Raw genomic sequence first — 57,671 nt, 5'->3', positions numbered from 1 at the left:
ACGCAGAGATATCTATGCTCACGCTTACTTGGTTACCGTCACGAATCACCCCTACTTCGGTGGTGGCGTTAAGATTATGCCACCAGCCTCTGTCAATGACCCTAATTTAGATCTGGTCGTGATTGAAAAAGCCAACATTTTTAAACTGCTCTTTATATCATTAATGTTATCGATGGGAAAACATTTAAAACTAAAATCAGTCCATCATTACCACAATAGTAAAATTCATTTGATCGTTCCTTCTATTGAATATGGTCAAATTGATGGCGAAGAAATGGGCGGCCGCTATTGGGATACTTACTTTGAAACAAACCAATATCCCTTTTGGATTGACCCAACCATTTGATCCTGAAAAGCAAAAACTGCGTTAACAGTCTCGTTACTGTTAACGCGGTTTCTTTTTGTTGTCCTTAAATTAATCTTCCGAAGCAGCCATCGCTTCAAGAATCATGTTCAAATAGTCGCACTTAGCAGAAAGCTCTTGCATCTGTCGACCATACTTCGGCTCAATTGTAATCGTCTCGTGATGACACGGTTCAACCTGCCGAGCTTCAGTGGCCTTTAATTCATCTAATTGTTCGTTTGTTTTCCGATATTCGGTGAGGATCTCAAAACGATTACTCATGAGTATACGCCTTCTTATTGATATAATATTTGTTACCATTTTTAAGACAAGAAAGACTATAACACCAAAAATAAACTTTGTGAACCACCTTTTAACAGAAAAAGGCTTTCATTTTTTTGAAATTAAAATTCACTAAAAATGACTCGATCGCTTGATTAACAAACGTCGAGCCATAAAATAGCAAATTCAAATATAAAATTTTAGCTGTTGACAGTACCAGCAAAACTTGGTTTAAAGTATGAACTGATTGATTGAATCTGAACGTTTTCACCAGGTTCTGGGGCAGCAACAAACTGATTATTCCCAATATAAATAGCAACATGGTAAGTGGCACCCTTAGCGCCCCAGAATAACAGATCTCCAGGAACCGCTTGACTCACTGAATGCATCGAAACATGTGCTTCTTGGGCAACAGTATTATGAGGTAAAGCAGTGCCAACGGTGTGCGCGTATACATAGCTCGTAAAACCAGAACAATCCATGCCATGAAGTGAAGAGCCACCCCAAACATACGGAATCTTTTGTGAAGCTAGTTTGACTGCATAACTCGTCACTGAGGTGACTGGTGCACCAGCAGCATCTGCTTTAACGGTTTTGTGCGTCGTTGGTGTTTTAACTGCAGCTGGTTTAGATGTAGCAGGCTTCTTAGTCGCAGCTACCTTGGCAACGGGTTTAACCGTTGTCGATGGCTTAGCCACCGCACCCTTCAAGACTAATTTTTGACCAGCATAGATGGTACTGCCGCTAAGATGGTTCAAAGACTGTAATTGTTTTACAGTTATCCCTAACTTTGAACTGATCTTGTTCAGCGTGTCCCCTGACTTAACAGTGTATGTAGAGGCTGAGGCTGTTGTTTTAGTTTTAAGTGATGAAGTAGCAGCACTAACTTTTGGTGCTTTAACGGTTGTCGGTTTTTGCACCCTAGTAGTTGTCTGTTTGACAGCTGTGTTAGCTGACGCAGCTCCTAAGACAATCTTTTGACCTGCAAAAATCATATCTTTATTCAAGTGATTAGTTTTTTCAATCGAACTAATCGACACGCCATATTTATTGGCAATCTTCCAAACTGTATCCCCGGGTTTGACAGTAACTGTCTTAGCACTGGCTTGAACTGGACCGGCTAGCATAAAACCAGCTGCTCCAATCACACCAGCAGTGATAACTTTAGCGGTTGTGTGTTGTTTTCCCAAATCCGATCACCCCTCCTAAATTGATCATCTTGTGAATACGCTTTACAGAAATTACATGTTCATATTAACACACTTTCTAAATAATCAACAAAAAAGTTTAAGATTTTCTTGCGATAAGCAATTTATTAATTTCTTTTAATCTTTGTGTAGTCCCGTCATCATGCTATTTATAAGGCTTTGTAACATACAAAAAAACTAGTTGCTATTTTCATTCACCATAGCAGCTAGTTAGTCTTTTTGTGATTATTCAATTACTTTTTACTTAATAAACAGCTTCAATTTAGAATAAATTGTTAAAGAAATCGACAATTGACTGCCAAATTCTGCTTAAAAATCCCATAATGCCTTTCGTATCCGCATTATTTGCGAAATCCTTTAACTGCGCCATCTTGTTACCTACCGAATTGCTGATGTTGCTAGCAACTTGCTTGGCATTATCAACGTAGCTCGAGGTTCCCGAAACGGGCGCTTTTTGGACATTACCTAATGCGATGACGATGTTATTGATCACCGTTGTTGGTGTCTGCGACTGAATCCCCTGTTTGGCCAGCGCGTCATCAAGCATCTGTCTGATTTCATCCTTAGTTGCGTACTGGTTATCCTGTTGACGCTGTTTGGCGAGGTCGGACGACACACTTCCAACCGCAGCCATTAACTTGCCGGGATATTTTTTATCACCCTGATTTTGGTTAATCGCTGGCTGAGTCGCATCCATAACCCCGTTAGCTGCCTGCGTGTTTTGCTGATTAAGTGTCAGACCATCAGCAGCCAACGCTTTATAAACACCGGTTAAAGCCGATTCCCCAGAAACGGTTTTGTCGGCCGTAACCGTAATAATGACGTCCTTGACTCCGGCCATCGTGGCAACCATCGCGTATTGCTGCGACGTGACTTGGGTAATATTATTGTGACCATTAAAATCGGCAATATTAACTTTCACACCCGTACCCGGATCGGCTGGTGCTAATGACACTGAACTGATCATACTAGCATCAGTCGTACCAGCGGAGTTGATGTAAGTGCCATAATCTGAGCCCGTCACCGTCAAACTTTGATAGTTAGACTGAACCCCCAATGCACTTGACACAGCATCTTTATCTTCGGAAGCTAGACCGGCCCCATAAACAACGTATGGCTTCGATAGAGCTTTAGTCTGAACAGCTTGTCCAGATGATGCATTAGCTGAATCGGAACTTGTCGTCACCCCATTTGTATTATCAGCTAACACGGAAATGGGCGTAGCAGCACCCAATAACAGTAACAGCGCACCACTGATTAAACCGATTCGAACTGCTTTCTTCATAATGATCTCCTCATTTCAACTAAGTTAACATTAGTGTATCACGGCACACAAAAGGGCTGAATACTCTTTCAGCCCTTTTAATAAATTCATAATGAGCGATAAACCAACTGACCAATTTGAGCCATCAACGAGATTGCCGTTAACCGGTTTGTAAACCCCTGCGTCAAAACAGCAACATCAATATAATGACCCTTTTTTGAAAAACGAGCAACGTCGTGATCAATTAGTGGGCCTTCACCCGTTTTATTGTAAATGGCGACATCCGTTGCTGTTTCGTCCATCAATAGCGGTAACTTACCCCGAAATTGCTGGTTTAAAAACCACTGGGTGCTTTTCGGATAGTGAGCCATCAAGCCTCTAAACAGCCGCAGTGCCTCAAACGCAGATGTGAGGTTTTCATGACCTGACACCTTGGCTTCAACATCCATCAATCGCCGTTGAAGACTGGTCTCTTGATAATGATTGACTGCCAACCACTGATTCACAACCTGCATCGTCAAATGATCAATGACCGCATTGGCCGCATAATTATCTGAAACGCTAATCATGAGCGCCAGCAAATCTGCGAGTGACCATTCTGACTGTGCCATGAGTTTTAACACACCGGCACCACCGACAGCTGGTGTTTCTTTCACCTTGATCAACTGACTTAAATCCTCATTTCGCTCGAGTTCAGTCGCTAAAATGGCTAGTTTTATGAGTGAAGCTGCTGGCATTTGTTGATGGGAATGATGACTGTAAACTAGCTCATCTGTATCATACATACAAATAGAAACCAAATTTTTGTAAGGTGCAATTAGCTGATCAACCTCTGTTTGCAGACTCATGCCCAGTACCTTCTTGCTGCCACAAATTCTGGTGCGTACCGCATTTCGGTTAACTTGGCAATGTCGACCTGTTTTCCAGGCGTTCGGGACTGAATCATTTGACCATCACCGATGTACATCCCAACGTGGTGAACATACCCCTTACCATGTTCATAGGCAAAGAATAATAAATCTCCAGGCTGCAGATTTTCCGGTTCTACTGGCTGACCACTGTTTCGTTGATCATCAGCATCTCTCGGAATCGTAATGCCAAGTACCCGGTGCAACGTGTACATAAAGCCTGAGCAGTCAAAACCATAGGGTGAAATACCCGCCCAAAGATAGCGTAGTCCTAAAAATTGCCGAGCCATATTGACCATCTTTTCGCCGTTGGTCTCACCTTTGACAGTCACAAGCGTACTGTCAGTCTTGATGAATCCCTCACCGAATGGTGTCGCAACACGTAATAAATCGTCTGATTCTGCCAAGACCGTCAATTCGGTGCCCATGACAATTTCCATCAACGGTTGCCGGTGTTCATCGTACAGTTGCGTAAATGGCACAACAACGTGAACTTGGCCAATCCCCTTTGGATACGCAACGGGTTTGTCAGAAAGAAGTCTAGTTGGCAGCCAGCCATGATACCCTCTCTCATCAGCATCGTCAGTTTGTGTGGTCAAGAAAACTTGAGCCCACTCACCATCAACAGAATCAATCAAAACTTCATCGTTAAAAACAGCCTGCGTCTCTAATCTTTTGGCATCACACAAATCAACCGTTTGCTCGGTGGTCATACTGGCTACCCATTCTTTGGACTTCCCATCGAGTGCTAGCTGATCAATATTCCGTGGTGCCTTTTGACTCGTCCATAAAGTCGCTACGGGAACGATGACACGTCTTTTTTCCATTTGCTCACCCCCACTCACTTGGCTTTAAATTCAATACCTAAACCGGGCTTATCCGGAATCGTAATAACAGCACCTTCATGTGTAATACCGCCCGTTGTTGGCTGTGTCTTAAACATCATGGCCGCGTCCAAGTCATAATACTGAATATTGGCCTTTGCGGCTGCCATTGCCGCTGCTGCAGTAACGGAAACTTGTGACTCGATCATACTGCCCACCATGCAGGGAACACCAAACGCTTCAGCAATCGAATTGATCTTCAAAGCGTTATCTATTCCGCCTGCCTTCATTAACTTGAGATTAATAATATCACAACCGGCCATTTTTAGGAGTCTTAACGCATCCTTAACGGAAAAGATGCTTTCATCCGCCATAATTGGTGTATCTGTATGAGCAGTCACGTAGGCCATTCCTTCAAAATCATCCGCTGGAACCGGCTGCTCAACTAATTCAATGTCTAGCCCCTCTTGAGCCATCTGGTTAATCATTTTGGCGGCCTGTTTTTTATGCCAACCTTGATTGGCATCCAGCCGGATATTAACTTCTGGGCCAACCGCTTGACGAATGGCACGTACCTGCTTTAAATCCTCAAAGGGCGATTGACTGCCAACCTTAACTTTCAGGGTATTAAAACCCTCGGTAATTAACTGCTGGGCATGCTTAACCATTTCTTGAGCCGTACCAACGCTAACCGTATAATCGGTTGAAATCGTTTGACGGTACCCGCCCAGCCATTCTGACAGTGAAACACCATAGTGCTTTGCCAGCAATTCATTCACCGCAATATTAACCGCAGCTTTGGGACTATGATTACCGACCAGCGCCGTATCAATCAGTTGTTTGACCCGTTCTGGCTGCGTCAGCGAAACACCAATCAGTTTGGGAGCAATCACCTTTTCCACTGCATATTTGATGCTAGCATCCGTATCGCCCGTGATTGGTGCCGTTGGTGCGGCTTCACCTAACCCGACAAACCCATCGGAATCAGTCAGACGCACAATTAAACTACTTGCTGTCGTGACGGTTCTCAAAGCCGTTTTAAACGGTGATTTTAAAGGTACTTCGATTGGAAATGTTTCAATTTTTTTAATTGTTAATGACATAAAATTGCCCCCAGCTCTTCATGGCTAAAAATTCATTTCTGGTTAAAAGGTTAAATTCTGCGGATCAAACCGAAACCGCTTCTTGTTATAGCTTAACTTGCCCGCCACTTCCAGTTTGGTGACGACCTGACCAGCTGTTTCACGGGTGGTCCCGCTTAACCGTGCCAACTCAATCAGCGTAATCGGATACGGGATCAAAACATCGCCTGCTGGCGTTTGTTCGCCCATATCAGTGCCAAATATGATCAGCGCCTGAATCACCCGACTCGTGGCACTTGAAGTCACCAGTTTTTGCAGGCGGTTTTCCATTCTGTCCAATAACTGACTCATTTGGCTGATCACCTGTCGCGTTACGCGTGGATTGAGCGCCACGATAGCCTCAAAACTTGCCATCGGCACTGAAGCAATCGTGATAGCAGTCAAAGCCGTTGCCGTGTATGGATAATCTTTGTCTGTATAGAGGCCCCGATAGGGAAATCCCTTAACCGATTTAACGTAATTAATAAACGAAAAATTGCCTGTCTCATCCAACCGTTCCAATCGAACCACGCCTTTGATCACAAAATAAAAGCGTTGGCGTGCATCACCATGATCAAACAATACCTGCCCTTTTGGATAAGTTTTCACGGTTAAGTCCTGCGTTAACCTCGCATACTCATCTTCGGTAAAATCACAAAATTCAGGTAATTGGCGTAAATAATGGCGATACGGATCATCGGATTCCAGCATGAAACAGGCCCCTTTCTTATCTGGCTATTATTATACGCCATTTGATTCTAATTTTAAGTTTGATCTTAAAAAACAAAAGGCCAGCCTGACCGTCAAGTCAAACTGTCCTTAATGAAGGGTTGCTTTATAAAATATTTGATTCGGTGCTAACCGTTGAAATGATCGTCCCCGACCCATTTTCGATGAAATTGCCAAGGTTACTTAACGAGGTGATCACTGCTTGGCCTTCTGGACGGTGCGTCACAAATTCAATCGCAGCTTCAACCTTTGGCAGCATGCTGCCGGCTGCAAACTGACCATCAGCAATGTACTGCTGTAACTCATCAACTGATGTTGTCGTCAGCTGTTGCTGCTCTGGCGTGTTGAAGTTAACGTAAACGTGATCAACTGCTGTTAGGATAATCAATTGATCCGCCCCAACCCGCTCAGCCAGCTTTTCCGAAGCAAAATCTTTATCGATCACTGCTTCACAGCCGATCAATTCGTGTCCCCGCCGTACAACGGGAACACCGCCACCACCTGTAGCAATCGGGATGACGCCAGCGTTTACCAGCTGGTTTACCGCCCCTGCCTCAACCACATCAACTGGCCGCGGTGATGGGACTACCCGACGATAGCCCCGCCCAGCATCCTCCACGAAATGAAAGTCAGGATTAGCGGACTTAATCGTGGTAATTTCTTCACTGTTATAAAATGGACCGATCGGTTTAGTTGGTGATTCAAAGGCCGGGTCATTTTCATCCACCACAACTTGCGTAACCACGGTGGCAACGTCAATTTCTAAGCCTAATGCTGTCAGTTCTGCTGCCATCGCGTTTTGCAGCCAGTACCCAATACTTCCCTGAGTCATCGCTACTGCTGTATCTAACGGCATTTCTGGGTTGTCTGGTGAGCTTCCTGCAGCCTGCTGTAACAGAAGATTACCAACCTGCGGACCATTACCATGGGAAATAATCAGTGAATCACCCTGCTGAATAAATTTGACAAGGTACCTAGCAGTTTCTCTTAACGCGCGTTGTTGCGCGGCAGCACTGGCATCCTTCGCTAAAATAGCGTTTCCGCCCAGTGCAACGACAATTTTGCGTGCTGTCATGGGAAATCATCCTTTCTACTAAGTTGCCTGCTAAATGAATAAAGGGGTGCTGAGCAAAACACTAATATCATGTTTGCTCTAGCCCCCCTAAAAACGTTGTTTGCGTTAGACAGTTGGAATAAAGAGATTACCTAACGTTGCCGCCATCATGGCTTTAATAGAATGCATCCGGTTTTCAGCCTCTTCAAACTGACGCGCATATTTGCTGCGGAACACTTCGTCGGTAATTTCCATTTCAGTCAAACCATATTTTTCTTCAATTTCTTTACCATAATCAGTGGTTGTGTCGTGGAATGCGGGCAGACAGTGCATCACGATGAGCTGGTCATCGGGTGTTCCCGTCTTCTTTAATGCTGCCATGTTAACTTGATATGGCTGTAATAGCTTAACCCGTTCTTCCCAGTTACTTTCACCCATCGATACCCAAACGTCGGTATAGACGATATTTGAACCCTTCATACCTTCATCCAGATCATCGGTGATCAATAACTTGGCACCAGATTCTTTTGCGAAGCCATTGGCAAGATCTTGAATTTCTTGTGTTGGGTATAATTTTTTTGGTGCCACAATGTGAATGTTGACACCGAGAATCGCACCTGTGACTAACAATGAGTTAGCAACGTTGTTCCGGCCATCACCCATGAATGTTAAGGTCAGGCCCTTCAGATGACCGAAGTTTTCCTTCACTGTCATGAAGTCAGCCAGCATCTGAGTTGGGTGCCATTCGTCAGTTAAACCGTTCCAAACCGGCACACCGCCAAATTCAGCTAACTGTTCAACTACCTTTTGACTGAAACCACGGAATTCGATCCCGTCAAACATGCTGCCCAGTACTTTAGCGGTATCTTCAACTGATTCTTTTTTACCCAATTGAATGTCATTTGCACCTAGGAACTCTGGGTGAGCCCCAAGGTCAATGGCTGCAGTCGTAAAAGCTGCACGAGTTCGTGTCGATGTTTTTTCGAACAGTAAGGCCACGTTTTTACCTTCTAGGTAATGATGTGGTATCCCTGCTTTTTTGAGGGCTTTTAAATGCAGCCCAAAGTCAATTAAATAATTTAATTCATCAGCACTAAAATCCTTTTCGGCCAACACTGACCGTCCCTGAAAAACGCTATTTTTAAAATCTGTCATGATTATAGCTCCTTTTTTTTAGGTTATAGATCTTCCCGTACCAGCGGCATACTCATGCATCGTGGACCGCCACGGCCCCGTGAAAGTTCACTGGAGAGAACTTCAAGGACTTTGAGCCCATGTTCACGCAGTACTTGATTTGATACGTAGTTTCTATTATAGGTGACTACCACGCCTGGTGCAATTGCCAACGTGTTTGAGCCATCGTTCCACTGTTCACGGTCTGCAATGATCGGGTCGCCACCGCCAGTTGGAATTAAATCCAGATCATCTAATCCCAGCGCATCTTTCAGCACTTGTTTCAGATCCGTCTGGTGATCTACACGAAGGTCGCCACTTGAATCTTCAGTAATCGTCCACGTATCAATTTGGCCGCCTTCACCCAAGATCCCTGGATGAACCGTGAATTGGTCGTGATTGATCATTGTGAAAACTGTGTCCAAATGCATCATTGCATGGTTATGCGGGATCCGAATCGCCAGCACTTTTTCGAAACCGCTCTGCTTTTCAAATAACCGCCGGGCAATATCTTCAATTGCTTGGGCTGACGTTCTTTCAGACACACCGATTGCAATCACGGTATTGCTGAGGACTAATTCATCCCCGCCTTCGATTCGCCCTGGCTGATTACGATCACGCCAAACGTTCAGTCCCTGGTTAGCAAACCTTGGATGATGCTCAATAATCGTTGTCATAAAGAGCGATTCACGTTGCCTTGCTGGGAACGTCATGTGATTGATGCTTAAACCATCCCCAATTGAGGCAGCTGGATCCCGAGTGAAATACAAGTTAGGCATTGGATCCAAGAAGAACGGATAATTCTGTTCCTCGGCTGCGCTTACCAAGTCTTGTGGGACAAAATCTAATTCATTTTTTCGGACACCGGCCATCAGTTTAACCACCATGTCAGTTGTCGTCATGCTGAGTAAATAATCTTCAAGAACATGGTGAATCACTCCAGCCGCGTAGCCGGATTCGGTCAACATCTGATCAAGAAAACTGGCTTTTAGTTCTGAGCCACCAGCATCTAGTGCTTCTACCACTAATTTTTCGAGGTACAGCACTTCAACACCGTTTTCTCTTAAAGTATCCGCAAAGTTATCATGCTCTTTTTGAGCAATTGGTAGGTAAGGAATGTCATCAAACAAGAGCCTTGGCATCATTTCAGGGGTAAAGTTTTCTACTTCAGCGCCTGGCCTTTTCAACATTACAACGTCAAGTTTACCGATTTCTGATGTCACATGGATTGGTTTTGTCATGATTATTACCTCCTATCTCTTTTTAACATCTTAATCATATGATGATTAGGCAGCAGTTTCATCGAGTACTTCACAGTTAAAATGCAAAGAATTTCACATTTTTAAGCCGGTTTAAATTTGGCAAAAAAAATATGCAAAAAACGCGTTAATTTAAGCTCGGTTCACTTAAATATACACACTTTTCTGCATATTATTAGAATATTAAAATCAAATTAAATATATAGGAACTTTAGATATCGCATTAAATCAGCGCTATTCTCATTTTAATCAATTAAAATTCATAAATGATTCACATTTTTATTGTATATCAGATTGAATTGATTTTACGCTATCGCGGGTAATTAATTCCAGTGGCAGCTGCTTATCTTGGTGTGCCAGTTTAGGATTATTCAACCGCTCAATCAGTAAGTCTGTTGCCACTTGCCCCATTTCGAAGGCAGGCTGGTGGATAGAAGTCAATTTAGGCGTAATAAAGTTAGCTAAATCAATATCATCATAGCCCATGATCGATAAATCATCTGGAATCTTTAGTCCTCGCTCCTGAACACCGCGATATAAGCCAATGGCCATTTCATCGTTGATACAAAATACGGCAGTCGGCTTTTTTGAAATAACCTCTGAGGTTGCCTCATACCCGCCTAGTTTGGTCATGGAGGTTTGTACCACCATATCATCAGTTAACGTTAATCGGTATTTGGCCATACCAGCTCTGAAACCGCTGATTCGCTGTTGAATATTATGTGTGATGTTTTCTCCGACTACCAATGCAATCCGACGATGGCCCTTGGCTAGGAGATAATTAGCCGCCATTTGACCGCCCTTATAGTCATCGACCCAAACCCGGTCACCGATCTGGGCATCATTTTGATCAAACAGCAAATAAGGAATGCCGTTTCGCGTCAAAATCCGGTCAATATCGTTGGCATCTAAAGTCGCACTAGCGATGATCAACCCGTTGGCTGCCCGTTTGATCAATTCTTCAATATACATACTTTGCAGCTTTTGATTTTGATTGGCGTCAAAAATAATCGGTACAAAATGATGTGACTGAGAAGCTTGCTGGATCCCCTTGATAAACATACTGAAGAATGGATTAGCTAAGTTAGGTACTAAAACGCCGATTGTTTGGGTAGAGCCCATGATTAAATTACGGGCGTTGTAATCGGGAACGTAGCCCAATTTTTCTTGTAATCTCAGTACTCGATCTCGCGTATCACTGCTAAACCGCTCACCCTTACCATTTAGAACCTGAGAAACTGTTGTTACTGAGACCCCAGCAGCCTCAGCTAAATCCCTAATTGTCACTTTTTGAGCCACGATGTCCTCCTCCTGCAACCTGGTTGAATTGAAGCGGGCACTCAGCTCATTCAGGTTGACCTGGTAATTTATGTAATAAATCCCCCATTTCAAATCATGATGAAATGGGGGGTAAACTATTTAATTAGCCTTTGATGATTGAATCGATTTCTTCTAATTCGTCTGCTGAAAAACGAATGTTTTGAACAGCCTTGAGATTATCTTCCAGATGCGACGCTTTTGAGGCGCCAGTAACAACACTGACGACGACTGGATCTTTCAGCAACCAGGCCAGAGCCATTTGAGCCATGGTTTGGTCACGGTTTTGAGCAATGTCATTCAGCTGATTAAGTTTCGCGGTTAACTTCGCACGGCCTTGATCCATGACCTCAGTACTGCTCCAGTGAATCTGAAAATCTTCTGGAATGCCGCCCAGGTACCGGTTAGTCAACAATCCTTCAGCTAATGGTCCATAAGCAACCATGCCCAAATTATTTTCTTTCAGTGTATCCAAAACACCATCGTCCTCAACTTCACGATTCAGCATGTTATACGATAACTGATTAACGACAAACGGGGTGTGCAGTTCTTTAAAGGTTTTCATGATGGCCTTAGTTTGCACGTCATTATAGTTTGAAATACCGACGTACAAAGCTTTACCCGAACGAACTATACTATCGAGTGCTTCCGCTGTTTCAGCAGGATCGGTATTTGGATCAAACCGGTGACTGTAGAAGACATCCACATAGTCCAGTCCCATTCGCTTAAGACTGCCATCAATGGCATTAATTAGCGTCTTACGGGAACTCATCTCGCCATACGGTCCCGGCCACATATGAAAACCAGCTTTGGTGGTAATCACCAATTCATCCCGGTAGGGCTTCAAGTTAGCTTGGTAAATCTGACCAAATAACCGTTCTGCGGCACCAGAACCCGGTCCGTAATTATACGCCAGATCATAGCTGAAAATGCCACTATCAAATGCTTTTAAAATAATCTTCTCACTGTCAGAATAATTGGCTTCATTCCCGAAACTGTGCCACATGCCAAATGACACTGCAGGGAGTTGCAAGCCTTTGTTCCCGGCACGACGAACGGGCATCCGGCCGTCGTAACGATTTTCATCCGCTGTATACATATTAATGATTCTCCTTCTCTTCTGAATGGTACATATCAATTTTAAAAGGAGAATAACACCCGGTCAAGGGGAAAACCATGTGAATATCAGCACCAGATCAAGTTTAATCATTTACTGGCCTAAGCCCAATGACTAACGCAGACTAAGTTTGACCGCGTCGCTAACATGACCGCCAGCTTGCTTGAGTAAAGCTTTTGCCTCCGCAATTGTTCCCTTGGTCTCAATCAATAAGATAGCGAGCGGCACGTTGTTATCTGCACGATCCAGTGCTCTTTCAGCTGCCAAGGTTGACGTTTGTGTTGCAGCAGCAATGATTCGTTTGGCCCGCCGATTAGTTTTTTCATTGGTGGGCACCACGTTGATCATCAGGTTCTGATAAACTTTGCCTGAACGAATCATGATTCCGCTTGAGATCATGTTTAGAATCATTTTTTGAGAAGTCCCAGCTTTCATAAGCGTAGCCCCTGTAATGACTTCTGGACCCACAATCGGACAAATTGCCACATCGGCATTATGTTCAAGCGGGCTGTCAGTCACACAAGCCACCGCAATGGCAAGTGCCCCGACTTGTTTCGTATAGTGCAGCGCCGCCACCGTATATGGCGTTGCCCCACTAGCAGCAATCCCAATCACAATATCCTTTTCGTTCAATTGCACTTTTTTTAAATCGTTTTCAGCTGATTCAGCAGAGTCTTCAACCCCTTCAAGCGTGTGGAACATCGCCTCAGGTCCCCCAGCAATAATGCCAAAAGTCTGCGACTCTTCCAGCCCATAAGTTGGCCGTAATTCAGTGGCATCAAGCACGCCTAATCGACCAGAAGTCCCAGCACCAATATAAATCAGGCGACCGCCGGCATCAAACCGTTTCGTTGCCAGATTGATAGCTTGGGAGATTTGTGGCAACTGTTTTTGAACGGATCGTGCAACGCGTTGGTCTTCACGGTTGATGATATCCACCATATCATCCGTGTCAACCTGATCAATATGCGTTGAGTGCCGGTTACGCTGCTCAGTTAATAAATCTTCAAAATTCATTTCAAATCCTCCATTTTCAACAAGTACCTTTAGATTGCAAAAGATAATCAGTATTTGTTATCGCTTTCATTATCTACTATTCAGGTATATCATGTTTCATGGCTTATTTCAAACTTATATTAACACTCACACTATTTTTTCATCTTTTACTGAAAATTACGCTTGTAATAAGTAAGCTAGACTGTAAGCTTTGCCATTTTGGTTGGCTTTGAAACCAGTCTGAAACGGGTCGAGCCTCAGATTTCGGCCATTTAACACAAATAAGGTCTATTCCGCAAAAAACGGAATAGACCTTATTCACATCAAACTACTTGGTGATATAAATACTCTTTAAACCACGGCTCATCCCAGCTGGGTTCCAAACGTAACCATGCACGTTTGGCCGCCACAATTCAGTTGTGGATGGCTGGTACAGCGGGATAACACCTTGATCTTTCATCAAAATCTTTTCAGCTTGAACCAGATCGTCGTAACGTTGCTGCGGTTCGTTGGCATGGGTCGTCTCTGAAGCCTTGATCAACTGATCAAATTTTCTGTTGGACCATTTGCCGTTGTTAGTTGGATTATTAGTCTCCTGTAAGCTCAGGAAATTAATTGGGTCCGCAAAATCGGCACCCCACATTGAAACGACTAAATCAAAATTACCATTTGATGAGCGCGCTAAACGGTTTTTGTAAGGCACGTTATCAATGTTAACGGAAAGACCAGGCAGTTTCTGGAATTGGTCCTGAAGATACTGCGTCGTCGTCTTAGCCTGATCCGTGTCATCACTTAATAACGTTAGCGTCAGTTTCTTTTCGCCCACTTCTTTTAGGCCTTCAGCCCAAAGTTTCTTGGCATTAGCGACGTTATACGTCACACCAGACTTCACGTAGGCATCCGTTGCAAAATCAGTTTTAGTCTTAGGATTTCTGCTGAGGTTAGTTGAGACAAACCCTTTAGGTTCAGTTGAACCATCACGTAAGACATTGGTGGCAAGTGCCTTTTTATTGATCACTTGTGATAAGGCTTGACGAATCTTAACGTTTCTCAACGCTTTGTTCCGCTTTTCATTCATTTGCAGGTACATGATCGAGCCGCCTTCAAACTTCTGGAAGCCCTTATTGCCTTGATAGTTTGCGACTTGCGTTCCCGTCAACGGTGTCACATCAAGCTTGTTTTGGTTATACAGGTTCAAACCGGTACTTGGGCTCTTAACCACTTGATACTTAATTTCACTCAAGTGGACGTGTTTTTTATCCCAATAATTAGGATTTTTCTTTAGGCTCCAAGTATTATTTGTTCCGTTCCAGCCAGCCACTTTAAATGGACCGTTGTTGGTAACCTCCTGACTGTTATTCCCATATTGTTTGCCGTATTTTTCTACAGCTGACTGTTCTTCTGGGAAAAACGTTGGGAAAGCCAGCAATAGCTTAAAGTAAGGCACTGGACGGCTTAACGTCACCACCAGCTTTTCCTTACTTGGTGCAGCTATTCCTAACGTACTTGGGCTCATTTTACCCTTTTGAATGGCGCTAAAGTTTTTAATGCCATCAAATAAGTACGCGTAGTTTGCCGCTGTTTTAGGATCAGCAGTTCGACGCCAAGAATAAACAAAGTCTTGGGCCGTTACCGGCTTCCCGTCGCTCCACTTATCATTTTTGCGGAGCTTAAACGTATAGGTCAACCCATCCTTTGAAACTTGCGTCTTAGTTGCCAATGCATTTTCAATCTTAGAATGATTTCCTAAACGATATAAGCCTTCATTTGTCGCGTAGAGAGCGGTTAAGCTCACTGATTCAGCTGCTGATGAGTTATCCAATGTGGAAATGGTATCAGACCTACTCAGATTGAGCACTTGTTTATCAGCCATCTGCTGATTACTGCTGCTGTCGGTCTTAGATTGTCCGCAGGCAGCCAAACTCAAGGCTACCACGACGCTACCAATACCGACTAAGAATTTTTTAAATGTCATACGTTTACTCTCCATCTCCTGTCTGAAATTACTGCTGTTTTGTGCTACCAGTCAAAAGAATGCCCGCTCCAATATGGATGGGCAAACTATTAGGCGCCGATTTCAGGCAATTCGAGGGCTTAACGGATAAACAGTTGTCCCACACTCTGTTCAGAGTAAATCCGCCGAATCGCTTGGCCAATCAAATTACCAACGGAAATAATTTCCAGTTTATCAAATTGTTTCGATTCAGGCATTTGAATAGAATCGGTAACGATTACTTTTTTAAGGGGTGAGTTTTTCATTTGCGTAACGGCATTCTTACTAAATACCGGGTGAGTTGCCACCGCATAAATATCGTTTGCACCGGCGTTCTTCAGCGTTTGAGCTGAAATTGAGATCCGAACAGCGGTATCGATGATATCATCCACCAAAATTGCGTTTTTACCTGCCACTGAACCAATCACAGCATCAGCAGAAGTCGTTGACTTATTGGGATCACGATTATCAATAATCGCTAACGGTGCCTGCAACAGATCTGCCATCCGGCGGGCCTTTGAAACGCCAGCATGATCGGGTGAAACGACGACCAAATTATCAGTCAGCCCATGATCCACAAAGTAACCTGCTAATAGCGGTGTTGCTTCCAAGTGGTCCATTGGAATATCAAAGAATCCTTGCAGCTGTGCCGCATGCAAGTCCAAGGTCACTGCACGATCAACACCATCATCTTCTAATAAGGAGGCAATCAGTTTAGCCGTAATCGGTTCGCGAGACCGTGCCTTACGATCAGCACGCGAATAGCCATAATAAGGGATGACCACCGTAATGGAGTGCGCGCTGGCACGACGGACTGCATCCACCATGATCATCAATTCCATCAGCATGGTATTAACCGGATCTGAAACTGATTGAATCAAAAAGATGTCAGCACCACGAATACTTTCGTCTACTGTAATTGCAATTTCACCGTCACTAAAATGCTTAATTGTTGCTTTTCCCAGCTCAACACCCGCTGCTGCAGCAATCTTTTCTGCTAATGGCCGGTTTGAATTTAAAGCAAACATCTTCAAAGGATGTTTAGATTCACTCTGATTTGGCATGTTTTTCCTCCACGATTCGTATTATCAACTAAACTACTAAACAAATAGTACACTATCACTATTTGTTAGTAAACGATTTTGGCGTGACTTTTCCCATTCCGATCATCGGATCGATCTGTCCGCTGCTAACCAATGACAGGGTCAAAATGCCGCCGTTCAATAATGCCGGCTTTTTTTCAACCGCAGAAGCTTCGGTTTGAACCGGTGAGTCGTTTTCTTTGCCTAACTGATTATCAGCATGAGTTGAAATCTTTTTCTTTGCTGTCTTTCGCTCTGCAACTGATTCCTGAACTTCACTAATCGTGGCAGTCAACCGATCCACTAACGCAGTATTCCGGTTCACCGACTGACGCTTCACACTTTGCTCAAAAGCCGCCTGTTCACCGAGTAAAATCAACGTTGATTTGGCTCTGGTAATTGCCGTATATAACAGATTCCGTTGCAGCATTCGTGAATACTGCATTACCATTGGCAAAATCACCATCTTAAACTGGCTCCCCTGAGCCTTATGAATCGTCGTACAGTATGCCAGCGTTAATTTATCCCATTCGTTACGGGGATAAGTCACTTCAGTTTGATCAAAAGCCACGGTGAGCTTGTCAACTTTATCTGAATTGCCCTTCGCTTTAGCGAAAGTAATCCCGACAATTGAACCGATATCACCATTAAAGACGTTATTCTCCGGACTATTGACCAAATGTAACACCTTGTCGCCGATTCGAAACTTCTCGCCACGAAATTCAACTTCCTTTTTGCGGGTGTCGCTAAGTGGATTCATAATCTCCTGAATCAGCGTGTTTAGTCGGGTCACCCCAGCTGGCCCGCGATACATGGGAGCCAGTACTTGGAAATCATCCGCAGTGAAACCACGCTTTTTGGCCTTACCGACAATTTGCTCGATCACTGATGGCATCTGATAAGCGTTACAGCGAATAAATGATTTATCCGACTTGTTTTGAGTAAAATCGGCTGGCAACCGTCCCATTTTGACTTCGTGCGCTAACGGAATAATTGACGAATCATCGTCTTGGCGATAAATCGTACTCAGTTCCATTGCTTTAACACGGTGACTGCTTAACAGGTCAAAGAAAACTTGACCCGGTCCTACTGATGGCAGTTGATCTTTATCACCCACCAATACAATTTGCATGGAATCAGGAACTGCCCGTAGCAAGGTTCTAAATAAGTAAATGTCGACCATGGACATTTCATCCACGATCAATAAAGAACCTTCCAGATCCTTAGCGGTGACATCATCGTTATTTTCACGACCGGTCAAGCCCAGCAACCGGTGGATGGTGCTGGCAGGCAGTCCTGTCGTTTCACTCATCCGTTTTGCCGCTCGACCCGTTGGTGCTGCCAATAAAATTGGGAATGGCTTGTCTTTATATTGATTGATGTCTAACGATAAGTCGTGTAATTTCGCATATAGATTAACAATCCCGTTAATAATCGTGGTTTTTCCCGTTCCGGGACCACCCGTTAACAGAAAGACGTGAGATTGGATTGCCGATAAAATGGCAGATTCCTGAGATTCGTCATAGGTGATGCCTAGGTTGCGTTCAACCAGGCGCATCTGTTTTTCAATGATTTCATCGTCAAACGTCTTGAGATCAGAGGCCTGCAGGATTCGGTTCAAATGCTCAGCTGCTTGCCATTCGGCATCATAAAGCCCCTTCAAAAAGATCCGGTCGCCTTCACCAACAACTTTTTGGGCTTTACCTAATTCAAGCAGCTGATCCGCAATCAGCTGTGGATCAACTGATTCATTACGGCTCTCCTGTAATAATCGAATGGTGCCGTTAAGTAGCGGTTCAGCGCTAGTGAAGGTATTACCGTCTGACATTGCAAGTTCACCCAAAGTCTGTAGCAGACCGGCTTGAATTCGCTGTGGTGACTGTGTCCCGATGCCCAACTGCTCAGCAATTTGATCTGCCCGTTTAAAACTGACGCCGTTAATGTCTTCGACCAGCTGGTAAGGATTCTCTTGAATCACTTGAAGCGTCTTGTCCTTGTAGCGTTCAAAAATAGCACTGGCTAACCGGCTACCAAAACCGTAACCATTGAGTCCGATAATGATTTGTTCAACACCATTATTACTGGTTAAATTATCAATCAGTGTCTGTTTGACTTCGGTTTTTAAGTTAAGTGGATCCAAAACTGATGGATCCTGATTGATTTGATCGATTGCCGTTAACCCCAGCAAGGCAACAATCTTTTCGGCCGTTTTTTTACCCAATCCCGGAAAATCATCACCTGAAAGGTATTGGATAATACCTTCCTTGGTGGTTGGCGCCTCGTTTTGATAATTATCGGCTTGAAATTGCTGACCATACTTCGGATGATCAACTAACTTACCAAAAAAGCGGTACGGCATTTCTTCAGCAACATCGGCGAAATTACCAGTTACCACGATTTCATCGCCATGCCAGTTAAGGTTGGTCACTGAAACTTTCACCAGCAATACCTTGTAAAAGCTGTCGGGGCTCTCGAAAAAAGTCGCCACCACCGTACCAACGATGTAGGACTGCTGTGGCTGTTGATCCGCATCAAACAAGTTCATATTTTCATTGGCCATTCAGTCCATCCCACTTTCCGCTTAGTGCTTTGATTAACGTTCCTTTTTCTTAGTCAGAAAAGCCTGAATATCAGCTAACCGTGACTGACCATTTTCGTAGTACTTTGGGTCCAGCTGCTTGGCCTTTTTAAAGTATGCCGTGGCATCTTGACCCATAACAACTGCAGTAATCCCACGGTCAAATTGCGCGCGACCATTCTTAGGGTCACTAGCTAACGATTGATCATAGTATTTGGCTGCTTCTTCAAAACTGCCCACCGCTAGCAAATTATCCGCAATCAACTGGTTAATCTGGGGATCTTGACGGCGATTCTCCGCTGCTGTCAGCGCAAAAGCCAGCGCTGTTTTATGATCATTGTTCCCCATATAACTTTGCGAAAGCATCATGTAGGCATCACTTTTTAACTTAGTATCCTTTACCTGATTGAACTGTTCAATGGCTTTTTGGAATTCACCAGCTTCGTAATAAACGTTCCCTAAGCCATACATCAAAGTGTCTTTGGCGGCCCGGCTTTTGCCAGCAAAGAGTCCTAAAGCCTTCATCATTAACTCCTCTGCTTGTGTATAGCTTTTCAGGTTAACCAACAAAGCACCTAAATCATAATAAGTATGGTAATTATCGGGGTCATCATCGATTTCTTGGACCAATCGGTGCAGTAATTGTTCTGATTCCTTTTGTTTTGCATCACGATCTGCTTTTTGTGCAGCCTGCTGCTTATCCGTTTCCGTCATGTTGTCGCCTCTCTAAATGGTATCTGTTGCATCCAGTTTACGTTTCAAATAATCGGTTTTATTCCATGCTACTAGGTCAAAATGAGCACCTAAATCATGGGTTTCTAAAATGGTCGTTGAGGTATTGCTTAAGCCGCCACGATCACGTAAATGTGCCAGTGGCGTGCCCAGTAACGCATTGATTTCAGCGTTTAATGCCGCCCCATGGCTCACGATCAGAACGTTATCCTGGTCGTGAGGATAATCTTTCACGATTGTTTTGATGGCCGGTGTCATGCGATCAATCAGCTGCTGGAAGCTCTCGCCACCAATTTCAACCGGCCGATAATCAGCTGGCGCGTTACGAAAAGCATCAAACTCCTCTGGAAAACGGGTCTGGGCTTCTTTAAACAACATGCCCTCCATTTTTCCCAGATGGAACTCTTCCAACCGGCTCAAAAGACTGAGCTGCGGTTTTCCCGGCAGATACTGACGAACCGTGTTCGCCGTATCCCGAGCACGTTTAATGGGGCTGGCATAGATATGGGCAAATTTGAATTGGTTTAAATACGCACCAGCTTGTTTGATTTCAGCATAACTTTCGGGTAAAAGTGGTGAATCACCACCAGCACCCTGGTAGCGTGATTCAAGGTTCCATTCCGTTTTACCGTGTCGTAAAAAAAATAGTCTCAAAGCTTTTCCCTCTTCACTCATCGTCATTTCAAAAAATTAATCATTACTATTATGACAGGTTAAGTCAAAAAAAACCAACCAAAGTTCCGTGAAGAACCCAAGTTGGTTTTGATGACATCTTAAACGTATTGAAGTTGACGATCTTTGCTGTAGGCAGCATCAATAATGGCACTTCCTAAGCACTCCTGACCGTCGTAGAAAACGACAGCTTGACCCGGCGTGATTGCACGGACAGGATCGTCAAACTCGACCGTTACCTTTTGACCATCGTCAGAGAGATGAACGGTCACACCTGTATCAACCTGACGGTAGCGGAACTTCGCGGTTGCCCGGAAGTCCTGACCGCGATCAATATTATTGACCCAGTGAATATCTGAAGCATCCAAATGAGTCGCATAAAGATGTGGATTGTGGTAACCCTTGCCGACATAAAGAACGTTCTTCTTTAAGTCTTTGCCAATCACAAACCAAGGCTCGTTATCCTCACCGTCACCACCGATGCCAAGACCGCGACGCTGGCCAATCGTATAGTACATTAAACCAGCGTGCTCGCCCTTAACTTCGCCATCCACCGTCATCATTTTACCCGGTGTTGCTGGTAAGTAATGACCCAGGAAGGATTTGAAGTTCTTCTCGCCAATAAAGCAGATCCCAACGGAATCCTTTTTATGGGCAGTTGCCAGGCCAGCTTCTTCAGCAATTTGACGAACTTCTGGCTTGGTAATATCACCAATTGGGAACATCACCCGGTCCAGCTGTTCAGTCGAAAGCTGACTGAGGAAGTAAGTCTGGTCCTTATTCGTATCTACCGAACGCATCAAATGCATATGGCCGTCTTCGTCACGGTTTAACTGAGCATAGTGGCCAGTTGCAATATAATCAGCGCCGAGATCCAAAGCGTAGTCTAAAAACGCCTTAAACTTGATTTCCTTATTACAGATCACATCAGGGTTAGGGGTTCGGCCCTTCTTGTACTCATCTAAGAAATAAGTAAAGACCCGGTCCCAGTACTCCTTTTCGAAGTTCACTGAATAGTAAGGAATTCCAATTTTAGCAGCGACTTTAGCCACGTCTTTGTAGTCTTCAGTAGCTGTGCAGACGCCGTTTTCGTCAGTGTCGTCCCAGTTTTTCATGAACACACCAACAACGTCATAGCCCTGCTGCTTCAGGCGTAGTGCGACAACTGACGAGTCAACCCCGCCACTCATGCCGACAACCACACGCGTTTGGCTGTTGTCTTGCATAAAATCACCATCACTTCATAACAGATTCTGGAGAATCCACGAGTTGAAGGTCGCAAAAATCCAGTATAAATGATAATACACGCCAATCACAGCTATTGCAAGCGATTAGTGCTCTACTGGAACGATGATTTCCCGTTCTGCCAGGTTTTCCATAATGTAATGGAACTGTTCTAGAAAGGCGTCTTTACGTTCCATCTTAAAAATGTTGACCTCGCGCATCCCGTTGGCAGCCACCGCCGCCATCTTAAACCCGGTTAAATCAGCATTAACCGTGACTTTTAACTCAACAGTTGCACTGTATGGTGAAGTCGGATCTAAGGAACGAACTAACGTAAAACTCCCAGTCTTCCCTTCACTAAAGCCAACGTCTCTTAACGAGAACTTCTTAATGCCGTCACTAATCGTGTAAGCCTGGTCATCACCCTGTAACTTGCTTGTTTTATCAAATGCCATCTTACTTCACCTCACTGCGTGCCTCTACCCGAGACACAATTTTAGAAATATTGGTTACCAGTGCTGAAATATCCTTTTCAGTCGTATAACGGCCGAAACTGATTCGAATGGATTCTGAAATGCGTGGGCTGTCTGCCCCAAACATTGCTGTCAAAACGTGCGATGGTTCAATCGACCCTGCCGTGCAGGCGGAGCCCCCAGAAACAGCGATTCCCGCTAAATCCAGATTAGTTTGCATCACATAAGTCGAGATACCTTTAATCCAAATATTCAGTACGTGCTGCAGGTTGTTACGGTCCAGCGACCCGTTAACTTCAAAGTCCACACCAGCAGCCGTTAAGCCGTTAACGATCTCCTGCTTAAACTGATAATACTTAGCTTGGCGATGAGCCTTTTCTTCGGTCGTAATGGTTTTAACCGCCGCCGCCATTCCGGCAATTCCGGGAACATTTTCAGTCCCAGCGCGCCGTTTTTCTTCTTGATCACCGCCCTTAATAAAACTGGGGAAGTTAATGCCAGTCTTGCGGTACAAAAAGCCGACCATCTTGGGACCGTTGATCTTGTGCGCAGAGGTGGACAGCATGTCAATATGATCACGCTTAACATCGATATCCAACAAACCATATGCCTGAACTGCGTCCGTATGGAACCAAGCTTGATGGTCTTTGAGCAGCTCGCCAATTTCATGGATTGGCATGTGGGTGCCCACTTCATTATTACCCGTCATTATCGTGACTAAAATGGTATCGTCACGTAATGCGTGTTTGAAATCATCTAAACTAATCTGCCCGGTCTCGTCAACTGGCAAATAAGTAACTTCAAAGCCCTGTTCCTCTAAAAAGTGCAGCGGCTTCAAAACGGCTTCGTGTTCAACCGCCGTCGTAATGATGTGCTTTCCTAATGACTGCCGTGCATAAGCCGTCTGCATAATGGCGGTGTTATCGCTCTCAGTACCACCACTGGTGAAGATAATCTCATCTTCATCCGCGTTGAGGCTCTGCGCAATAATCTGACGGCTGTTTTCAAGCACAGTATGCGCCTGACGGCCTAAGCCATATAGCGTTGACGCATTGCCGTATACATTTTGCAGTTTATCCGTCATCTCAGTGAGAACTTCCGCTGAAATTGGGGTGGTTGCTGCATTATCTAAGTAAATTTCTTTCACTTTAAAAACTCCTTTAACCGTTAAGCTGCAAACAATGCCAATAACATTTGCGCAGAACGTTTACCCGCTTCGATAATGAAATCATCAAAGCTGACACCGGCATTCTCGTCACCAACATCAGACATGGCCCGAACAACAACGTAGGGGGTCTTGAATTGGTGAGCGACCTGCCCCACTGCTGCGCCTTCCATTTCACTGGATAAAGCATCCGGGAAATGACTGAGAATGTTTTCCACGGCTTCACGGCTGGCAATAAATTGATCACCGGAAACGATTAACCCGGTTTTCACATTCAAGCCAGTTGATTCAGCTGCTTTTTCAAGCCGGGCAACCCACGTTTTATCCGCGTCAAAACGGGCGGGCTGCTGTGGCAACTGGCCATAGACATAATCAAACGCACGGGCATCAACATCATGATAGGCCGTTTGCGTCGACAGCACCACGTCACCGACGTGCAGACCTTTACCGATTCCGCCAGCAGAACCCGAGTTAATCACGACATCAACGTGGAACTGTGTGATCAATAATGCTGTCGTCAAACCGGCCTGCACTTTACCAATTCCTGAACGAACCAAGACCACATCCTGGTCACTGATGGTTCCTTCATAAAACGACACGCCCGAAATATCAACGACGTTTTCGTCCGTCAGTGCTTTCTTTAACGTTTCAATTTCTTCATCCATGGCACATAAGATACCATATTTCATTGTATAGTCCTCACTTTATCAACTTTAAAATTCAACAAAAAATAGGATTAAAAAGACCGCAATAATCCCCAGTATTAACCAGACGATGGCCCAATCCAGCCGATGTTTCAACCGGTTTGTTTTATCCGTGGCTACCGCTACTTGCTGCTTAGGATCGTATTCAGGGTCACTGTGTTCCTTAGCATAACGCTTTTCAGCTTTTAGCCGTTCGCGGTCACGGCGGTCAAATTCTTCTTGTTTCCGTCGCTGTGCTTCCCGATAAGCACGCCGGCTCAGTGGCTGTTCATCATTGTTTGGCTGCTGATCATCATTTCGATATGCGATACGCGTCACCTACTTTTTTAATGCCATCAGTTCAAAACGCCAAACGGCCATCACCGTTTTAGCATCTTCAATCTCGCCATTGGCAACCATGGTTTTTAATTCATCTAATGAATAGGCACGAATATTTAAATTCTCACCTGCATCACGGGGTAATTCTGACTGGACCGGTTGGAGATCAGTCGCTAAATAAAGCGTCATATACTCATCAGAAAAACCAACTGAAGAATAAAACCCGCTTAACCGTTCCAAATGATTAGGGTGTAACCGAATTTCTTCGTTTAACTCACGGATAGCGGCGTGTTTAGGATCATCACCGTCACGTCGGTCTAACTTGCCTGCCGGAATCTCCAGTGTCGTTCGGCCGATTGGCGAGCGCCATTGCCGGACCAAAATCAGCTTATTATCCGCTGTGACAGCCATTACCGCAACTGCACCCGAATGGTGGACGATTTCGCGATAAGCTGTCTTCCCATCAGGTAATTCAACCGTTTGACGTTCAACGTTTATGATGGCCCCATCATAAATCGACTCTTGGGCCACAACCTTTTCTTCCAAATCCATGTAATCATCCTTTACGACTCAGTATTTACGCTATTCTTCTGCATCCGACGCTGCTGTGTTTGATACGGGACGAACCCGTGCAGCCTGAGACCCTTTTTGCCCCTCAACAATAACAAATTCAACTTCTTGCCCTGGCGTCAATTTCTTAAAACCACTCATTTCAATTCCTGTAAAGTGAACAAAAATGGATTCTCCCGTTTCACTTTTAATGAAACCAAACCCGCTTTGTTCATTGTAACGTTCAACTGTTCCTTTAATCATACTGCCACTCCATTCAAGTTAAGATTGCTATCTAATACGTCCAAATCCAGAGCATGGCGGTTTAAAACGACCGCTCTACCCGTTTGAGAATTACTTAATTCCACTTAATCTCAATGGCACAGTGACACTCAAAAAATCTTCATTGAAATAACTCGCTTTTTATTCTAAACTACCAAGCCTGTTTAAATCAAGGCAACGGTGCTTGTAAAGCGAAACAATTAAGAAAAATTGACGTTTCTTAAATCGCTAGCTATGGACAAAAAAACGGGAATGAGTCAAAATCATCTGACTCATTCCCGTCCCTATTGAAATTAACGTTTATTTTTCTTCGAAAGCAACGCCCACAGTTTCTGGGAATTCTTCGCGGACAATCTTAGCACAACGGTCACAGAATTCAGGATAATCCTTATCTTCTCCGACTGTTTCACGTGTCATCCGGCAACGTTCACAGACTTTACCATCAGCTTCAGCAACAACAACGGCAACGCCATCGTTGAAGTTTTCAGCATCGGCAGGTGCATCTGCCAATGGCGCAACGGTTAAACCTGAAACCAGCAGCACCTGACGAACATCCGTATCTAAGTCGTTCAATAACTGCGTTTGCTTATCATCTAAGTACAAGCTCAACTTAGCTTCGGAAGCCTTACCGATCAGCTTTTGATCACGGGCTTCTTCTAACGACTTCAAGACATCCGAACGAACTTCCATGAAGGCATCCCAGTTGGCAACCAACTGATCTTCATTGTTGAAGTGTTGAACTGTCGGCATTTCAGCTAATTGCGCGAAATCTTCAGGTTCCTTCAGGAATGGCCAAATTTCTTCTGCTGTATGTGGCAAAATTGGTGTCAATAACTTGGTCAAACCAGCTGCAATATCGTAAAGAACGGTTTGCATTGAACGACGTGAATGGCTGTTCTTGGCGTCAATGTACAAGATATCCTTAGCAAAGTCCAAGTAGAAAGCAGACAAGTCAGAAATCACAAAGTTCATTAATTCCTTGTAAATATCCAAGAAATCGTATTGATCATAGTGACCCTTAACACTTTCAACAAATTGGTTGAACTGTGCCAGCATATACTTATCAGCGGAAGCTAAGTCTTCAACGGGTACAGCATCCGTCTTTGGATCAAAATCGCTGGTATTAGCTAACATGTAACGCATGGTGTTTCGGATCTTCTTGTAAGAATCGGAAATCTTAGTGAAGGCATCCATTGAAACCCGAACGTCAGCACTGCTATCAACAGAAGCAACCCAGAGGCGGACAATCTCTGCCCCCATCTTCTTGATCACTTCAGCGGGAGCAATGGTGTTCCCCAATGACTTACTCATCTTGTGACCTTGACCATCAAGGGTAAACCCTTGTGATAACACAGCCTTATAAGGGGCGTGTCCAGAAACGGCAACACTGGTGATCAGACTTGAATTGAACCAGCCACGGTATTGATCTGAACCTTCAAGGTAAAGGTCAGCTGGGTATTCCAATTCTGGTCGTTCAACCAGTACACCTTGGTGAGAAGAACCAGAGTCAAACCAAACATCCATGATGTCAGTTTCCTTGGTGAACTTACCGTTTGGTGAATGAGGTGACGTAAAGCCTTCTGGCAGAAGATCCTTCGCATCACGGGCAAACCAGACGTCTGAACCGTACTTCTCAAATAATTGAGCCACGTGTTCAATCGTTTCCGGTGTAATAATGGCTTCACCATCTTCACCGTAGAAAATTGGCAGTGGTACGCCCCAAACACGTTGCCGTGAAATGACCCAGTCGCCACGATCACGAATCATGTTGTGCAGACGCTTCTTACCCCAATCTGGGAAGAACTGAACGTCATCAATGGCACCCAAGATTTCATCACGCATCTTATCGACTGAAGCAAACCATTGCGGCGTTGCTCGGAAGATAACCGGCTTCTTGGTCCGCCAGTCAAATGGATAACTATGTTCGTATGGCATGTAGTCTAACAGCAGATTAGCCGCTTTTAATTTATCCAGTGCAATCTTGTTAGCATCGTCATAAAAGACACCTTCAAAATCAGGACCGGCTTCGCTGGTCATGTAACCCTTGTCATCAACTGGTACTAAAATTGGCAAATCATATTCTTTACCGACGTAAAAGTCATCTTCACCAAAGCCAGGAGCGGTATGGACAAGTCCAGTACCAGCATCTAGTGTCACAAAGTTACCCAGCATCGTTACCAGTTTACGATCAGGATAGAAAGGATGTTGTGCCAAAACCCGGTCGAGGTCTTTACCCTTGACTGTTTTGAGTGTTTTAACCTCTTCCCAGCCAAATTTTTCGGCACAGTCATCAACTAATTCGGTCGCCAAAACAAATTTACGGTCTTCACCTTTTGGTTGAACGACGGAATAGTCAAAGTTGGCATCAATCGTAATTCCTTCTGAAGCTGGAATCGTCCATGGTGTCGTCGTCCAAACAACCATGTATGTATTGTCGTTCTCCAAGACACCCTTACCATCGATAACTTGTTCAGCAAAGAATGCAGATGGTGAAGTGACATCGTGATATTCAACTTCAGCTTCAGCCATTGCTGATTCTGATGACCATGACCAAAAGACTGGTTTCTTACCCTTGAAAATCAAACCGCGTTTGGCAAAGGCACCAAAGACGCGAACTTCTTGGGCTTCAAATTCTGGCTTTAAGGTCAGGTATGGATTGTCCCAATCACCGGTGACACCTAACCGTTTGAATTCTTCTCGTTGACGGTCAACTTGTTCCAAAGCATACTTCCGGCACAACTGACGGAAGTCAACCGTTGACATCTTTTTACGGTCATAGCCTTGTTGCGTTAACTTTTGTTCGATTGGTAGCCCGTGAGTGTCCCAACCAGGAACGTATGGTGCCCGGAAGCCGTTCATTGACTTGTAACGGACAATAAAGTCTTTAGAAATCTTGTTCAACGCATGACCCATGTGAATATCACCGTTAGCATATGGTGGGCCATCATGTAAGATAAACGCTGGTTTACCCTCGTTTAATTTTTGTCTCAATTGATACACTTTGTTATCAGCCCAAGCTTGTTGACGGTCAACTTCTTTGACTGGTAAATTACCGCGCATTTTGAATTTAGTCTTGCCTAAATTCAGTGTGTCTTTTACCCGCAATTAGGGTCCCTCCTCGAATTATTGAATGGTACAAAAAAAGACCTCACCCAAGGGACGAAGTCTTCGCGGTACCACCCAATTTTAGAATCAATAACTCTCTTATCTTAGCCGTTAACGGAGCCGACCCGTTCTGACTTACCTTTCAGTCAGACAGCTAGAAGATGATCGGCACATCAGTAGGGGCTACCGGATTTCCACCATGACACCGGCTCTCTGAAGCTTATTGCTGCGCTTTCTGTTCTCCATATCGCTTTAAAGTTTGCTGCAGGCGATTACTTATTAGATTCATCATCTGGGAATATAACCACCGTTTCAGTCTCAGGATCCTTGTTGGGATCAACTGGCTGATCAGCATCATAAATCTCATCAGAAGAATCGCTTTGGTCATCTGCCTGTGATGACGAGTTTACGCCATCTTCATTCTCATTGTCAAGCTTGTTCTGCTTAATGGCATTTTGAATCTCATCATAGGTCGATGAGCCATCATCCTTAAGTAAGCTATCCCAGCTATCACTCTTGATTTCTGCCAACTGGCTCTCAAGCATCACTTGCAAACGTTGACGGAAAACACGGGTACTCTTCTTCAGATCATCCGTTTCAACAGCGAGGTTTTGTGCCCGTTTCGAAGCTTCAGAAATTAACTGATTAGCTTTTTCAGTGGCTTCACTAACCGTGTCAGTGGCCTGCTTTTGGGCTTCTTGGTTAATAATTTCAGCTTCTTTTTGCGAGTTAGATTTCACTTTATCTGCAGCTTCTTGTGCCACAATGATTGACTGATTCAAAGAGTCTTTCAAATCATTAAAGTACTTCAATTTTTCTTCTGCAGAAGCGAGCTGATCCGTTAACTTTTTATTTTGATCCAGAGTAATTTGATAATCCTTAATAATCTGCTCTAGAAAATCATTAACTTCATCAACGTTATATCCCCGTAACTTAGTTGAAAACTCTTTATTATGAATGTCTAATGGGCTAAGTACCATAGCTTGTTCCTCCCCGATTGCAATTATTTATGCAGCACTGCCAGTGTGACTTTCAGTTTATCCTTCTTGGTCACGCCGTTAACACTCGTTAATCTAACACGTCCAAAACCACGAACCGAAATAATATCTTGATGCTCAAGCTGGTAGTCTGGTCGAGCAAAATCATTCCAATTCAGTTGAATCCGACCAGCTTCTATTAACTCCTTAGCGTGATGCCTCGATAAATGAAAGCCCGTTGCAACAACGTTATCAAGTCGGGTTGAAGAAAGTGTCGTGCTCTCCTCTTCCCAAGCATCAAGTGGGGTCAAATGATCGGCTAGATCTAGCTGATTTAACCGAATCTTGATCTTACCCATGCGGTCCACCTGAGAAGTCACATAACGGCTCATATCCGCAGTGATAAAGAACTGCCAACGATCACCATCAGTGATAATATCACCGAGCACATCACGATCGATCCCAGCTCCCAATACGGATCCTAAAATCTGACCGTGCTGAAGCTGGGTGAATTTTCTCGGATAATCAATGTCAAACAAGTTAATTTCGAAATCAAGGTCAGCTGGATCAACATAGCTTGGATAAACAATTGCTCGCTTCATTTCCGCTGCTTCATAACCACCCTGAAAACGAAGCTTCAATTCTGAATCACCATTAACTAACGTCGATAAAATGTACTGCTGCCTTGGGTTTAAAAAATGGGTTAAAATTGGCCGATATTCATCACTGGCCTGTTGAATCCAACCCGTTGCACTTTCAATGAAAGGTGCTTCTTCTGCTCGAAAATGCTGCGCGATGCGATCAGCCAAAGTCAACTCCTCCTACTACATTCCCATAAGTCTAAAAATAATTTGTTCGAGATAGGCCAAGCCACCGCGAACAATGCTCAACACAACGATGGCGACTAACGGCGCAAAACCAATCATACCGATTGTTGCAAAATTAAACCAGCGTTGAAATGGCTCAACAATTGCGCCCAAAAACTGTCCCAGTTTAGTCTGGTAAGCCCCGGGAAACCAGCTCAATAATGCGTATACAACGATGGCCATAATATAGAGGCCAATGGCCTGACTTAACAGCCAAAAAACAAACGTCACAAAAGCGACCAAAGACTCACTCCTTACTTCAGTTTCTCGCCTAAAATGGCTGAGAGATCACCGGTAATTTCAAAGTTCTTAGGCGTACATAAGAAGATTGAATCCCCGATTCGTTCGATGTCACCTTCAATAGCGAATACAGTGCCAGTTAAAAAGTCAATAATACGACGTGCATTTTCATCATCGATCCGGCCTAAGTTGACGATCACTGCCTCCTGCTTTAACAATTGACCAGCAATGTCTTGAACATCCGCATAAAGACGCGGTACTGCCAGCGAAATCTTGCTGGCTTTAGTGGCAGCTGGCCGTGGGGCATTGAGTGAAACAACTTTATTATCACCGTTTCGTTGATGAAAATTGTGTGCCAGTGATTGATCAGCAAACTGTTGCTGAGTGCCCTGGGATACGTCAGCATCAGCTTCGTAGTTATCATCCATACCGAAAAAGCGACTCATACTAAACTTTCCCATAAAAAACGCTCCTTCCGCTATTTATCAGGGTTAATCACCGTCAATCTAGTCATCATTCTTGCGACGATGCTTAAAGAATGGTGGTGTGTCAAGGCTCGTGTCATCAGCCGAAGCAGTTGAAGAATCATCGTTATTGAAAACGCTGAAGTCAGGCTTAGAAACACCGTCAAATTCACTGGAATCTGGCCGACGTGATCCTGTTGAAGCCTGTGGTTGACCGCTTTGGTCAGCATTAAAGGTGTCCATCTGACTGGTATCCTCATCATGTCTAGTATTGTTGACTGGCGTCGTACCGTCAGCTAAACGACGAGCTGTGCGAGTAGCTGCAGACCGCTTCTTCTTATCGATTCCAGTTGCAATAACGGTAACCCGTACCTCATCGCCAAGGTTCTCATCAATTGATGTCCCAAAGATAATGTTGACGTCGCTAGTGGCTGATTGAGAAACAATTTCTGATGCTGACTGTGCCTCAAACAATGACAGATCTGGACCACCAGTAATGTTTAATAGCACTTGTTCAGCGCCATCAATAGAAACTTCAAGTAATGGCGATGAAATAGCTTTCTTAGTTGCGTCCTCTGTCCGGTTTTCACCGTTAGCAGAACCCACACCCATCAAAGCGGCACCTTGGTCCTGCATCACAGTCTTCACATCAGCAAAATCCAAGTTGACGTAGCCGGGACTCGTAATCAAATCTGAGATACCTTGAACCCCTTGACGAAGAACGTTATCAGCTTCTTGGAAGGCTTCCATCATTGGTGTCTTCTTATCAACGATTTCAAGTAACCGGTTGTTAGCAATAACGATCAACGTATCCACGTTTTCCTTCATTGCTGCAACACCTTCAGCGGCGAAACGAGAGCGCTTAGGGCCTTCGAAAGTAAATGGCCGGGTAACAACACCAACAGTTAGCGCACCCTGTTCTTTAGCTAATTTTGCAACGACAGGAGCGGCACCGTTACCAGTCCCGCCACCCATACCAGCAGTTACAAACACCATATCAGCACCAGCTAATGCTTCACTGATCTGGTCTTCGCTTTCCTGAGCGGCCTTTGCACCGATCTCAGGATTAGATCCAGCACCTAGTCCACGGGTCAACTTCGGTCCCAATTGGATCTTAGTTTCAGCTTTTGAAGACTCTAAGGCCTGAACATCTGTGTTAGCCACAATAAACTCAACACCCTTGACATCTTCTGTGATCATCCGGTTAACGGCATTACCGCCACCGCCACCAACACCGATAACTTTAATATCGGCTCCTCGGTTTTGTGTTGAATCTAACGAAAATTCCATTTTTAAATCCCTCCAGTAATCGGGTTAATCAAAGAAATCTTTGAAGAATTTCCTGATCCCCTGTGCACGTTGTTTTTTCGGTTTATTTGAGCTACTAGTCCGACTTGGAACCGTACTGCTATGACGACTGTCGCTCACCTCGACTGTTGGTTGAGGTTCTTGCCGCGATTCAACTTGTGAGGCTAACTGATCATTACCAGCTAAAGCTGATTGAACCAGTAAAGCCACTTCACTCATCTGGCCACGATAGTTAACCAGCGACAGTGCTTGCGTGAACGATGGATGCCGCAGCCCCATTTGATCAGGTATTGAAACCCGAACTGGAACATCGAAGACGTCTTGAGCCAAATCAGTTATTCCTGGTAGTGCCGCAACACCGCCAGTTAACACAATGCCACCAGGTAATGATAACGCGTTAGTCGCATCCAATTGGGTCTTTAGCTTCCCCAAAATTTGCATTAACCGGGCTTCAATAATCTCAGCTAAATACTTTTCTGAGATATCACTAGGCCGGCTTTGACCAACAACGTCGACTGGAAACTGATTCTCCTCAGAAGCACGCGACGAATCTGCAAAACCATAGTTACGTTTTAACTTTTCAGCGTTTTCAATTGAAGTATTCAAAACAACCGAAATATCCTTGGTAATGTAGTCGCCGCCTTCAGGATCAACGTCAGCAAACTTGAGCCGGTGATCATGGATGACAGCAGCGGTACTTTGCCCGCCGCCTAAGTCGAGAAGAACAGTCCCAAAATCCTGTTCGCCATCGCTCAAAATACTTAAGCCCTGTGCGATTGGACTAACAACTGCCAGTTGTGCATTCAGCCCAGCCTGTTCAACCGCTTTTTTAGTGTTATGTACGATTGTTTTAGGCCCAGTGAAGAGCATACCATTCATTTCCAAACGAACACCAACCATTGACCTTGGATCTTTAATACCGTCAAAGCCGTCAACGATAAATTCATCCGGGATCAGGTTAATAATTTCGCGTTCCGGCGGCAGGTTTTGAATGATTGCCGCTGAAGCAACGTCCCTAACATCCTGATCAGTAATTTCCCGGGCCTGATCACCAATGGCAATCATCCCCGTTACTGGTTCAATTTTTAACATATTTGCCGAAATACCCACAATTACGTCGTGAATCTGAATGCTGGCTTTTTCTTCAGCAGCCTTAACTGCACGTTGAATCGCTTCACTTGCCTTATCAATATCCACGATTACGCCTCGGCTGAGTCCAGCTGCACGTTCATTACCAACACCCAAAACGTTCAACTGTCCCTCTAAATACTCTGCCACGATGACTTTAATTGAGGTTGTTCCGATATCAAGTCCCACATACATGCCTGAAGTATCCATAGTAGCAGGAACCTCCTCTGATTTCGATTTGATGAATGCTCATGAAAAAGTCTTAATTTACTTTCCAGTTTACCACAAACACCACTTGTTAAAAAAGGCATTATTGCCCTTGTCTTGCGTGATGAAACGTAAAATGTAAAAACGCTTTCACCAACACTGGAATAGTCTGGTTACCTTAACCCTTTTAAAATGAATATGAATATGCGCCGATTTCCAAATTAACAATGCCTTTATGCGACATTTTAGCCGCAATGCTAGGATAGTAAGCCATTTTACTAGCAAACGTCGAAATGGACGCATAAACTTCGTTGCCATCATTCATGTACAAATGAACTCTTTGAGGATCTGCTTTTGTAGGAGAAAACTGGATTTCAGAGATCCCCGTTTGAATCTTGGGTGATAGTTTAGCGTACTGCTGGATCATCTTCGAGAGTTGCTTGGGTGATTTGAATTTATCATATACGGGATAACTACCCGAAGGCTGTTTTTGTCGCTCTTTGGAAATCACACCACTTGTCAATGCAACACGGTAGTAACCATTAGCTGGCACAAAACCGGCCGTCGGGTACTCCTTAATCCGAATTGTAAGGTGATTGAAGTGGGCAACCGAAAACCTGATCTGCTTTACTCTGGACGAATTAGCCTTAGCTCGTCTGCTCAGTTTTTGTTCTTTGCCCACGACCCGGTAGATCGAGTCGCCATGACTGACGCCGCTGATTTTGACCACCTGCTGTTTAGAAAGTGCGTGGTTGCCGACAACATTGATCTGGCCAATATGGCTTAATGGCGAAACGTAATACCCAGAGATGAGCAAAATTACCCCAAAGATGCCAATCAAAATACCCATCCGCTGTGCAAGACGACGGTGCTTCTGCTGCATCAATCGCGGTAATTTAGCACCGATCCGCTGAACATGGTTCGTCTTTTTAGCAGCCCGCTGCCGCTCTTCCGACTGGTATTTTTCCCACGGCGTGATTGCGACGTGGCGCTCTGATTTGGCTCGATTGATTTTAAAATGCATCTTGCACTCACCTCTTTATTACCGCATTACGCCCGACTAACTTCTTGCAAAAGTGCCAGCATCTCAGTAGCTGCTTGGGGTTTACCAAGCTTCTTAGCGGCTGTTGCCATTGCTGCGCGTTTTTGATCATCATTCATTAGCTCATCCATAGCTGAAACCAGCGTTTCACTAGTCAGTTCGGACTCCTTGATCATTAAAGCCGCGTTGGCATTGACTAAACTTAGGGCGTTTTTCGTCTGGTGATCCGCTGTCACGTATGGGCTAGGAATCAGAATCGATGGCACGCCTAAAGCAGTTAATTCCGCTAACGTCGTCGCACCGGAACGGCCAACCACCCCAGCGAGTTTAGGCAAAACTTCTGGCATATTGCTGATGTATGACTGAATTGAAATATTATCAGCAGAAGTCATTTTATTTAACTGGCTCATCACGTGGTCGTAACGCTTAGGTCCGGTCACAAAAACCACCTGATAAGCCTTTTTAGCTAGCTTTGGTAAGGACTCAACCATCACTTGGTTGAGCTTCAATGCGCCTTGGCTACCCCCAACGACCATAATCGTGGGGACATTATCCTTTAAATCATAAGCGGATAAACTAAAATGGCTTTCAACATTAGCGACTTCCTGAGCTCTTGGATTCCCCGTCATCACAACTTTTCCAGCTGGGAACTGTGCTCTGGCATCCTCGAAATTGATGGCAATTTTATCCACGTAACGACTCAGAAATTTATTTGTCATGCCCACAACACTGTTCTGTTCGTGAATCACCGTTGGAACGTGCAGCTTAGCCGCTGCGTATAATACCGCTCCGGAAACATAACCGCCAGTTCCCAGTACAACATCCGGCTTAAATGACCGAATCAGCTTTTTAGACTGATGAACACTTTTTAGAAACAAGTAAACTGTTTTAAAGTTTTCAAATGACAATGAGCGTTTAAAGCCTTGAATCGTCATTGCTCTAAAAGGAATGCCCAAATCGGGGACAATCGTACTTTCAATGCCGCGATGAGAACCCACGTAAAGAACTTCTGCGTTTGGATCCTGCCGCTTTAATTCGTTGATCACAGCTAGTGCAGGATAAATATGACCACCTGTACCGCCACCAGAAACCATCAGTCGCATTAGTTCTCCTCCTTTTTGCCGGCCAATTCTTCAACCGCTTTAATATACCGGTCACCACGAACTTCAAAGTTAGGGTATTGATCCCAACTGGCATTGGCCGGTGACAACAAAATAATATCGCCAGGTTCGCTATCCTGATAGGCAAGTGAAACACCACTCTCAGCGTTTTCAGTAAATTGAATCGTTTTAATACCGGCCTTTTTAGCGGCATCTGCCAAGAGATCCTTAGTTTCACCAAAGAGAACAACGGCCTTAACGTGTTCCTTAAAGAACGGCACTAACCGTTCAAAGGTGTACCCACGGTCTAAGCCTCCGGCTAACAGGACAACGGGCGCTTTGAAACCCTTCAGGGCCATCTCAGTGGCTTCAATATCAGTCGCTTTAGAGTCGTTATAGAACTGACGGCCTTCACTGGTCAGCACGTATTGTGTTCTGTGACGAACGCCACCGAAAGTCGTCAAAACGTGTTTGATGGCTTCGTTTGACCGGCCTTCAATTTTAGCCACTGCAATCGCTGCAAGTGCATTTTCAATGTTATGGTCACCAGGTACTTTAACATCGGCAGCTGCCATGATCGGATCTTCTTTGTAATAGAGGGTACCGTCCAGTTCATAAGCCCCCGCTTTAGTTTTAGCCATTCGTGAAAATGGGACAACTTGAGCTTTGCTCTGTTTGCTAAGGCCCACTAACTCCTCCGAATCAAAGTTAACAACAAAGTAGTCGTCAGCAGTTTGATTCTGGGTAATACGCATCTTAGCCCGAACGTAATTTTCGCGGGTCTTATGGTAATCAAGATGATTAGAGAAGATGTTCGTTAACACCGCAATGTGTGGGTGGAATTCAGTCGTCCCTAACAGCATGAAACTGGAAACTTCCATCACTAAAGTATCTTGATCCGTCAATTTTTGAGCCACTTGAGAAGCCGGTACACCAATGTTACCAGCGTATGCGCTTTGGCCCGCCTGCCGCTCTTGATTCATCATCTTGGTAATCATCGTTGTCGTCGTTGTTTTACCATTACTGCCAGTCACGGCAATCAACTCAGCGTCAGCAATTTCACTGGCCAGTTCGATTTCCGTAATGATTGGTAACTTGGCGTCAGTAGCTGCTTTTATCAAAGGAACATCATAAGGGATTCCTGGGTTTTTAACCATCAGATCAAAACCGGCATCAAGCTGAGATGGCTCTTGTTTACCCGTTAAAACCCTGTAACCACCCTCAGCTTGCAGTTCTTGCGCCTCTGAATTTTTTTCTAATGGCTGCTGATCACTGACCGTGACCTTCGCACCTAATTTTTTTAATAACCGAGCCGCATTTAACCCGCTCTTCGCTAACCCGACAACAATCACTCGTTGACCTTCATACGTCTTGATACGCTTCATACCTTTGTCCGCCACCTATTTAAATTTTATTTCGCTTAATACCCAAAAATTACCACATTACCCAAACACCAGTCACGGCTGTGATGGCACTAATGCACCAAAATGTCAGATCAATCCGCCATTCACTCCAGCCCTTCATTTCAAAATGATGATGAATCGGTGACATTAAAAAGATTCGCTTGCCGGTTGTCTTAAATGAGATCACCTGTAAAATCACGCTAGCCGTCTCAATCACATAGATCAGGCCAATCCATAGCAGCGAAACTTCGTGGTGCACTAAAATTGAAACGGCAGCTAATGCGCCGCCCAATGCTAATGAACCCATGTCACCCATAAAAATTTTAGCGGGTTTATGGTTATAGATTAAGAAAGCCAATAAGCCGCCAACCACAGCTAGACAAAACAGTGCAACATCAACCTGATGCTGATGCAATGCAATGACACCGTAGGCAATAAAAGAGATTGAAGCAACACCCGCTACAAGCCCATCCAAACCATCCGTCAGATTGACAGCGTTAGAAAAGCCAACCAGCCAAAACAAAATGAATAAGAAGTAACCAAACAAACCCAAATTAACGGCTCCAAGACCGGGAATCTTCAATAGCAGCGGCAAGCCTTCGTGCAGATAAACGGCAAAGAAAACGGCACCACCAATCAGCTGGCCCAATAATTTCTGCCAAGCCTTCAGCCCTTCATTTTGCCGACGGAAGAGCTTAATGGAGTCATCCCACATCCCTAACAGGCCATATAAAACCAAGATAAATAGCAACGTTAAGGCTACTGGGCCTAATTGTCCAAACACTAATCCGGCAATCAAAGTGGCCACAATAATGGCCAGAATAAACATCAAACCACCCATTGTTGGCGTCCCTGATTTTTTCTCGTGCCAGGAAGGTCCCTCTTCACGGATCATTTGACCTTCGTGTTTAGCGCGAAAATAGCGAATAAGTGCGGGCATAAATGCCGCAGTAATTGCAAAACTAATTAAAAAAGATAAAACCGAACTCATGACTTTCTCCTCTTATACCCACGAAGTGAGTTACTTTAAATTAACCGTTAACCGATCAGACTGGCCGACCTGCTTACCAACGGTAATACTTTGCTTTGTAACGAATCCATTACCCTTTGTTTTAACGTTTAATCCAAGCATTTGGCCAAGCCGTAAAACATCACTTGATGACCAGCCCGTTACATCAGGCATCCTTTGGGTACCACTCGTAATCAGAATGACACGTTGATGCGTCAAGAGTGCTTGTCCAGCAATAGGTGACTGTTTCAAGACCCGGTTACCGTCACCGATAATGGTGACTTTAAAGCCCTTAGAGGCCAAATCACTTTTAGAACCCGAGGTGGAACGGTTAACGTATGACAGCATTTTATCGGACCCCTGATTCGTACCAGTTGAGGTGTCCTCTTGTAGCGCTCGCTTCATAACGGGTTTAAAAACATCTGCCATCAGTTGGGTAGGTGTCTCAGTTCCTGGTAAAGTTGGCTGTTTCATCGTGATGTACATAATGTATTTAGGATTGTTAGCTGGTGCCATACCAGCAACAGAATAAAGGTAGCTGTCATCACCGCTTAAGTAACCTGACTTACCGTCACTAACTTGAGCAGTACCGGTTTTGGCAGCAATTCGAATTCCTTTGATCTTATAATCAGAACCAATCCCATACTTTTTATAAACAACATCTTGCATGTGGCCGCGGACAGCCTTAGCCGTTGCCGCTGAAATCGGTTGGCCGACTTCTTGCTTGTGATAAGCCTTCACAACTTTGCCAGTATTTGGATCAACAATTTTACGCACAAGGTAAGGCTTTAACATTTTACCATTATTCCCGATTGCAGATAACCCCTGCATCATTTGAATTGCAGTCACTTGAATGGCTTGCCCAAATGACGTGTTAGCTTGTTCAATCGTCCGATTAAACGCAATACTGCCCGCTTGCTCACCTGGCAGGCCGAAATGAGTGGACTGTAAAAACTTAAATCGGTTAATATACTTCTTCCAGGTTTTGGCACCCATCTGCTGTTCCAAATGAGCCATCGCAACGTTACTTGAAAGTGCAAATCCTTTATTGTAAGTAATCGTTCCCCAACCACCAGGGTTCCAATCAGGAACGGTCCGACCACCAACGACATAACGACCAGACTGATAGGTCGCATTACCATTAAAGTTACCACTGTCGATTGAAGCAGCCATGGTAAAAACCTTCATGGTTGATCCAGGTTCATAAGCATCTTGAATGAGGGTATTTCGCCAAACGGAATTAAGCCCTTCCCCAGTTTGAGGATTAAACGTTGGCCGCTGAGTTGCAGCCACGATCGCACCGGTTTTGGCATTCATTAACACCGCGTTCATGGTCTTGGAATGCGTCTTTTCCTGTAGAGCTGTCATCTGAGTTTCTAATAGTGTTTGCAGTCTACCATCAAGGGTCGTGTACACGTTATCCCCATTACGTGGTTTCTTCGCTTTTTGATTTGAGCCGGGAATTTGATAACCATTGTTGTCTTGACTGATTTTTTTAAACCCGTCAGTCCCCTTTAGCAAATCATTGTCCGCACCTTCGATTCCCATAGTACCAACTAACTGGCCCTTAGAAGTTGAGGTCACATTACCAATCAAATGAGAGGCAAACACCCCGTTAGGATAGAGTCGTGCTTGACGTTGCACAAAAGTCAGTCCGTGCAAGTGGGCGCGATCGATTTTTTGCTTAGTCGTTAACGAGATATTCTGTCCGGCTGCACCAAATTCAACTTGAAAGGCTTTTTTGTCACTGGGTGTAAGGTAGGCTAATGCCTTCTTTTCACTAATCGGCAAATACTTTGACAAAACCTGAGCCGTTTTGATTTTATCAGTAACGTACATCGGTTTACCAGCCACAGTCCGCTGATGTTTGTCTAAAACTGCATACAGCGAATACGTACTCGTATCTTCGGCGATTGGCTGATTCGACGCATCGTAAATGGTCCCCCGCTGCGCTTTTAACGTGTGGTTAGCCGTATAGAGTTTCTTCGCCTGGACCCCCAAATTAACATTTTGGACGTTTTTACCAATTGCAATATAAGAAAAACGACCAATGAATAGCAAAAGTGCGAGTGAGAATATGACCAACAGGCTTCGTCCAAAAACCCGCTGATTACGTCGCACTTGTTTGCTACTCACCGTTCGTTTAGGTGATTGTTTCATTTATTCACATTCCTTACTTTACTATCTGAAAGTGTCATACCGTTCTGTTTGGCAACCTTTTCTAATCTCGAACGGTTCATCAGTTCGTTGATGGTCTGCCGATCACTTGTGTTCTTATTCTCATAGCGAGTAATCTGCGAATTAACATCCTGTAAATGTTGCTGAGCAGCTGAAACCCCGTTTTTAGCATTCACGACCATCAAGGCCATCACAACCAGCACCAGGCTTAAACCGACTGCTAAACATTTTTCAAATTTAGAAACTGGGAGTGTGGCAGGCTTACTAACAACCTGTGTCGAATGACTATGTAATGGAACTGTCGGTTGCTTTGGTAACGCTTGCGGTTGAAATTGAGTTGCTAAACTATTTTGAGCCATACTTCATCATCATCCTATCCCTTAAATTAAAAAATCATAAAATCGTTATTTTCGCTCAATTACACGTAACTTTGCACTGTGTGCACGATGATTTTCTGCTAATTCATCTTCTGCGGGTAAAATTGGCTTACGAGTTACGAGTTTAAAATCTGGTTGCATGTTATCCGGAATAACGGGTAAACCCGCTGGTAAATCGGGTAAACTACTTTTTTCCTTAAACATGGTTTTAACCAGGCGGTCCTCCAAAGACTGAAACGTGATCACACAAATCCTACCCCCAGGATTTAACTGTGTGAGTGCTTGTTCCAGGGATGCTTCCAGCGCCGAAAGTTCATCGTTAACGGCAATCCGAATGGCCTGAAAGACTTTCTTAGCAGGATGGCCGCCGTGACGCCGAGCCGCTGCTGGAATTGCTTCTTTAATCACTTCTACCAGTTCACCAGTTGTCTCGACTGGCTTTTCAGCTCTCACTGTCTCGATCCTTCGAGCAATTGATTTAGCAAACTTTTCTTCACCATAACGGTAGAAGATCCGAACTAAATCCTGATAAGACCATTCATTAACAACTATTTGGGCATTAAGCGGTGCGCTTTGATCCATTCGCATATCAAGCGGTGCATCATAACGGTAACTGAACCCCCGTTCAGCGTCGTCAAACTGAGGTGATGAAACCCCTAAATCATAAAGAATACCATCCACACCATCAACCTGCTGTTCAGCTAGTGATTTCTTTAAGTCCCTAAAGTTCGCATGTATTAGGGTCAACCGGTTGGCTTCAATATCAGTTGCCAACTGTTCGGTATTATAATCAATAGCTGTTTGATCCTGATCAAAGGAATATAAATGACCGGTTGTCAGCTCGGTGAGGATCTTGTGCGTATGACCGCCACCGCCAAGCGTACAGTCAACGTACGTGCCATCTGGCTGAATATTAAGTTCGTGAACAGCTTCATTTAGTAACACTGTTCGATGATGAAACTCTGCCATAGTCTTTTCCCCCACGTTAGACGTCAAAATCAATTAAATTTTCTGCAATATCGTCAAAGTTTTCTTCTGCCTTTTCAGCAAAGGTCTGCCAGCGCTTCTGGCTCCAGATTTCAAAGCGGTCCGAAACGCCCACAATCACACATTGTTTATCTAATTCAGCATGTTCGATCAACGCATGGGGCAGATTTACCCGCCCCTGTTTATCAAATGAACACGTCGTTGCAGCAGAATAGAAGAACCGGACAAACGCCCGCGCATCACGTTTATTTAGCGGCAATGCACTTAAACGTTTTTGCATGATCTCCCACTGAGACATTGGATAACCAAACAGGCAGCCATCCATACCCCGAGTGATCACAAATTCTTCTCCCAGCTGCTCACGGAATTTGGCTGGAATAATTAGTCTCCCCTTAGTATCGATCGAATGCTCAAATTCTCCCATGAACATTCGAGTCGCCTCCTAATATCAGCTAATTTAACTAAAGTTTACCACAGCTCCCCACTTTCTACCACAACTCCCCAAACATTAATTGGAGAATTTTAAAAAAAATCCGCTCAAACATTGTTTGAGCGGGGAAAGGTTTGGATAGGCGATTAGCCTTCATGTGAGACATTATTTAATTAACGTTCTAACTACTGTAAAAAAGTAAGCAAAAATGAGTAAAATATCGCTCACGCGCCGGTAAAACAGCAAAAATTTATTCCACAGCAATTCGCCCTTTGATAACCCCCACCAAAGGGTCAAAACAATTGAGATCACCATCCAGAAAAAGACGACTGCCGCGAACCACGGGTCAATCCAAGAATAGGAAAGTTGCCAGATAAACCACAGGTTAAGCAGTGGTAAACAGTCAATCGGTTGCAGTTTAGGCCGCCGCTCTTTAGGGATGAACCCTCTGATCAGCCTTAAAATGAACAGGACTGCCAGTAGCATAATAATTTGAATGATGATCTGATTCAACGTAGTCCGTCCTTTCACGAAGCCGTCATGGTTCAAATTGCTAACGCACAACCGAAATTTTACCGCATTCGACCCTTCAAAATCAAGAAAGTTTCGCAACTCGATTGCATTTCTTAATTGACCACGTTAAACTATTTGAAGTAAACATAGATGAAAAGTGGTGCAAATATGCAAAAAAAACAAAAATCAACGTTCCAGAAGATCACGATGGTCCTCGTATGGATCATGATCGTTGCAACCTTAGGTTCACTCGTTGCAAGTGCCCTGCAAGCCATTGGTATGTTTGGGTAATTTCTCAGTGGGGACTCATCCCAATTTATACACTAAAAACTCCTGAAGTGTTTAATTCCACTTCAGGAGTTTTTAGTGTCACTTCTCTCAAACATTAAGCATCTGAGTTCTTTTGTTTATAAACTTGCCGGGGTTTACTACCATCTTGTGGTCCGATAAACCCACCTTGTTCTAGATCATCTATTAGTCTAGCGGCACGGTTATAACCAATACGGAAATGCCGTTGTAGCAGTGACGTACTTGCTTTTTGCTGGTCAACAACAAATTGCAGGGCTTCATCGAATAAGTCGTCATCAGAATGGGAAGCCTCCTCAGAGATTTCCTCATCACTCACCATCATATTTTCATCGTATTCGGCCGTCTGCTGATCACGAATGAAATCGGTCACGTGCTGGACGTCCTTATCAGGAATAAAGGCGCCTTGAATTCGAATGGGTGAGTTTTGATCGACAGGCATGTAAAGCATATCGCCTCGTCCCAACAGTTTCTCAGCACCGTTAGCGTCTAAAATAGTCCGGGAATCAACACCGCTAGAAACGGCAAATGCCATTCTTGAAGGCACGTTAGCCTTAATTAAACCGGTAATAACATCTACTGACGGCCGCTGAGTAGCTAGAATCATGTGGATACCAGCTGCCCGGCCCATTTGAGCCAGCCGAATAATAGCGTCTTCCACTTCGTTGGAAACGGTCATCATCAAATCTGCCAATTCATCGACGATAACCACAATATAAGGCAGCGTTGGCAACGGCTTATCCGTGGTCTGGTTCTGCGTTTGAACAAACTGATTATAACCCGAAATTTTACGCTGTCCGACCTTAGCAAACAAGTCGTACCGCTGTTCCATTTCATGAACGACCTTGTGCAGTGCTCTGGCCGCTTTTTTAGGCTCTGAAACAACCGGTGTTAATAAGTGGGGAATCCCATTGTAAACACTCAACTCGACCTTTTTAGGATCGATGAGCATCAGCTTGACCTGACTCGGCTTAGCGTTCATTAATATACTGGTGATAATGCCATTGATGGCAACCGACTTCCCGCTACCCGTAGAACCAGCAATCAATAAATGCGGCATTTTGGTCAGGTCCATGGTAATCACTTTACCTGTAACATCACGTCCCAATGGGACTGCCAACAGGTGGGCCGGCCCATGAGGCACAGCTTCACTCACATCTCGGAACGAAACAGTCGAAATCTCCTTATTAGGGACTTCAATACCAATCAACGATTTCCCTGGAATCGGCGCTTCAATTCGAATTTCCTTTGCAGCCAATGCCAGTGCTAGATCATCCGCTAAATTAACAATTCTTGACACCTTGACGCCAATAGCTGGATGCAATTCATACTCGGTAACTGAAGGGCCCAAGTTAACGTGCTTAATTTCAGCGTCAACCCCAAAACTATCCAACGTTTTTTTGAGGATTTTCGTGTTTTTTTCAATCGTTTTGTAGTCGTCTTGCTGATCCTTTTGTGGAATCGGCGTCAGCAAGTCTGTTCCAGGAAGCCGGTAGTTCGGGTCATCCCCGACTGTTGCAATCATGGTTGGTTCAGACTCTTCAGTCGGCTTTTCATCGGCCGATTTGTCAGGCACATCAGGTTGATCCTTGCGCGTGGCAACACTAATCGGAATAGCATCTGGTTGCTTGTCTTCAGGCTTATCAGTGTTTGAAGGCCGGTCAGCAACGGTTGGCCGAACATCTTTTTCTTCTGCCGAGATTGGTTTGACGGGTTTAGCTTTGGTTGGCCGTTGCACCCGTTGCTGCTTGAACTTTGTGATCCCATCCACAACCCACTGAGTAACCCTTTTAAAGGTATGGACAAGATAACGACAGATCACTTGCACCCACTTTAAAATCTGTGCGCCAGAGACGTTAAAGGCAATCATTAGCCCAATAACAAATAAGACAACAGCAATCACTTTAGCGCCACCAAACGCAACTAAAAAGTGACTAACAGCCAAGAGCACGGCACCAATCGTCCCGCCACCAACTGCTGTACTAACGCTGTTGTTCATGAGATCACTTGTTAGCAGCTGCCAAGTATAACTTAAGAAGCCCGTGTGCTGATCCTCTGACAAAAACAAATCCACATGCAGCCACAGTAGAATTCCCACGTACATCAAAGAAATACTCCACAGCCACCTGCCAGTGATTTTAGGCAGCCGTCCCGTTATCAATAAGGCAAGACCCACTGCAACACCAACCAAACTAATCATTGGATAGGTGTCCCCAACCACAAAGCGAATCAGGTTAGCCATCAAATTACCAATGAAACCCGCCTTAAAAAAAGCCAAAAGGCACAAAGTTAACATGATGAGACCTACTGCATTGGTGGTATAAGAAACGTTATTTTGACGTCCCTTTTTACGCCGTTTAGTCGACTGAGTTGGCCGACGTCGCGTGGTCTTTCGCTTTTGTGCCAAAATGTCCCCTCCTAATTCATTAATTAACTTACTTTAGTTTATCATTTTCATAGCGGTGACTGAGCTCTAATTTAGGAAAGTTTTGCTGACGCAGAATTTCGTAAATCACAATTGCCGCTGAATTAGAAAGATTCAAAGCTCTGATATGCGTATCATCTTGCGGAATTCGAATCGCCTGCTCGCTATGCTGACGCATGAAGGGTTCGGGCAAGCCAGTGGTTTCTTTACCAAACATGAAGTAGTAATCACCATTTTCCACGTCACTATAATCGTGTTGCGTGTAGGCAAACTCGGCAAACTTAGAAACTAAAAATAACCGCTTAACATCCGGAACTGTGGCCATAAACGCCTGCAGATTCTTGTGGTAACGAATATCAACTTTATCCCAGTAATCTAGACCAGCCCGTTTTAAATGGGCGTCATCTACAGAAAAGCCTAACGGTTCGATTAAATCCAAAATAGTGTCAGTCCCTGCACAGGTTCTGGCAATGTTACCAGTATTAGCTGGCATTAACGGTTCAAATAAGACAATATGGTTAGCCATAAATATACTCCTTGTTATTAAATGTTATAAAAGTCACCGCATAAAAAAACGCAACCCCTCGGTGTCAGCACGGCGAGGAACTGCGTTAATGAAGTGCAAATTCGACAGAGGCTGACGATTTCTCGACATCCACTCCCGAACGATTTCTCATCAGTAAATATAACGCGAAATTGTAAAGAATGCAAGGGGATCACCAGATTGGCCTATCCGCGTTCAGCACTAGCATCAACGAAAGCGTTTCCACACTATCCGTAAATTGGTTCTTCCCTTAATTATTATAAATAGGAGCTGACCAACCAGCATTAATTTCAAAAAATTGCTATAATGACTGATGGATTATAAACTGTCTAAAAAGAGGAGACTTATCTTGAAATTTATTGAACCGCTCGTCAATAATTACCTTCAACTGACGGAAGCTATTAGTGACCAAACCACGCGCGTCACCCTTGCCAACCAGGGAACGACACCCAGCAAGGGTACAATCGCCGAAGCCACCCTTTACGCACACGAACATGATTTATCGTTAACGGTTTTAGTTCAGCCACGGCTCGGCAACGCTAGCTATAACGACCCTGAACTGAAAATTATGGAAGCCGATGTTCTAGAAGCCCAGCAGCTCGGAGCAGATGGCGTGATTATCGGTGCACTCACGCAAGACCATAAGTTAGACACCGAAGCGATGGCCAATTTAATCGCCGCTGCTGGTGGCATGTCGGTTACCTTCGCCACTGCTATTGATGAACTCGCTGAAAGCGATCAAACCGATTCACTTAAATGGCTGGCTGACAATGGCGTTGAAAAGGTACTGACCCAGCTTACTGGTACTGATAACACCGCTAAGCTATCAAAGTTAAACAACGCAGCACAGGCTGCCGGACTACAGTTAGTTGTTCTCAGTAAAAATGAGACTGAAAGTTCACGCCTGAATGAACAACTTAGTTTAACCCACTTTCTGCAAGAAATTTAACCCATTATTTGACAGCATTTACGATTGAATGATAGAGAACAACCCCAAAGACTGGTTTCTTAAACGGAAGACCAGTCTTTGGGGTTGTTTTAGTTCAATTTAAAGGTCACTTTCATGTTTAATCAGAGTTGCAAAATCCTCAGGCATTGGTGCAAAACAAGTCACTTGCTGCTGGGTAAACGGATTAAAAAAGCTAACTGACGCACAATGTAGCGCTTGTCGATGAATCCAGGGATTCGTTTGCTGACCATACAGAAAATCGCCCACTAACGGGTGACCAATACTTGCCATATGAACTCTAATCTGATGCGTTCGACCTGTATGCAGCCGGACGCGCAATAAGCTAGCTGCTGGCATCCGTTTCGTTAACCAATACTCAGTTTGAGCTGACCTGCCGTCTGGACGGACCATCCGCTTAATAAATGAACCAGGTTTTCTGCCGATAGGTGCATCAATAACAGCATGCTCGTCGTTCATCACGCCAGAGACCACACAAAAGTAAGTCTTTTTTAAGCTGTGCTGTTTTAACTGAGTATCCAGCACTGTATGGGCAAAGTGGTGTTTAGCAAAAATCACAATTCCACTCGTTTCACGATCAAGCCGCGTGACAATGTGGGTCACCTGACTGGCAGCGTGTGTGCGTATCAGATACCCTTTGACACGGTTGACCATCGAATCATCCGCATATATATGGGAAGGTACGGAAGCAACTTCGGCCGGCTTATTGACAACTAAAAAATGATCATCTTCGTACAAAATATCAAGTGGTGTATTCGATACCTGTAAATGATCACTAGGAATCTCAGGTGGCAAAGTCACTGCCAGTTGCTGTCCCGCATGCATTTTATAGGTTACTCGAACGGGAACACCATCAACGCAGATCTCACCACCAGAAAACTTAATTTGCTTCAGTAGTGTCCGGCTGATGCCCTGTTGACGCATAAACGTACGGACATAAATGGGCGAATCACCAGAGTAAAGCCAATCAAATTTGATCAATCGGTTTCACCCCAATGAATGACTCGGAAACGCGTTTCCAAAACTGTGTGTGCCGATACTGTGCAAAAGCAATGCGGCGGTTTGAAATACGGTATGTCACCGACTTAATTTGGCGGTTCTCAACCATTTTTTGATCACAGGTCATTAAATTTTCATCTAATTGGACTGGCTCCACACGAACCCATTCATGTGGCGAGATGATCACCGGGGATCCTAACGTTCTAAAAACTCGGTTATTAATTGATGCAATCTCAGACACTTGAACCACGTTTAGTTCGGAACTGATCACGGCCCCACCCGTAGATTTATTATAAGCGGTAGAACCTGTTGGGGTTGAAACACAGAGCCCATCACCGCGAAAGAGTTCGAACAATTGGTCTTTAATATAGACATTGGCCAACATCGTCCCAGTCACCTTTTTAATGGTGGATTCATTCAGTGCCAACATCGTCTGTTGATCACCGTTACTATATTCGATTGAAATATCCAGCAATGGATAACTCACACTTTGCCCGTTATCATGAGCAAGGCTATCAATTAATTCGTCTACTTCGTAATCCCGCCAGTCCGTGTAAAAACCTAAATGGCCAGTATGAATACCGACAAACCGAACACTATCGAGCTGGTCTTCATAATGGTGGAAAGCCGATAACAACGTCCCATCACCGCCAACGGTGATCACAATATCAGGATGATCATTATCTAAAGTTAAATGTTCATCCAGTATTTTAGATTTCAACGCGTTTGAAACTCGTGTTGAAGCTGTGCCTTTATTACTAAAAATTCCGATTTTCATCACTGATCATCCTTCTTACTAGGTGGCTGCGGATCAACACCCTTGCCATACGAAAATAAGTGCTGTGCTTCTTGAATTTCTTCTCTAATTTCAGACATTTCAGTATCCAGTTTAAAGGCGGCTTCTGCTGCTCGCTGCAACCTTGCACTCAGCTCCTCAGGAAATTCGCCCTGATATTTGTAGTTTAAAGAATGCTCGATTGTTGCCCAAAAATTCATCGCCAGTGTTCGAATTTGAACTTCAGCCAAAATTTTCTTTTCACCGGTGATCATTTGAACCGGATACTCGATGACAATGTGATATGAACGGTAACCACTAGGCTTTTCGTTATGAATATAATCGCGCTCTTCAAGAATGGTCATGTCAGATCGTTTCCTTAAAATATCAACGACTTGATAAATATCTTCAACAAACTGGCACATGATCCTAAGTCCAGCGATATCTTGCATATCCTGTTCCAGCCGTTCCTCTGAGACGTGCCGCCGATTCATCTTTTCTTTGATACTATCTACCGGTTTCACCCTACCAGTCACAAATTCAATGGGTGAACGTTGATTTTTGTTTTGAAATTGCTTACGCATTCCCCGTAATTTTACTTTTAATTCGTCTACTGCTTGGTTATAAGGCAGTAAAAAATGATTCCAATTTTCAATCAAGCTGTCCACCTCGATATGATTTCAATTGATTGTGGTTTGTTTTACAAACAGCTTTCATTTTAGCATATTTTCCCCTAAGTTGGGCTGCTTGACGTGATAAGAATCTGTCAACTTAATTGACAATCAAAAGGAGCTTAAATTTATTTGTACAACTGCGGAAAACGGTATTACCTATTCTCACGGTCTTTGGAACCGTTTTAATCGCTCTAAACAGTGTCAGCATAGCCTAAATCCTTGCATTTCGCTCAAAATGCTTTATGATTATTTTTGAACTGAAGGTCGTTTACTTGTTAACGGCTAATTAATGGAGGAAATTACTTTGCTAGAAGTATATCTATTTATCAACCCATTAGGCAGTCGCTGTATGAAGTCGGAAAAGTGTATTTTACATCTCGCTGATCAAATCTTTGGCGATATTTCTTACCAGTTTATTCCGTTACTTAATCCGCAAATGATTGATCAGCATCTAAAAGCGACCAATCAAGACTGTCATAATCTAAACTTACGTAATCAACAATTTAATTTGCACTACCGCATCATTCTGGACTACAAGGCTGCCCTTTTTCAGGGAAAGAAGAAGGGCCGGCTATTTTTGCTCACGTTGCAAAATCAATTGGTTGAGCAGGGACAGCCGTACTCCGAAAACTTGGTCATGGAAGTCGCCAAGCATGTTCACCTTGACCTTTCAATGTTTACTGAAGATCGGCAGTCCGAGCTGGCGCGTCGTGCTTTTCAAGCTGACCAGCGTCTAGCCTCAGAAATGAATGTTGCCGATCCGTCGACAGCTATTCTGTATAATGCCGACGTTTCTGACTGTGGCCTAATGTTACCCGATGTCACTTATCAAGCACTGTACGAAATCTGTGAAAATAACGGTCTGCTTGCTAAAAAAGCACTCGAACACCAAAAGAAGAAGACACCCAACTTACATATTCTTTAGTGACGTGTGAGTTTATCTCAGTCGATTTTAGAAGTCAATATCAAGAATGCCTATTCCAGCTTCGTTGGAATAGGCATTCTTTGTGTTAACTGAGCATTTTTTGTTCATTAAAAATTACATTGTTTTGGCTAATGCTTCAAATTGATTCAAACGTTTCTCAAATTCGGCAAACGCCTGGTCAAGGTAGCCAGTCTGTGTCATATCAACACCGGCTTGTTGCATAACATTGATTGGATAATCAGAGCTACCAGCCTTCAAATAGTTCAGATAAGCGTCTCGTTTAGCCGTATCGCCGCTGGTAACACGCTGAGCTAAGGTATTGGCCGCGGCAAACCCAGTCGCATACTGATAAACATAATAGTTATAGTAGAAATGCGGGATGCGAGACCATTCATCCGCAATTTCCGGATCTGAAATAACGGCTTTACCATAATACTTCTGGTTTAATGCCAAATAATATTGGCTTAAAAATTCGGCGGTTAATGGCTGCCCAGCAGCATCCTGTTCGTGAATATAATGTTCGAACTCAGCAAACTGGGTCTGACGAAATACCGTCCCCTTAAACCCATCTAGATAATGATTGAGTACAAAGGCCTGCACCTGTTTATCCGGATATTTTTTCAACAGATAATCGGTTAACAAGGTTTCGTTGGTTGTCGAAGCAATTTCAGCCACAAAAATCGAATAGTCGCCGTACTGGTAAGGCTGATTATGTGTCGTGTAATAACTGTGCATGCTGTGACCCATTTCGTGCACCAAGGTAAACAGGCTTTCCAGATTATCCTGCCAATTCAGTAAGATATATGGTGCCGTATCATACATACCAGAGGAGTATGCGCCGGAACGCTTACCCTTATTTTCCACAACGTCGATCCAACGTGAATCAAAAGCTTCTTGAACGTGGCTTAAATAATCTGGCCCCAGCACTGCCAACGCTTTGAGGGCCTCGGCTTTAGCCTCTTCAAAGGTATACGATAATTGGGGTTCACCCGTGATTGGCGTATACAGATCGTACATGTGCAAATCAGACAGGTTTAAAATTTGCTTTCTCAGTGCAACGTAGCGATGCAGTAATGGCAAATGGTCATTAACACTCGTCACGAGTGAATCAAACACGCTTTCCGGAATATGATTGGCACTCATCGCCGCTTGGCGTGCATCCCTATAATGATGTACTGAAGCTTCAAAATTATGGGTTTTAACGTTACCTGAAAGGGTTGCAGCCAACGTATGTCTAAATTGATGATAAACCGCGTAGAGCTGTTTAAACGCCATTTTGCGGACTTCGGGCTTTGTAGATTGAATCAACTGATCATAAACCCCCTGCGAGAGCTGCACGGTACCGCCATCATCGTCTTCCACAACTGGGAATTCCAAATCAGCGTCATTTAACACGCCAAAGGTATTGCTGGAGGCACTTAATGCATCTCCCGCCTGAGCTAACAGCTTTTCGGCAGCTGGCGTCAAAACGTGTTCTCGATTATCCGTAATGGTTCGCAAATAGTGCTCATAGGGTTTTAAGGTCGTTTCAGTTTTGAGCCATTGATCCAGGGTGGCTGGGTCAACGGCTAATAACTCTGGTTCAAACCAGGCAATGTGACTTTCTAACTTAGTCAGCAAACTTTGCGTTCGACCACTCAAAGCTTGGTTATCAGCGTCAGAAGTATCTTGATCATGCTTCAACGAAGCATACACGTATAATTTTTCTGCCGGGCGAATGGTGTTCATGATAGCTTCAATAACTTTTACTAACTCTTTTGCACCATGTGATAACGTCCCTTCTAATTGCGGTAACGCATTGATTTGTTTCGTAACTTCATCAAAATCTTGATTAAAGGCCTGACCATCTTGATAAATGGGTGTTAAATCCCAGGTTAGCTTTGGATTCACTTGGTCTCGGGTTGGTAATTGCTTGATATCTGCCAACGACAGCACTTCCTTTTCATCGAAATTTGTTACTGTCCATAGCTTACCACATGACTAGTGCGGTATCGCAACCAATTGCCACGACTTTTTACTCAATACTTTTAAACAGCCATGCTGTACAAGCAGCCTGACGTATTGCATTAACTGCCGCCCCCAGCTATCCACTAATTGCTGGGTCGTACATTGAATCAGCTGTGCACCCTCAAAATAAATGCTGATTTTGGCTGCCCATTTTTCTAAGTCCAGTTGCTTAATCAATGATCCTACGGGCTTTTCAGCTAAGCTGACAGTCATCAGTGCAGCCCAAATGATGGGGGATTCACAAATTAAAGGTTCAGCATCCTTAAATTGGTAGCAAATTGCCGGAATATCCTGCAACAAACCGTGGTGTTCATAACAAAATTGCTGCAATTTTAACCATTTGGGGATTCGGTAATACAAACCGTACTGAATTTGCCGTTGAATGTGTTTCTCAATTGCTTTCACCGACATCTGATTTTGCTGATTGTACTGATTGCCATTACTCGTCTTGGCCCAGCCGCGAAAGTTTCCTACCCCATCAAGACTTAGGTGATGCCAAATAATCAAACATTGCTGACGCGTTTGCCAAAAAATCAGATACCAGCCGAGTCGCTCCGAATACTGGAGCCATTTTTCTGCATGGCGAACTGAAACCATTTTTTGCAGGTAGTTTTCTCCCAGAATCCACAAAACACTTAGGCCATAACTGCTATATCCCTGATTTCGCTGTTGTAAGCGACTGATAGGAATTGATGAACATTGGTATTCGACTGCTAGCTGGCGGTCATTTCGTTTTAATAATAAATCCGGCCGTTGTGCCAGCGTTTGAATATAAGGCTCTAATTCAACATTGCTGACGCCAAAATATTCGGCTAATTGCCATTTTCCCACTAAGTGTGCTTGACTCTCAGATTCACTGAACGGCCGGCAGGTAGAATGGGCGCGGTGAGCAAAATGGGCAATCATCCGTGTTCCACGTTTTAAAATGACTTGTTCTCGACAACTAGGACAAAAATAGCTTTGTTGCCGTTGCGCCTCACTAGCTTTAATGCGACTATCCTGTTCAGTTTGTGCTGTTAACATCTAACCCCCACTCTCCTGGTGCTTTAAAGTTAACTACGTCAAGCAAGGACAAAATTTCCTGTATAAAATAAAAAAGTGTCAAACCTATTTCTAGGCTTAACACTTTAAATAGAACTGCTGACTACTTTTCTGTAAAGTAACGGCGGGTTAGTTGCAGCGCGCTTTGCGCCATAATCTTCTTTCCATGTTCATCAAGAACATCGGCGGTAATCTTCGTTTTCTCCGCATACTCATAGGCAACAGCCAATTCATCTTTAACGCTTTCTGGTGAGGTTTCATTAACCCGAAAAACCAATTCCAAATAATAGTCATTCTTATAGTGATACAAATTAGAAGTTGCGTCTGAAAACTTCAAAGCCTCAGCAATTGAAATCATATCATCAAAACTGTGGAGGCGTAACACTGTTGTATGGAGTGGTGATGTTTTGGTAACGGGAGACGTTTTACCATCAGACTTAGCAGTTGATTTATCCTGATTGGTATCACCATCAGTTTGCATCAGCTGTTTTTTCAAGAAGTCAGGTACTTCATCTTCGTTAACCATTTCAACATTTTGACCATCAGATTCATCTTCAGTTTCAGTGGCATCATCATCCGCGCCACCTTTGCTGATAAACAGCTCAAGCCCATTACGATTAGGAAGGACTTGAAAGGTAACAGCATCGGTTTCTTGGAATTGATGATCGACGTCAACTTCCTCCAAGATACTGTAAAAGAAGCTTTCAATTTGCTTGTGGTTACCAAGCAGATCAAGGACGGTAATTCCCCGTTGGGTTAAATCATCGTTTCCAATCAAGACGCGAATCGTGTTCTCATTAATTCTTTCCATTTCCATGACCCAACACCTCTTTCTGCCCGCACCAAGATTTACCTATCTCCATACTAAAGAATTTTTAGCGTTTGTAAAGTATCTGGCTTAATCTTTTTAGTTATTATAACTCTAATAAGACCCTAAAAGAAGAAAACCGTTCAAATGAATAATGGTTTCCTTCAAGGTTGAATTAACCTGCATCCGCCGCCTTGATTGCCTCTTCGAGCTCAAGGACACGGATATGACGCGGTAAAAAGCGTCTAATCTCATCATCATTGAAACCGACCTGCAGGCGCTTTTCATCAAACAAAATTGGCCGCCTTAATAAGCCTGGATGCTTAGTGATCAAGTCGATCAATTCGCTCACTGGAAGAGAGTCTATTTCAACGGTCAAACGTTGATAATCCTTTGATCGCTTTGAAATAATATCTTCTGTCCCATTCTCAGTCAGCTGTAAAATCAGTTTGAGTTGTTTGACACTCGGCGCCTGAACAAAAATATTTTGCTCAATGAAATCAACCTCGTGTGTCTTAAGCCATTTTTTGGCTTTTCGGCATGATGTACAACTAGGAGAAGTAAATAAAGTGACTGTCATAGGAATTGCCTCCAAACTTATGAGAACTAGGGGGTAACTGCCATTAATTTATTTGTTAACTTAACTATAACAAACTCCCTGTTCACTGAGAATGAAATTCACTAAAACGTCACGAACATCTCAGTCAAACGTCACAATTTAACGTTGAATGTCTTTCTTAAGGCAGCTAATTCAACTGGCACCTGCCCCGCTTGCGCTTGCGCTTCCTGCTTTAAAGTCGTCAGATCGCCTTCCTGCGGCAAATGAGTCAGCATCAGCTGATGAACTTGGGCATCCGCTGCTAATTTGCCAGATTCGCCCGCTGTCATATGCCATTTTGTCCCTGTTTTATCATCAAAAAAGTTAGTGTCTGTCATCAATAGATTCGCGTGCTTCACAAATGGCACTAGCTCTGGAATATAGGCCGTATCAGCTGTAAAGGCAAGCGTCTCGCCTGTGGGATTCTCCACAATTCGCATTCCGAAAGCTGGTACGGGATGTTTCATTGGTAGGAAGCTGATTGTCAACGGCCCAATGTTCAAAACGTCAGCCGGAGCGTACCCCTTTCCTTCAGAAGCGTGCGGCCAGGTTAAACTGCCAAACATCAACGGATCAGCTGTTGGCCCGTAAATCGGCAATGTCTGTTGGTTTGGCCGCTCATTATGTAACTGCCAGTAATACTGCAGAACGCCGACATCAGCGACGTGATCATGATGATAGTGAGAAAGAATCACAGCGTCAAGTTGTAAAGGATCCAACACCTTCTCTAAACTTAATAATGCACCGCTGCCGCAATCCATTAGTAAATGAAACCCATTTGATTCAATTAAATAACTGCTCGTTCCGATACCGTTTGCGGGATATCCACCGTAGTAACCTAAAACTGTTACTTTCATGCTAAACTTCCTTTCAGTTTCTAATTAATCCAGTTAAACAGTCTTCTTAAAACGCCTTAAATTACCATTTTAACTTGGTAAATTGTATAATAATGATGATAAGTCAGGAGGAATGAACTATGATTACTCGAATTAGCATTACCTATGGCACAAAGCAAATTTTGTCAAAGCTGCAAGCACGCTATCCCGACCGTAAACTACTTCTGCTGGATTCATCCAATTCTGGCGAAAAGCTTGCTCTACTAGATGTTTCTGGACAAGAATCAGTCTTTAGTTCACCCATTCATTATGACATCAAACTCCATCGTGGGACAACCGATTGGCAGGGATTTATCAACTTTATCTACCTTGATAATCTATCTCCTGACGATCAGAAGGTTTTTAATTCAAAAGCTAACCATTTTGTCACGACTGACCCAATGCCGACAGGAATGCGGTCGATCTACTTTATGAAAGATGAAAAAAACCGTTCTAACAACATTATCCTGTCGACTTGGGAACAGGCCGACGACTTCTCTGTTTGGAAACGAGACAGCTCATTTCAACCTTTCAACTATTTTCTTTCTGCTCAAAACAACTATCATGAAGCCAGTTACCATTTCTTTAAACCAGAGGAAAAGTAAATTGTATTCGACAAAATAATCCGTATGGTGAAGGCCATATGGATTATTTTCTTTTAATTAACCTGGGAGAGAATTGAATTGCAAAATCAAGCGATTAAAAAATTATCACCATTTAAGAAACCCACTCAGCAACAAGCTGAAATAATCAATGAAGCCATGACGTTTATTCAAGCCCATATCCATGATGCCAAGCCAGCTATATTTGTGATTACAGGAGATGCAGGTACTGGTAAGAGCGTCGTTTTAAGCCAACTGTTCTACAAACTTCAACAGGCATCCCGTAAAGAAACCGGACCGCTAGCTAACACCCAAAACTATTTTATGGTGAATCATCCAGAATTACTAAAAGTTTACCGCAACATTGCTGGTGAGTTACCTGGTCTGCTAAAAAAGAACTTTCAACGGCCCACTTCCTTGATTAACCGCATGACTAAAAATCAGGCCCATTTTGACGTCGGTGTGATTGATGAATCACACCTGTTACTGTCGCAACCGGATCACTACAATAATTTCTACGGCCACAATCAATTAATCTCATTATTGAAACTATGTCATGTGTTAGTGATCGTATTTGATGCACATCAGGTTTTGAGACTTAAAACTTATTGGAATCAGGAACGGCTTAGAACCCTACTGGCCCCATATCCTCAAAAATGGTTACACTTAGATCAGCAATTTCGAATGCAGGCTGATAACAGCTTGATTAATTGGATTGATCATTTTACGACTGATAGGAAACTGCTGCCCCTACAAACAAGTTTTCGTCTTCATTATGATTTCCGGGTCTTTTCAGACGCAGAAGCAATGCGACGAGCAATTGTTAATCAGAATAATCGAGTGGGTCTTTCTAGAATTGTTTCAACGACCGGCTACCCGTCCACACTTGATGGCGGTCAACATTTTATCACTGAGGGTCATTTTCACCTTCCCTGGGATCAATACAATTATACGGCTCCCCCTTGGGCGGAAATTCCTAAAACAATCAATGAAGTAGGTTCAATTTACACCTGCCAAGGATTCGACTTAAACTACGTTGGCTTGATTCTTGGCCCACCAGTGAAGCTCTCAGCGGACAAGCAAAAGATTGACATTGATTCAACCAAGCTCACTGACGGTGAATCATTCAAGCACCGAGCTGACATGGCTGATCCGAAAGAAATCGAGATGGCTAAGGTTCAATTGACTCTCAATGCAATTAACGTTCTAATGAAACGCGGTGTTAAGGGCCTATATCTTTTCGCTCATGACCCGGCACTTCGCGAACGACTCTGTTCTGAATATCACACCATTTAATCTATTTAAAATGGCTCTTTGACAACTGTTGTTGGTAAATTTCTTAAATTAGTTCTAATCACTATTTTGTGATTAGGACTTTTTTAGTTTTGATGTGCAAGGTATAAAGTACTCTTACTCTAAATTTT

General features: G+C 43.9%; 57 protein-coding genes (1 of these 57 running past the window's edge). 6 read left to right on the top strand and 51 right to left on the bottom strand.

Features of this window, described 5'->3' with window-relative positions:
* Positions 1–346, top strand: partial view of a diacylglycerol/lipid kinase family protein gene (locus tag IWT5_RS06750; RefSeq protein ID WP_089109191.1) — the 3' portion only. The gene continues 623 nt to the left of window position 1, outside the view; 346 of the gene's 969 nt are visible here — the last part of the coding sequence; its start codon lies beyond the left edge, outside the window; the stop codon is at positions 344–346.
* Positions 347–415: 69 nt separating this feature from the next.
* On the opposite strand, the gene IWT5_RS06745 is transcribed toward IWT5_RS06750, so the two are convergent.
* The 41 genes from IWT5_RS06745 to IWT5_RS06545 all read right to left on the bottom strand — a co-directional run bounded on the left by IWT5_RS06745 (position 416) and on the right by IWT5_RS06545 (position 42,701).
* Positions 416–625, bottom strand: coding sequence for a hypothetical protein (locus tag IWT5_RS06745; RefSeq protein ID WP_089109190.1), 210 nt, complete (start codon positions 623–625; stop codon positions 416–418).
* 200 nt (positions 626–825) lie between these two features.
* Positions 826–1,815 (bottom strand): C40 family peptidase, encoded by a 990-nt coding sequence (locus IWT5_RS06740; RefSeq protein ID WP_089109189.1) that lies wholly within the window; start codon positions 1,813–1,815, stop codon positions 826–828.
* Positions 1,816–2,095: 280 nt separating this feature from the next.
* Positions 2,096–3,118 (bottom strand): DUF1002 domain-containing protein, encoded by a 1,023-nt coding sequence (locus tag IWT5_RS06735; protein WP_089109188.1) that lies wholly within the window; start codon positions 3,116–3,118, stop codon positions 2,096–2,098.
* 86 nt (positions 3,119–3,204) lie between these two features.
* Positions 3,205–3,945 (bottom strand): serine hydrolase, encoded by a 741-nt coding sequence (locus IWT5_RS06730; protein WP_089109187.1) that lies wholly within the window; start codon positions 3,943–3,945, stop codon positions 3,205–3,207.
* Positions 3,942–4,832 carry a C40 family peptidase gene (locus IWT5_RS06725; RefSeq protein WP_089109186.1) on the bottom strand — a complete coding sequence of 297 codons (891 nt, stop codon included), beginning with the start codon at positions 4,830–4,832 and terminating at the stop codon, positions 3,942–3,944. The genes IWT5_RS06730 and IWT5_RS06725 overlap by 4 nt, the downstream gene beginning before the upstream one ends.
* 14 nt (positions 4,833–4,846) lie before the next feature.
* Positions 4,847–5,932 (bottom strand): mandelate racemase/muconate lactonizing enzyme family protein, encoded by a 1,086-nt coding sequence (locus tag IWT5_RS06720; protein ID WP_089109185.1) that lies wholly within the window; start codon positions 5,930–5,932, stop codon positions 4,847–4,849.
* A gap of 42 nt (positions 5,933–5,974) precedes the next feature.
* Positions 5,975–6,661 (bottom strand): Crp/Fnr family transcriptional regulator, encoded by a 687-nt coding sequence (locus tag IWT5_RS06715; protein ID WP_089109184.1) that lies wholly within the window; start codon positions 6,659–6,661, stop codon positions 5,975–5,977.
* Between the two features lie 124 nt (positions 6,662–6,785).
* A complete protein-coding gene (gene arcC / locus IWT5_RS06710; RefSeq protein WP_089109183.1) occupies positions 6,786–7,754 on the bottom strand; it encodes a carbamate kinase in 969 nt (322 codons plus the stop codon).
* A gap of 105 nt (positions 7,755–7,859) precedes the next feature.
* A complete protein-coding gene (gene argF / locus IWT5_RS06705) occupies positions 7,860–8,888 on the bottom strand; it encodes an ornithine carbamoyltransferase (RefSeq protein ID WP_089109182.1) in 1,029 nt (342 codons plus the stop codon).
* Between the two features lie 23 nt (positions 8,889–8,911).
* On the bottom strand, positions 8,912–10,147 hold the full coding sequence (gene arcA / locus IWT5_RS06700) for an arginine deiminase (protein WP_089109181.1): 1,236 nt from the start codon (positions 10,145–10,147) through the stop codon (positions 8,912–8,914).
* Between the two features lie 297 nt (positions 10,148–10,444).
* On the bottom strand, positions 10,445–11,464 hold the full coding sequence (gene rbsR, locus IWT5_RS06695; protein WP_089109180.1) for a ribose utilization transcriptional repressor RbsR: 1,020 nt from the start codon (positions 11,462–11,464) through the stop codon (positions 10,445–10,447).
* A 124-nt stretch (positions 11,465–11,588) separates the two neighbouring features.
* A complete protein-coding gene (locus IWT5_RS06690) occupies positions 11,589–12,581 on the bottom strand; it encodes an aldo/keto reductase (RefSeq protein WP_089109179.1) in 993 nt (330 codons plus the stop codon).
* 132 nt (positions 12,582–12,713) lie between these two features.
* Complete coding sequence (gene murQ / locus IWT5_RS06685) at positions 12,714–13,616, bottom strand: N-acetylmuramic acid 6-phosphate etherase (protein WP_089109178.1); 903 nt, start codon at positions 13,614–13,616, stop codon at positions 12,714–12,716.
* Positions 13,617–13,923: 307 nt separating this feature from the next.
* The gene (locus tag IWT5_RS06680) at positions 13,924–15,570 is read right to left on the bottom strand and encodes a peptide ABC transporter substrate-binding protein (protein WP_089109177.1); all 1,647 of its coding nucleotides are present in this window, start codon (positions 15,568–15,570) and stop codon (positions 13,924–13,926) included.
* 119 nt (positions 15,571–15,689) lie between these two features.
* Positions 15,690–16,652, bottom strand: coding sequence for a ribose-phosphate diphosphokinase (locus IWT5_RS06675; protein ID WP_089109176.1), 963 nt, complete (start codon positions 16,650–16,652; stop codon positions 15,690–15,692).
* Between the two features lie 58 nt (positions 16,653–16,710).
* Positions 16,711–19,230: an SF1B family DNA helicase RecD2 gene (recD2, locus tag IWT5_RS06670; RefSeq protein WP_089109175.1), complete on the bottom strand. Its 2,520-nt coding sequence runs from the start codon at positions 19,228–19,230 to the stop codon at positions 16,711–16,713.
* 33 nt (positions 19,231–19,263) lie between these two features.
* On the bottom strand, positions 19,264–19,962 hold the full coding sequence (locus IWT5_RS06665) for a tetratricopeptide repeat protein (protein WP_089109174.1): 699 nt from the start codon (positions 19,960–19,962) through the stop codon (positions 19,264–19,266).
* 12 nt (positions 19,963–19,974) lie between these two features.
* Entirely contained in the window at positions 19,975–20,655 is a 681-nt protein-coding gene (locus tag IWT5_RS06660) for a histidine phosphatase family protein (protein WP_089109364.1), read from the bottom strand.
* A 98-nt stretch (positions 20,656–20,753) separates the two neighbouring features.
* Complete coding sequence (mnmA, locus tag IWT5_RS06655; protein WP_089109173.1) at positions 20,754–21,878, bottom strand: tRNA 2-thiouridine(34) synthase MnmA; 1,125 nt, start codon at positions 21,876–21,878, stop codon at positions 20,754–20,756.
* A gap of 105 nt (positions 21,879–21,983) precedes the next feature.
* Positions 21,984–22,331: a DUF1831 domain-containing protein gene (locus IWT5_RS06650; protein WP_089109172.1), complete on the bottom strand. Its 348-nt coding sequence runs from the start codon at positions 22,329–22,331 to the stop codon at positions 21,984–21,986.
* Between the two features lies 1 nt (position 22,332).
* Entirely contained in the window at positions 22,333–23,496 is a 1,164-nt protein-coding gene (locus IWT5_RS06645; protein WP_089109171.1) for a cysteine desulfurase family protein, read from the bottom strand.
* Between the two features lie 20 nt (positions 23,497–23,516).
* Positions 23,517–24,203 carry a 5'-methylthioadenosine/adenosylhomocysteine nucleosidase gene (locus IWT5_RS06640; RefSeq protein ID WP_089109170.1) on the bottom strand — a complete coding sequence of 229 codons (687 nt, stop codon included), beginning with the start codon at positions 24,201–24,203 and terminating at the stop codon, positions 23,517–23,519.
* Positions 24,204–24,227: 24 nt separating this feature from the next.
* Positions 24,228–24,536 carry a hypothetical protein gene (locus IWT5_RS06635; RefSeq protein WP_089109169.1) on the bottom strand — a complete coding sequence of 103 codons (309 nt, stop codon included), beginning with the start codon at positions 24,534–24,536 and terminating at the stop codon, positions 24,228–24,230.
* Positions 24,537–25,088 carry an NUDIX hydrolase gene (locus tag IWT5_RS06630; protein ID WP_089109168.1) on the bottom strand — a complete coding sequence of 184 codons (552 nt, stop codon included), beginning with the start codon at positions 25,086–25,088 and terminating at the stop codon, positions 24,537–24,539. It lies immediately after the preceding gene.
* Positions 25,089–25,118: 30 nt separating this feature from the next.
* The gene (locus IWT5_RS06625; protein ID WP_089109167.1) at positions 25,119–25,349 is read right to left on the bottom strand and encodes a cold-shock protein; all 231 of its coding nucleotides are present in this window, start codon (positions 25,347–25,349) and stop codon (positions 25,119–25,121) included.
* Positions 25,350–25,667: 318 nt separating this feature from the next.
* Positions 25,668–28,472 carry an isoleucine--tRNA ligase gene (ileS, locus tag IWT5_RS06620; RefSeq protein WP_089109166.1) on the bottom strand — a complete coding sequence of 935 codons (2,805 nt, stop codon included), beginning with the start codon at positions 28,470–28,472 and terminating at the stop codon, positions 25,668–25,670.
* Between the two features lie 272 nt (positions 28,473–28,744).
* A complete protein-coding gene (locus IWT5_RS06615) occupies positions 28,745–29,452 on the bottom strand; it encodes a DivIVA domain-containing protein (RefSeq protein WP_089109165.1) in 708 nt (235 codons plus the stop codon).
* Positions 29,453–29,475: 23 nt separating this feature from the next.
* Positions 29,476–30,258, bottom strand: a complete 783-nt coding sequence (locus tag IWT5_RS06610; protein WP_089109164.1) for a YlmH family RNA-binding protein — start codon at positions 30,256–30,258, stop codon at positions 29,476–29,478.
* A gap of 15 nt (positions 30,259–30,273) precedes the next feature.
* Positions 30,274–30,558: a YggT family protein gene (locus IWT5_RS06605; protein ID WP_263849813.1), complete on the bottom strand. Its 285-nt coding sequence runs from the start codon at positions 30,556–30,558 to the stop codon at positions 30,274–30,276.
* An 11-nt stretch (positions 30,559–30,569) separates the two neighbouring features.
* Entirely contained in the window at positions 30,570–31,016 is a 447-nt protein-coding gene (locus IWT5_RS06600; protein ID WP_089109163.1) for a cell division protein SepF, read from the bottom strand.
* Positions 31,017–31,061: 45 nt separating this feature from the next.
* Positions 31,062–32,309, bottom strand: a complete 1,248-nt coding sequence (ftsZ, locus tag IWT5_RS06595; protein WP_089109162.1) for a cell division protein FtsZ — start codon at positions 32,307–32,309, stop codon at positions 31,062–31,064.
* A 24-nt stretch (positions 32,310–32,333) separates the two neighbouring features.
* The gene (gene ftsA, locus IWT5_RS06590; protein WP_089109161.1) at positions 32,334–33,665 is read right to left on the bottom strand and encodes a cell division protein FtsA; all 1,332 of its coding nucleotides are present in this window, start codon (positions 33,663–33,665) and stop codon (positions 32,334–32,336) included.
* Positions 33,666–33,849: 184 nt separating this feature from the next.
* Positions 33,850–34,686, bottom strand: a complete 837-nt coding sequence (locus IWT5_RS06585) for a cell division protein FtsQ/DivIB (RefSeq protein WP_089109160.1) — start codon at positions 34,684–34,686, stop codon at positions 33,850–33,852.
* Positions 34,687–34,712: 26 nt separating this feature from the next.
* Entirely contained in the window at positions 34,713–35,807 is a 1,095-nt protein-coding gene (gene murG / locus IWT5_RS06580) for an undecaprenyldiphospho-muramoylpentapeptide beta-N-acetylglucosaminyltransferase (RefSeq protein ID WP_089109159.1), read from the bottom strand.
* A complete protein-coding gene (gene murD / locus IWT5_RS06575; RefSeq protein WP_089109158.1) occupies positions 35,807–37,189 on the bottom strand; it encodes a UDP-N-acetylmuramoyl-L-alanine--D-glutamate ligase in 1,383 nt (460 codons plus the stop codon). Before murD ends, murG begins: the two co-directional genes overlap by 1 nt.
* 49 nt (positions 37,190–37,238) lie before the next feature.
* Positions 37,239–38,198, bottom strand: coding sequence for a phospho-N-acetylmuramoyl-pentapeptide-transferase (gene mraY, locus IWT5_RS06570; protein ID WP_089109157.1), 960 nt, complete (start codon positions 38,196–38,198; stop codon positions 37,239–37,241).
* Positions 38,199–38,228: 30 nt separating this feature from the next.
* Entirely contained in the window at positions 38,229–40,376 is a 2,148-nt protein-coding gene (locus IWT5_RS06565) for a penicillin-binding transpeptidase domain-containing protein (RefSeq protein WP_089109156.1), read from the bottom strand.
* Positions 40,373–40,753 (bottom strand): cell division protein FtsL, encoded by a 381-nt coding sequence (gene ftsL / locus IWT5_RS06560; RefSeq protein ID WP_089109155.1) that lies wholly within the window; start codon positions 40,751–40,753, stop codon positions 40,373–40,375. The genes IWT5_RS06565 and ftsL overlap by 4 nt, the downstream gene beginning before the upstream one ends.
* Positions 40,754–40,798: 45 nt before the next feature.
* On the bottom strand, positions 40,799–41,740 hold the full coding sequence (gene rsmH / locus IWT5_RS06555) for a 16S rRNA (cytosine(1402)-N(4))-methyltransferase RsmH (protein WP_089109154.1): 942 nt from the start codon (positions 41,738–41,740) through the stop codon (positions 40,799–40,801).
* 16 nt (positions 41,741–41,756) lie between these two features.
* Positions 41,757–42,188: a division/cell wall cluster transcriptional repressor MraZ gene (gene mraZ, locus IWT5_RS06550; RefSeq protein ID WP_089109153.1), complete on the bottom strand. Its 432-nt coding sequence runs from the start codon at positions 42,186–42,188 to the stop codon at positions 41,757–41,759.
* 165 nt (positions 42,189–42,353) lie between these two features.
* A complete protein-coding gene (locus IWT5_RS06545) occupies positions 42,354–42,701 on the bottom strand; it encodes a DUF3397 family protein (protein ID WP_089109152.1) in 348 nt (115 codons plus the stop codon).
* Between the two features lie 168 nt (positions 42,702–42,869).
* Between IWT5_RS06545 and IWT5_RS06540 the strand changes: the two genes are divergently transcribed.
* Positions 42,870–42,992: a DUF4044 domain-containing protein gene (locus tag IWT5_RS06540; RefSeq protein WP_089109362.1), complete on the top strand. Its 123-nt coding sequence runs from the start codon at positions 42,870–42,872 to the stop codon at positions 42,990–42,992.
* A gap of 94 nt (positions 42,993–43,086) precedes the next feature.
* Here the strand turns inward: IWT5_RS06540 and IWT5_RS06535 are convergent, their stop codons facing one another.
* Together IWT5_RS06535 and IWT5_RS06530 are read right to left on the bottom strand one after the other, a co-directional pair.
* Entirely contained in the window at positions 43,087–45,414 is a 2,328-nt protein-coding gene (locus tag IWT5_RS06535) for an FtsK/SpoIIIE family DNA translocase (protein WP_089109151.1), read from the bottom strand.
* Between the two features lie 28 nt (positions 45,415–45,442).
* Positions 45,443–45,958 (bottom strand): tRNA (cytidine(34)-2'-O)-methyltransferase, encoded by a 516-nt coding sequence (locus tag IWT5_RS06530; protein WP_089109150.1) that lies wholly within the window; start codon positions 45,956–45,958, stop codon positions 45,443–45,445.
* A gap of 367 nt (positions 45,959–46,325) precedes the next feature.
* Between IWT5_RS06530 and IWT5_RS06525 the strand changes: the two genes are divergently transcribed.
* On the top strand, positions 46,326–46,925 hold the full coding sequence (locus IWT5_RS06525) for a copper homeostasis protein CutC (RefSeq protein ID WP_159459302.1): 600 nt from the start codon (positions 46,326–46,328) through the stop codon (positions 46,923–46,925).
* A gap of 99 nt (positions 46,926–47,024) precedes the next feature.
* Here the strand turns inward: IWT5_RS06525 and IWT5_RS06520 are convergent, their stop codons facing one another.
* From IWT5_RS06520 to yjbM, 3 genes are read right to left on the bottom strand one after another with little or no spacing between them, the layout of a single operon-like run.
* Positions 47,025–47,924, bottom strand: coding sequence for an RluA family pseudouridine synthase (locus tag IWT5_RS06520; RefSeq protein ID WP_439959086.1), 900 nt, complete (start codon positions 47,922–47,924; stop codon positions 47,025–47,027).
* Positions 47,911–48,720, bottom strand: a complete 810-nt coding sequence (locus IWT5_RS06515) for an NAD kinase (protein ID WP_089109148.1) — start codon at positions 48,718–48,720, stop codon at positions 47,911–47,913. Before IWT5_RS06515 ends, IWT5_RS06520 begins: the two co-directional genes overlap by 14 nt.
* Positions 48,720–49,376: a GTP diphosphokinase gene (yjbM, locus tag IWT5_RS06510; RefSeq protein WP_191981295.1), complete on the bottom strand. Its 657-nt coding sequence runs from the start codon at positions 49,374–49,376 to the stop codon at positions 48,720–48,722. Before yjbM ends, IWT5_RS06515 begins: the two co-directional genes overlap by 1 nt.
* Before the next feature lie 319 nt (positions 49,377–49,695).
* Here yjbM and IWT5_RS06505 point away from each other — a divergent pair, with 319 nt between their 5' ends.
* A complete protein-coding gene (locus IWT5_RS06505) occupies positions 49,696–50,316 on the top strand; it encodes a DsbA family protein (RefSeq protein ID WP_159459301.1) in 621 nt (206 codons plus the stop codon).
* A 114-nt stretch (positions 50,317–50,430) separates the two neighbouring features.
* Here IWT5_RS06505 and pepF read toward each other — a convergent pair whose 3' ends face one another.
* From pepF to IWT5_RS06480, 5 genes are all read right to left on the bottom strand, one after another.
* Complete coding sequence (pepF, locus tag IWT5_RS06500) at positions 50,431–52,242, bottom strand: oligoendopeptidase F (protein ID WP_089109146.1); 1,812 nt, start codon at positions 52,240–52,242, stop codon at positions 50,431–50,433.
* 54 nt (positions 52,243–52,296) lie between these two features.
* Positions 52,297–53,346 carry a competence protein CoiA gene (locus IWT5_RS06495; protein WP_089109145.1) on the bottom strand — a complete coding sequence of 350 codons (1,050 nt, stop codon included), beginning with the start codon at positions 53,344–53,346 and terminating at the stop codon, positions 52,297–52,299.
* A gap of 121 nt (positions 53,347–53,467) precedes the next feature.
* The gene (locus tag IWT5_RS06490; protein ID WP_089109144.1) at positions 53,468–54,181 is read right to left on the bottom strand and encodes an adaptor protein MecA; all 714 of its coding nucleotides are present in this window, start codon (positions 54,179–54,181) and stop codon (positions 53,468–53,470) included.
* A 166-nt stretch (positions 54,182–54,347) separates the two neighbouring features.
* A complete protein-coding gene (spx, locus tag IWT5_RS06485) occupies positions 54,348–54,752 on the bottom strand; it encodes a transcriptional regulator Spx (RefSeq protein ID WP_089109143.1) in 405 nt (134 codons plus the stop codon).
* A 131-nt stretch (positions 54,753–54,883) separates the two neighbouring features.
* Entirely contained in the window at positions 54,884–55,627 is a 744-nt protein-coding gene (locus IWT5_RS06480) for an MBL fold metallo-hydrolase (protein WP_089109142.1), read from the bottom strand.
* 119 nt (positions 55,628–55,746) lie between these two features.
* Here IWT5_RS06480 and IWT5_RS06475 point away from each other — a divergent pair, with 119 nt between their 5' ends.
* The gene (locus tag IWT5_RS06475) at positions 55,747–56,250 is read left to right on the top strand and encodes a monooxygenase (protein ID WP_089109141.1); all 504 of its coding nucleotides are present in this window, start codon (positions 55,747–55,749) and stop codon (positions 56,248–56,250) included.
* Between the two features lie 78 nt (positions 56,251–56,328).
* Entirely contained in the window at positions 56,329–57,543 is a 1,215-nt protein-coding gene (locus IWT5_RS06470) for a DUF2075 domain-containing protein (RefSeq protein ID WP_089109140.1), read from the top strand.
* Positions 57,544–57,671: the final 128 nt, after the last annotated feature.

Origin of the sequence: Secundilactobacillus mixtipabuli, from assembly GCF_002217925.1 — a bacterium.
Classification (GTDB): Bacteria; Bacillota; Bacilli; order Lactobacillales; family Lactobacillaceae; genus Secundilactobacillus; species Secundilactobacillus mixtipabuli.
This window is presented reverse-complemented; position numbering and strand designations above follow the sequence as displayed.

Excerpts from the sequence above, each read along its gene's own strand:
- IWT5_RS06680 (WP_089109177.1), bottom strand. The coding sequence starts at position 15,570 with ATGACATTTAAAAAATTCTTAGTCGGTATTGGTAGCGTCGTGGTAGCC.
- IWT5_RS06625 (WP_089109167.1), bottom strand. The coding sequence starts at position 25,349 with ATGATTAAAGGAACAGTTGAACGTTACAATGAACAAAGCGGGTTTGGT.
- mnmA (WP_089109173.1), bottom strand. The coding sequence starts at position 21,878 with ATGCAAGACAACAGCCAAACGCGTGTGGTTGTCGGCATGAGTGGCGGG.
- arcC (WP_089109183.1), bottom strand. The coding sequence starts at position 7,754 with ATGACAGCACGCAAAATTGTCGTTGCACTGGGCGGAAACGCTATTTTA.
- IWT5_RS06715 (WP_089109184.1), bottom strand. The coding sequence starts at position 6,661 with ATGCTGGAATCCGATGATCCGTATCGCCATTATTTACGCCAATTACCT.
- IWT5_RS06735 (WP_089109188.1), bottom strand. The coding sequence starts at position 3,118 with ATGAAGAAAGCAGTTCGAATCGGTTTAATCAGTGGTGCGCTGTTACTG.
- ftsL (WP_089109155.1), bottom strand. The coding sequence starts at position 40,753 with ATGGCTCAAAATAGTTTAGCAACTCAATTTCAACCGCAAGCGTTACCA.
- argF (WP_089109182.1), bottom strand. The coding sequence starts at position 8,888 with ATGACAGATTTTAAAAATAGCGTTTTTCAGGGACGGTCAGTGTTGGCC.
- IWT5_RS06720 (WP_089109185.1), bottom strand. The coding sequence starts at position 5,932 with ATGTCATTAACAATTAAAAAAATTGAAACATTTCCAATCGAAGTACCT.
- IWT5_RS06650 (WP_089109172.1), bottom strand. The coding sequence starts at position 22,331 with ATGGCATTTGATAAAACAAGCAAGTTACAGGGTGATGACCAGGCTTAC.
- IWT5_RS06675 (WP_089109176.1), bottom strand. The coding sequence starts at position 16,652 with ATGCCAAATCAGAGTGAATCTAAACATCCTTTGAAGATGTTTGCTTTA.
- IWT5_RS06540 (WP_089109362.1), top strand. The coding sequence starts at position 42,870 with ATGCAAAAAAAACAAAAATCAACGTTCCAGAAGATCACGATGGTCCTC.
- IWT5_RS06690 (WP_089109179.1), bottom strand. The coding sequence starts at position 12,581 with ATGTATACAGCGGATGAAAATCGTTACGACGGCCGGATGCCCGTTCGT.
- murG (WP_089109159.1), bottom strand. The coding sequence starts at position 35,807 with ATGCGACTGATGGTTTCTGGTGGCGGTACAGGTGGTCATATTTATCCT.
- IWT5_RS06615 (WP_089109165.1), bottom strand. The coding sequence starts at position 29,452 with ATGGTACTTAGCCCATTAGACATTCATAATAAAGAGTTTTCAACTAAG.
- IWT5_RS06725 (WP_089109186.1), bottom strand. The coding sequence starts at position 4,832 with ATGGAAAAAAGACGTGTCATCGTTCCCGTAGCGACTTTATGGACGAGT.
- IWT5_RS06660 (WP_089109364.1), bottom strand. The coding sequence starts at position 20,655 with ATGAGTGAAGAGGGAAAAGCTTTGAGACTATTTTTTTTACGACACGGT.
- mraZ (WP_089109153.1), bottom strand. The coding sequence starts at position 42,188 with ATGTTCATGGGAGAATTTGAGCATTCGATCGATACTAAGGGGAGACTA.
- IWT5_RS06490 (WP_089109144.1), bottom strand. The coding sequence starts at position 54,181 with ATGGAAATGGAAAGAATTAATGAGAACACGATTCGCGTCTTGATTGGA.
- IWT5_RS06730 (WP_089109187.1), bottom strand. The coding sequence starts at position 3,945 with ATGAGTCTGCAAACAGAGGTTGATCAGCTAATTGCACCTTACAAAAAT.
- IWT5_RS06640 (WP_089109170.1), bottom strand. The coding sequence starts at position 24,203 with ATGAAATATGGTATCTTATGTGCCATGGATGAAGAAATTGAAACGTTA.
- IWT5_RS06745 (WP_089109190.1), bottom strand. The coding sequence starts at position 625 with ATGAGTAATCGTTTTGAGATCCTCACCGAATATCGGAAAACAAACGAA.
- murD (WP_089109158.1), bottom strand. The coding sequence starts at position 37,189 with ATGAAGCGTATCAAGACGTATGAAGGTCAACGAGTGATTGTTGTCGGG.
- recD2 (WP_089109175.1), bottom strand. The coding sequence starts at position 19,230 with ATGGCCAATGAAAATATGAACTTGTTTGATGCGGATCAACAGCCACAG.
- IWT5_RS06585 (WP_089109160.1), bottom strand. The coding sequence starts at position 34,686 with ATGCATTTTAAAATCAATCGAGCCAAATCAGAGCGCCACGTCGCAATC.
- IWT5_RS06480 (WP_089109142.1), bottom strand. The coding sequence starts at position 55,627 with ATGAAAGTAACAGTTTTAGGTTACTACGGTGGATATCCCGCAAACGGT.
- ftsA (WP_089109161.1), bottom strand. The coding sequence starts at position 33,665 with ATGGATACTTCAGGCATGTATGTGGGACTTGATATCGGAACAACCTCA.
- arcA (WP_089109181.1), bottom strand. The coding sequence starts at position 10,147 with ATGACAAAACCAATCCATGTGACATCAGAAATCGGTAAACTTGACGTT.
- murQ (WP_089109178.1), bottom strand. The coding sequence starts at position 13,616 with ATGAATTTTGAAGATTTATTAACTGAGCAGCGTAACCGGCACTCAACG.
- IWT5_RS06530 (WP_089109150.1), bottom strand. The coding sequence starts at position 45,958 with ATGGCTAACCATATTGTCTTATTTGAACCGTTAATGCCAGCTAATACT.
- ftsZ (WP_089109162.1), bottom strand. The coding sequence starts at position 32,309 with ATGGAATTTTCGTTAGATTCAACACAAAACCGAGGAGCCGATATTAAA.
- mraY (WP_089109157.1), bottom strand. The coding sequence starts at position 38,198 with ATGAGTTCGGTTTTATCTTTTTTAATTAGTTTTGCAATTACTGCGGCA.
- IWT5_RS06515 (WP_089109148.1), bottom strand. The coding sequence starts at position 48,720 with ATGAAAATCGGAATTTTTAGTAATAAAGGCACAGCTTCAACACGAGTT.
- IWT5_RS06600 (WP_089109163.1), bottom strand. The coding sequence starts at position 31,016 with ATGGGAAAGTTTAGTATGAGTCGCTTTTTCGGTATGGATGATAACTAC.
- IWT5_RS06565 (WP_089109156.1), bottom strand. The coding sequence starts at position 40,376 with ATGAAACAATCACCTAAACGAACGGTGAGTAGCAAACAAGTGCGACGT.
- spx (WP_089109143.1), bottom strand. The coding sequence starts at position 54,752 with ATGACAGTCACTTTATTTACTTCTCCTAGTTGTACATCATGCCGAAAA.
- IWT5_RS06475 (WP_089109141.1), top strand. The coding sequence starts at position 55,747 with ATGATTACTCGAATTAGCATTACCTATGGCACAAAGCAAATTTTGTCA.
- IWT5_RS06630 (WP_089109168.1), bottom strand. The coding sequence starts at position 25,088 with ATGGATTTGGAAGAAAAGGTTGTGGCCCAAGAGTCGATTTATGATGGG.
- IWT5_RS06665 (WP_089109174.1), bottom strand. The coding sequence starts at position 19,962 with ATGACGGAAACGGATAAGCAGCAGGCTGCACAAAAAGCAGATCGTGAT.
- IWT5_RS06495 (WP_089109145.1), bottom strand. The coding sequence starts at position 53,346 with ATGTTAACAGCACAAACTGAACAGGATAGTCGCATTAAAGCTAGTGAG.
- rsmH (WP_089109154.1), bottom strand. The coding sequence starts at position 41,740 with ATGGCAGAGTTTCATCATCGAACAGTGTTACTAAATGAAGCTGTTCAC.